This is a genomic window from Pseudomonas sp. EL_65y_Pfl1_R83 (assembly GCF_963970695.1).
In the GTDB taxonomy this organism is placed as follows: Bacteria; Pseudomonadota; Gammaproteobacteria; order Pseudomonadales; family Pseudomonadaceae; genus Aquipseudomonas; species Aquipseudomonas tritici.
Genome location: NZ_CAXAQI010000016.1, coordinates 56,971 through 113,555 on the forward strand (window position 1 = coordinate 56,971; position 56,585 = coordinate 113,555).

The 56,585-nt window shown below is 60.2% G+C and carries 50 protein-coding genes, 8 tRNA genes, 2 pseudogenes and 1 riboswitch (1 of these 61 running past the window's edge); of the genes and pseudogenes, 14 read left to right on the plus strand and 46 right to left on the minus strand.

What is annotated here, in order from left to right; genetic code table 11:
- Positions 1–87 precede the first annotated feature (87 nt).
- Positions 88–164, minus strand: a tRNA-Val gene (locus AACY08_RS21255).
- A 184-nt stretch (positions 165–348) separates the two neighbouring features.
- On the opposite strand from AACY08_RS21255, the gene AACY08_RS21260 reads away from it, so the two are divergent.
- On the plus strand, positions 349–1,632 hold the full coding sequence (locus AACY08_RS21260) for an NAD(P)/FAD-dependent oxidoreductase (protein WP_339471283.1): 1,284 nt from the start codon (positions 349–351) through the stop codon (positions 1,630–1,632).
- 219 nt (positions 1,633–1,851) lie between these two features.
- Here AACY08_RS21260 and AACY08_RS21265 read toward each other — a convergent pair.
- The 19 genes from AACY08_RS21265 to leuC form a co-directional block, all read right to left on the minus strand.
- Positions 1,852–1,928 (minus strand) — tRNA-Asp (locus AACY08_RS21265).
- A gap of 105 nt (positions 1,929–2,033) precedes the next feature.
- Positions 2,034–2,110: transfer RNA gene (locus AACY08_RS21270), tRNA-Asp, on the minus strand.
- Positions 2,111–2,165: 55 nt separating this feature from the next.
- Positions 2,166–2,241: transfer RNA gene (locus AACY08_RS21275), tRNA-Val, on the minus strand.
- A gap of 163 nt (positions 2,242–2,404) precedes the next feature.
- Positions 2,405–3,169 carry an SDR family oxidoreductase gene (locus AACY08_RS21280; RefSeq protein WP_339420613.1) on the minus strand — a complete coding sequence of 255 codons (765 nt, stop codon included), beginning with the start codon at positions 3,167–3,169 and terminating at the stop codon, positions 2,405–2,407.
- Positions 3,170–3,180: 11 nt separating this feature from the next.
- Positions 3,181–4,392 carry an O-succinylhomoserine sulfhydrylase gene (locus tag AACY08_RS21285; RefSeq protein ID WP_339437350.1) on the minus strand — a complete coding sequence of 404 codons (1,212 nt, stop codon included), beginning with the start codon at positions 4,390–4,392 and terminating at the stop codon, positions 3,181–3,183.
- Positions 4,393–4,457: 65 nt separating this feature from the next.
- Positions 4,458–5,963: an amidophosphoribosyltransferase gene (gene purF / locus AACY08_RS21290; RefSeq protein WP_339420611.1), complete on the minus strand. Its 1,506-nt coding sequence runs from the start codon at positions 5,961–5,963 to the stop codon at positions 4,458–4,460.
- A 41-nt stretch (positions 5,964–6,004) separates the two neighbouring features.
- Positions 6,005–6,562 carry a CvpA family protein gene (locus AACY08_RS21295; RefSeq protein WP_003192538.1) on the minus strand — a complete coding sequence of 186 codons (558 nt, stop codon included), beginning with the start codon at positions 6,560–6,562 and terminating at the stop codon, positions 6,005–6,007.
- Between the two features lie 257 nt (positions 6,563–6,819).
- On the minus strand, positions 6,820–7,467 hold the full coding sequence (locus AACY08_RS21300; protein WP_339471284.1) for an SPOR domain-containing protein: 648 nt from the start codon (positions 7,465–7,467) through the stop codon (positions 6,820–6,822).
- Complete coding sequence (gene folC, locus AACY08_RS21305; protein ID WP_339471285.1) at positions 7,451–8,758, minus strand: bifunctional tetrahydrofolate synthase/dihydrofolate synthase; 1,308 nt, start codon at positions 8,756–8,758, stop codon at positions 7,451–7,453. The genes AACY08_RS21300 and folC overlap by 17 nt, the downstream gene beginning before the upstream one ends.
- A complete protein-coding gene (gene accD, locus AACY08_RS21310) occupies positions 8,755–9,675 on the minus strand; it encodes an acetyl-CoA carboxylase, carboxyltransferase subunit beta (protein ID WP_339471286.1) in 921 nt (306 codons plus the stop codon). The genes folC and accD overlap by 4 nt, the downstream gene beginning before the upstream one ends.
- A gap of 244 nt (positions 9,676–9,919) precedes the next feature.
- Positions 9,920–10,552, minus strand: a complete 633-nt coding sequence (locus AACY08_RS21315; protein WP_339471287.1) for a phosphoribosylanthranilate isomerase — start codon at positions 10,550–10,552, stop codon at positions 9,920–9,922.
- A 63-nt stretch (positions 10,553–10,615) separates the two neighbouring features.
- A complete protein-coding gene (gene truA / locus AACY08_RS21320; protein WP_065874106.1) occupies positions 10,616–11,440 on the minus strand; it encodes a tRNA pseudouridine(38-40) synthase TruA in 825 nt (274 codons plus the stop codon).
- A gap of 141 nt (positions 11,441–11,581) precedes the next feature.
- Positions 11,582–14,137, minus strand: coding sequence for a FimV/HubP family polar landmark protein (locus AACY08_RS21325; protein WP_339471288.1), 2,556 nt, complete (start codon positions 14,135–14,137; stop codon positions 11,582–11,584).
- A 161-nt stretch (positions 14,138–14,298) separates the two neighbouring features.
- Complete coding sequence (locus AACY08_RS21330) at positions 14,299–15,309, minus strand: aspartate-semialdehyde dehydrogenase (RefSeq protein WP_339471289.1); 1,011 nt, start codon at positions 15,307–15,309, stop codon at positions 14,299–14,301.
- A gap of 236 nt (positions 15,310–15,545) precedes the next feature.
- Positions 15,546–16,658 (minus strand): aspartate-semialdehyde dehydrogenase, encoded by a 1,113-nt coding sequence (gene asd, locus AACY08_RS21335; protein ID WP_339471290.1) that lies wholly within the window; start codon positions 16,656–16,658, stop codon positions 15,546–15,548.
- 64 nt (positions 16,659–16,722) lie between these two features.
- Complete coding sequence (gene leuB, locus AACY08_RS21340) at positions 16,723–17,805, minus strand: 3-isopropylmalate dehydrogenase (RefSeq protein ID WP_017530190.1); 1,083 nt, start codon at positions 17,803–17,805, stop codon at positions 16,723–16,725.
- A 53-nt stretch (positions 17,806–17,858) separates the two neighbouring features.
- Positions 17,859–18,623, minus strand: coding sequence for a class I SAM-dependent methyltransferase (locus tag AACY08_RS21345; protein WP_339471292.1), 765 nt, complete (start codon positions 18,621–18,623; stop codon positions 17,859–17,861).
- Between the two features lie 68 nt (positions 18,624–18,691).
- The gene (leuD, locus tag AACY08_RS21350; RefSeq protein WP_032888286.1) at positions 18,692–19,336 is read right to left on the minus strand and encodes a 3-isopropylmalate dehydratase small subunit; all 645 of its coding nucleotides are present in this window, start codon (positions 19,334–19,336) and stop codon (positions 18,692–18,694) included.
- A gap of 10 nt (positions 19,337–19,346) precedes the next feature.
- The gene (gene leuC, locus AACY08_RS21355; RefSeq protein ID WP_339420602.1) at positions 19,347–20,765 is read right to left on the minus strand and encodes a 3-isopropylmalate dehydratase large subunit; all 1,419 of its coding nucleotides are present in this window, start codon (positions 20,763–20,765) and stop codon (positions 19,347–19,349) included.
- Positions 20,766–20,905: 140 nt separating this feature from the next.
- Between leuC and AACY08_RS21360 the strand changes: the two genes are divergently transcribed.
- Together AACY08_RS21360 and AACY08_RS21365 are read left to right on the plus strand one after the other, a co-directional pair.
- The gene (locus AACY08_RS21360) at positions 20,906–21,796 is read left to right on the plus strand and encodes a LysR family transcriptional regulator (protein WP_339471293.1); all 891 of its coding nucleotides are present in this window, start codon (positions 20,906–20,908) and stop codon (positions 21,794–21,796) included.
- Positions 21,797–21,861: 65 nt separating this feature from the next.
- A complete protein-coding gene (locus AACY08_RS21365) occupies positions 21,862–25,158 on the plus strand; it encodes an EAL domain-containing protein (RefSeq protein WP_339471294.1) in 3,297 nt (1,098 codons plus the stop codon).
- Here the strand turns inward: AACY08_RS21365 and AACY08_RS21370 are convergent.
- From AACY08_RS21370 to uvrB, 13 genes are all read right to left on the minus strand, one after another.
- Positions 25,155–27,086 (minus strand): hypothetical protein, encoded by a 1,932-nt coding sequence (locus tag AACY08_RS21370; RefSeq protein ID WP_339471295.1) that lies wholly within the window; start codon positions 27,084–27,086, stop codon positions 25,155–25,157. The genes AACY08_RS21365 and AACY08_RS21370 overlap by 4 nt on opposite strands.
- Positions 27,087–27,372: 286 nt before the next feature.
- Positions 27,373–28,134 (minus strand): hypothetical protein, encoded by a 762-nt coding sequence (locus AACY08_RS21375; protein ID WP_445261407.1) that lies wholly within the window; start codon positions 28,132–28,134, stop codon positions 27,373–27,375.
- A gap of 269 nt (positions 28,135–28,403) precedes the next feature.
- Complete coding sequence (locus tag AACY08_RS21380) at positions 28,404–29,543, minus strand: hypothetical protein (RefSeq protein ID WP_339471297.1); 1,140 nt, start codon at positions 29,541–29,543, stop codon at positions 28,404–28,406.
- Positions 29,544–30,106: 563 nt separating this feature from the next.
- Positions 30,107–31,084 carry a tRNA dihydrouridine synthase gene (locus tag AACY08_RS21385; RefSeq protein WP_339471298.1) on the minus strand — a complete coding sequence of 326 codons (978 nt, stop codon included), beginning with the start codon at positions 31,082–31,084 and terminating at the stop codon, positions 30,107–30,109.
- Between the two features lie 55 nt (positions 31,085–31,139).
- Positions 31,140–31,574, minus strand: coding sequence for an acyl-CoA thioesterase (locus AACY08_RS21390; protein WP_339471299.1), 435 nt, complete (start codon positions 31,572–31,574; stop codon positions 31,140–31,142).
- Between the two features lie 39 nt (positions 31,575–31,613).
- Positions 31,614–32,447: an alpha/beta hydrolase gene (locus AACY08_RS21395; RefSeq protein WP_339471358.1), complete on the minus strand. Its 834-nt coding sequence runs from the start codon at positions 32,445–32,447 to the stop codon at positions 31,614–31,616.
- A 15-nt stretch (positions 32,448–32,462) separates the two neighbouring features.
- Positions 32,463–33,002: a TetR/AcrR family transcriptional regulator gene (locus AACY08_RS21400; RefSeq protein WP_339471301.1), complete on the minus strand. Its 540-nt coding sequence runs from the start codon at positions 33,000–33,002 to the stop codon at positions 32,463–32,465.
- A gap of 182 nt (positions 33,003–33,184) precedes the next feature.
- Positions 33,185–33,260 (minus strand) — tRNA-Glu (locus AACY08_RS21405).
- Positions 33,261–33,340: 80 nt separating this feature from the next.
- A tRNA-Ala gene (locus tag AACY08_RS21410) sits at positions 33,341–33,416 on the minus strand.
- A 50-nt stretch (positions 33,417–33,466) separates the two neighbouring features.
- A tRNA-Glu gene (locus AACY08_RS21415) sits at positions 33,467–33,542 on the minus strand.
- Positions 33,543–33,598: 56 nt separating this feature from the next.
- Positions 33,599–33,674: transfer RNA gene (locus AACY08_RS21420), tRNA-Ala, on the minus strand.
- A gap of 147 nt (positions 33,675–33,821) precedes the next feature.
- Entirely contained in the window at positions 33,822–35,303 is a 1,482-nt protein-coding gene (gltX, locus tag AACY08_RS21425; RefSeq protein WP_339471302.1) for a glutamate--tRNA ligase, read from the minus strand.
- A 206-nt stretch (positions 35,304–35,509) separates the two neighbouring features.
- Positions 35,510–37,525 carry an excinuclease ABC subunit UvrB gene (gene uvrB / locus AACY08_RS21430; RefSeq protein WP_065880879.1) on the minus strand — a complete coding sequence of 672 codons (2,016 nt, stop codon included), beginning with the start codon at positions 37,523–37,525 and terminating at the stop codon, positions 35,510–35,512.
- Between the two features lie 341 nt (positions 37,526–37,866).
- Here uvrB and AACY08_RS21435 point away from each other — a divergent pair, with 341 nt between their 5' ends.
- Complete coding sequence (locus tag AACY08_RS21435) at positions 37,867–39,063, plus strand: amino acid aminotransferase (protein ID WP_339416357.1); 1,197 nt, start codon at positions 37,867–37,869, stop codon at positions 39,061–39,063.
- 110 nt (positions 39,064–39,173) lie between these two features.
- Complete coding sequence (locus AACY08_RS21440) at positions 39,174–39,383, plus strand: hypothetical protein (protein ID WP_038442076.1); 210 nt, start codon at positions 39,174–39,176, stop codon at positions 39,381–39,383.
- 105 nt (positions 39,384–39,488) lie between these two features.
- On the opposite strand, the gene ptrR is transcribed toward AACY08_RS21440, so the two are convergent.
- The gene (gene ptrR / locus AACY08_RS21445) at positions 39,489–40,361 is read right to left on the minus strand and encodes a putrescine utilization regulator PtrR (protein ID WP_339471303.1); all 873 of its coding nucleotides are present in this window, start codon (positions 40,359–40,361) and stop codon (positions 39,489–39,491) included.
- Between the two features lie 103 nt (positions 40,362–40,464).
- Here ptrR and AACY08_RS21450 point away from each other — a divergent pair, with 103 nt between their 5' ends.
- Positions 40,465–41,847, plus strand: a complete 1,383-nt coding sequence (locus AACY08_RS21450) for an aldehyde dehydrogenase family protein (protein WP_339471304.1) — start codon at positions 40,465–40,467, stop codon at positions 41,845–41,847.
- Between the two features lie 65 nt (positions 41,848–41,912).
- Here the strand turns inward: AACY08_RS21450 and AACY08_RS21455 are convergent, their stop codons facing one another.
- Together AACY08_RS21455 and AACY08_RS21460 are read right to left on the minus strand one after the other, a co-directional pair.
- The gene (locus AACY08_RS21455; protein WP_339416362.1) at positions 41,913–42,218 is read right to left on the minus strand and encodes a protealysin inhibitor emfourin; all 306 of its coding nucleotides are present in this window, start codon (positions 42,216–42,218) and stop codon (positions 41,913–41,915) included.
- A 14-nt stretch (positions 42,219–42,232) separates the two neighbouring features.
- Positions 42,233–43,297: a M4 family metallopeptidase gene (locus tag AACY08_RS21460; RefSeq protein ID WP_339471305.1), complete on the minus strand. Its 1,065-nt coding sequence runs from the start codon at positions 43,295–43,297 to the stop codon at positions 42,233–42,235.
- A 127-nt stretch (positions 43,298–43,424) separates the two neighbouring features.
- On the opposite strand from AACY08_RS21460, the gene AACY08_RS21465 reads away from it, so the two are divergent.
- A complete protein-coding gene (locus tag AACY08_RS21465) occupies positions 43,425–44,369 on the plus strand; it encodes a DNA/RNA non-specific endonuclease (RefSeq protein WP_339471307.1) in 945 nt (314 codons plus the stop codon).
- Positions 44,370–44,608: 239 nt separating this feature from the next.
- On the opposite strand, the gene AACY08_RS21470 is transcribed toward AACY08_RS21465, so the two are convergent.
- Both AACY08_RS21470 and AACY08_RS21475 read right to left on the minus strand, forming a co-directional pair.
- Positions 44,609–45,466 carry a M24 family metallopeptidase gene (locus AACY08_RS21470; RefSeq protein ID WP_445262038.1) on the minus strand — a complete coding sequence of 286 codons (858 nt, stop codon included), beginning with the start codon at positions 45,464–45,466 and terminating at the stop codon, positions 44,609–44,611.
- Between the two features lie 11 nt (positions 45,467–45,477).
- Entirely contained in the window at positions 45,478–45,921 is a 444-nt protein-coding gene (locus tag AACY08_RS21475; RefSeq protein ID WP_339471308.1) for a hypothetical protein, read from the minus strand.
- 116 nt (positions 45,922–46,037) lie between these two features.
- A riboswitch (cobalamin riboswitch) is annotated at positions 46,038–46,232 on the plus strand.
- A 116-nt stretch (positions 46,233–46,348) separates the two neighbouring features.
- On the opposite strand from AACY08_RS21475, the gene AACY08_RS21480 reads away from it, so the two are divergent.
- From AACY08_RS21480 to AACY08_RS21490, 3 genes are read left to right on the plus strand one after another with little or no spacing between them, the layout of a single operon-like run.
- Positions 46,349–47,359 carry an ABC transporter substrate-binding protein gene (locus tag AACY08_RS21480; RefSeq protein WP_339471309.1) on the plus strand — a complete coding sequence of 337 codons (1,011 nt, stop codon included), beginning with the start codon at positions 46,349–46,351 and terminating at the stop codon, positions 47,357–47,359.
- A gap of 8 nt (positions 47,360–47,367) precedes the next feature.
- Positions 47,368–48,372, plus strand: coding sequence for a FecCD family ABC transporter permease (locus tag AACY08_RS21485; protein ID WP_339471361.1), 1,005 nt, complete (start codon positions 47,368–47,370; stop codon positions 48,370–48,372).
- A complete protein-coding gene (locus tag AACY08_RS21490; RefSeq protein WP_339471310.1) occupies positions 48,369–49,133 on the plus strand; it encodes an ABC transporter ATP-binding protein in 765 nt (254 codons plus the stop codon). Before AACY08_RS21485 ends, AACY08_RS21490 begins: the two co-directional genes overlap by 4 nt.
- Before the next feature lie 96 nt (positions 49,134–49,229).
- Here the strand turns inward: AACY08_RS21490 and AACY08_RS21495 are convergent, their stop codons facing one another.
- From AACY08_RS21495 to tspO, 4 genes are all read right to left on the minus strand, one after another.
- Positions 49,230–49,454 carry a hypothetical protein gene (locus AACY08_RS21495; RefSeq protein WP_065874145.1) on the minus strand — a complete coding sequence of 75 codons (225 nt, stop codon included), beginning with the start codon at positions 49,452–49,454 and terminating at the stop codon, positions 49,230–49,232.
- A gap of 107 nt (positions 49,455–49,561) precedes the next feature.
- A complete protein-coding gene (locus AACY08_RS21500; protein WP_339471311.1) occupies positions 49,562–50,101 on the minus strand; it encodes a hypothetical protein in 540 nt (179 codons plus the stop codon).
- A 35-nt stretch (positions 50,102–50,136) separates the two neighbouring features.
- The gene (locus AACY08_RS21505) at positions 50,137–51,081 is read right to left on the minus strand and encodes an alpha/beta hydrolase fold domain-containing protein (protein ID WP_339471312.1); all 945 of its coding nucleotides are present in this window, start codon (positions 51,079–51,081) and stop codon (positions 50,137–50,139) included.
- Positions 51,081–51,521, minus strand: a complete 441-nt coding sequence (tspO, locus tag AACY08_RS21510; RefSeq protein ID WP_339471313.1) for a tryptophan-rich sensory protein TspO — start codon at positions 51,519–51,521, stop codon at positions 51,081–51,083. The genes AACY08_RS21505 and tspO overlap by 1 nt, the downstream gene beginning before the upstream one ends.
- A 163-nt stretch (positions 51,522–51,684) precedes the next feature.
- On the opposite strand from tspO, the gene chrA reads away from it, so the two are divergent.
- Positions 51,685–52,899, plus strand: coding sequence for a chromate efflux transporter (gene chrA, locus AACY08_RS21515; protein WP_339471314.1), 1,215 nt, complete (start codon positions 51,685–51,687; stop codon positions 52,897–52,899).
- On the opposite strand, the gene AACY08_RS21520 is transcribed toward chrA, so the two are convergent.
- Positions 52,888–53,460 carry a nucleotidyltransferase family protein gene (locus tag AACY08_RS21520; RefSeq protein WP_339471315.1) on the minus strand — a complete coding sequence of 191 codons (573 nt, stop codon included), beginning with the start codon at positions 53,458–53,460 and terminating at the stop codon, positions 52,888–52,890. The genes chrA and AACY08_RS21520 overlap by 12 nt on opposite strands.
- Before the next feature lie 50 nt (positions 53,461–53,510).
- On the opposite strand from AACY08_RS21520, the gene AACY08_RS21525 reads away from it, so the two are divergent.
- On the plus strand, positions 53,511–53,804 hold the full coding sequence (locus AACY08_RS21525; RefSeq protein ID WP_339471317.1) for a hypothetical protein: 294 nt from the start codon (positions 53,511–53,513) through the stop codon (positions 53,802–53,804).
- A 292-nt stretch (positions 53,805–54,096) separates the two neighbouring features.
- Positions 54,097–54,183 (plus strand): annotated as a pseudogene (locus tag AACY08_RS21530) (DUF6124 family protein); the annotation flags it as partial.
- A 3-nt stretch (positions 54,184–54,186) separates the two neighbouring features.
- Here the strand turns inward: AACY08_RS21530 and AACY08_RS21535 are convergent.
- A complete protein-coding gene (locus AACY08_RS21535; RefSeq protein WP_339416375.1) occupies positions 54,187–54,420 on the minus strand; it encodes a hypothetical protein in 234 nt (77 codons plus the stop codon).
- A 118-nt stretch (positions 54,421–54,538) separates the two neighbouring features.
- Here AACY08_RS21535 and AACY08_RS21540 point away from each other — a divergent pair.
- Positions 54,539–54,928: pseudogene (locus AACY08_RS21540) on the plus strand (N-methyl-L-tryptophan oxidase); the annotation flags it as partial.
- A 39-nt stretch (positions 54,929–54,967) separates the two neighbouring features.
- On the opposite strand, the gene AACY08_RS21545 reads toward AACY08_RS21540, so the two are convergent.
- Positions 54,968–55,594, minus strand: a complete 627-nt coding sequence (locus AACY08_RS21545) for a glutathione S-transferase family protein (RefSeq protein WP_339416376.1) — start codon at positions 55,592–55,594, stop codon at positions 54,968–54,970.
- 143 nt (positions 55,595–55,737) lie between these two features.
- Positions 55,738–56,585: the 3' portion of a hypothetical protein gene (locus tag AACY08_RS21550; protein ID WP_339471319.1), read on the minus strand. Its footprint extends 688 nt past the window's final position; the window shows 848 of its 1,536 coding nt (coding positions 689–1,536); its start codon lies beyond the right edge, outside the window; it ends in the stop codon at positions 55,738–55,740.

Consider the following 56,585-nt stretch of genomic DNA (forward strand, 5'->3'; position numbering starts at 1 on the left):
AGAGCACGCCGAAATGCGACACAAAAACAAAAAAGGGCCCACCTTTCGGTGAGCCCTTCTAGACCGCCCAGCAGAGCGGATTTTGTTTGGTAGGCGCGATTGGACTCGAACCAACGACCCCCACCATGTCAAGGTGGTGCTCTAACCAACTGAGCTACGTGCCTGCTGTGAGGCGGCATTCTACGGAATTCCGGAGGGGTGTCAACATCTTTTTTGCAGCTAACCCTATGAATATGCGAATTTTTTATTGGCGTGGAGCCCACGCGTGAATTTCGGGTGGCTGGCAGGCAATTTTCAACTCAGGTAGGATCAGCGCACTCGTAAAAAATATAAAACAGAGGTTCCAGGATGGCGAACACCCCCTACCCCCAGTCGTATTACGCCGCTTCCGCGAATACCGTTCCACCTCGCCCGGCACTGCAAGGCGAGGTCGAAACCGACGTGTGCGTGATTGGCGCCGGCTATACCGGCCTTTCCAGCGCGCTGTTTCTGCTGGAGAACGGTTTTCGCGTGACGGTACTGGAAGCCGCCAAGGTGGGGTTTGGCGCCTCGGGCCGAAACGGCGGGCAGATCGTTAACAGCTACAGCCGTGATATCGACGTGATCGAGCGCAGCGTCGGGCCGCAGCAGGCGCAGTTGCTGGGGCAGATGGCGTTTGAGGGCGGCAGGATCATTCGTGAACGCGTCGCCAAGTATCAGATCCAGTGCGACCTCAAGGACGGCGGGGTATTCGCCGCACTTAACAGCAAGCACATGGGCCACCTGGAGTCGCAAAAGCGCCTGTGGGAACGCTACGGCCACACGCAGCTGGAGTTACTGGACGAACACCGCATCCGCGAAGTGGTGGCCTGTGACAACTACGTCGGCGGTTTGCTGGACATGAGTGGCGGGCACATCCACCCGCTCAACCTGGCCTTGGGCGAAGCAGCAGCAGTTGAATCGCTGGGCGGAACGATCTACGAGCAATCGGCAGCAGTGCGCATCGAGCGCGGCGCCAACCCAGTGGTGCACACCGCCGAGGGCAAGGTCAGGGCCAAGTTCATCATCGTCGCGGGCAATGCCTACTTGGGCAACCTGGTACCGGAACTGGCCGCCAAATCAATGCCGTGTGGCACGCAAGTAATCACCACGGCGCCGCTGGGCGATGAGTTGGCGAAGACGTTGCTGCCGCAGGATTACTGCGTCGAAGACTGTAACTATCTGCTCGACTACTACCGCCTCACCAGCGACAAGCGCCTGATCTTCGGCGGTGGCGTGGTGTATGGCGCACGCGACCCGGCAAACATCGAGGCAATCATCCGTCCGAAGATGCTCAAGACCTTTCCGCAGCTCAAAGACGTGAAAATCGACTACGCCTGGACCGGCAATTTCCTGCTGACCTTGTCGCGCTTGCCGCAAGTTGGTCGGCTGGGTGACAACATTTACTACTCGCAAGGCTGCAGCGGCCATGGCGTGACGTACACGCACCTGGCGGGCAAGGTACTGGCGGAGGCGCTGAGAGGCCAGGCAGAGCGTTTTGATGCGTTTGCTGACCTGCCGCACTACCCGTTCCCGGGTGGGCAACTGCTGCGCACGCCGTTTGCGGCGCTTGGGGCCTGGTATTACGGGCTGCGCGACAAGTTGGGCTTCTAACGCTATCCAACTGTGTGCGGGCTTGCTCGCGAATGCGGTGGTTCAGTCACTGGAAATATTGACTGACGAACCGCCTTCGCTAGCAAGCCCGCTTCCCACATAAGCCAAATCGCAGACACAAAAAACCCCGGTCTTTCGACCAGGGTCTTTGCTATCGGATCAAAGCAGCCAAAGGCTTTCTTTGTGCTTCAAGGCGTTCAGTGGGCCTTGAAGCAGATATGGCGCAGCGGACGGGACTCGAACCCGCGACCCCCGGCGTGACAGGCCGGTATTCTAACCGACTGAACTACCGCTGCGTATCGCTTGACCAGTTGAACGTAAACCCTCAACTGTCTTTAAACATCTGATCGATCAGCCTTGGCTGTTCAATCTCAAGCCTGATAGATCAAGCCTGGAAAATATGGCGCAGCGGACGGGACTCGAACCCGCGACCCCCGGCGTGACAGGCCGGTATTCTAACCGACTGAACTACCGCTGCGCGTCGGTGCAACCTTTAACGTTGCGTCTTGCCCTGGAGCAAAACTCTCAAGAAGTGGTGGGTGATGACGGGATCGAACCGCCGACCCTCTGCTTGTAAGGCAGATGCTCTCCCAGCTGAGCTAATCACCCTTTGCTTCGTTGAGGCCGCGAAATTTACGCAGGTAGCGGACCTAAGTCAATAGCAGGATTGAGTTTTTTTTCAAAAACAGCTGTAAGTTGCAAGCTTCAAGCTGCAAGTTAAAAGCTACCGAAAACCGGCTTTCACTTACAACTTGAAGCTTGCAACTGCCCCTCACTGCTCATAGACCATCTTCTTGCTCATGCCACCGTCCACCACAAACTCTTGCCCGGTGACAAACCCCGCTTGGCGCGACAGCAACCACGCCACCATCGCCGCCACGTCCTCGACCGTACCCACCCTGCCCGCCGGATGCTGGGCGTGATCGGTATCACTCAGCGGCTCTGCGCGACGGGCTGCGGGATCACGCGCATCGATCCAGCCAGGGCTGACCGCATTGACCCGCACTTCCGGCCCAAGGCTCATGGCCAAGGCGTGAGTCAGCGCCAGCAGGCCACCCTTGCTCGCCGCATAGGCTTCGGTGTCCGGCTCCGACTGGCGAGCCCGCGTCGACGCCAGGTTAACGATGGCACCGCCATGGGCACGAAGATACGGCGCACAGTGCTTGGCCAATAACATCGGCCCACTGAGATTCACAGCCAGCACCCGATTCCAGTAAGCCAGATCCAGGCTTTCCAGGGTAATGTTGCGCGGGTCGGCGACCGCCGCATTGCACACCAGCGCGTCCAGGCGCCCGAACTGCCCGAGCACTTCGGCGACGCCCTGGGCCACTTGCTTCTCGTCGGCCACGTCCATGGTGATAAACCAGGCGTTTTCGCCCAGCACCTTGGACACCCTGGAACCGCGCTCGCGGTCCAGGTCGGTCAACACGACTTGCCAGCCTTCGCTGATCAGCCACGCGGCAATCCCGAGGCCAATGCCCCGCGCCGCGCCTGTCACCAGCGCGACACGCCCGTTACTGGCTGCCGCCGTATCCATGGACCACTCGATCACAAGGCCGCCAGCCCGCGAGCCAGGTCAGCCTGCAAGTCGGCAACGTCCTCCAGGCCCACCGCAACGCGGATCAGGCTGTCACGGATACCCGCCGCCTCGCGCTCCTGTGGCGCCAGGCGCCCGTGGGAGGTGGTGCTCGGGTGAGTGATGGTGGTCTTGCTGTCACCCAGGTTGGCAGTGATGGAGATCAGGCGAGTGGCATCGATAAAGCGCCAGGCGCCGTCTTTGCCGCCCTTCACTTCGAAGCTCACCACGGCACCGAAACCACGCTGCTGGCGCTGGGCTAACGCGTGTTGCGGGTGGCTCTTAAGACCGGCGTAATGCACTTTCTCGATACCGTCCTGTTGCTCCAGCCACTCGGCCAGGGCCTGGGCGTTGGCGCAATGGGCCTTCATGCGCAGGCTGAGGGTTTCCAGGCCTTTGAGGAAGATCCAGGCATTGAATGGGCTCAAGGTCGGGCCAGCGGTGCGCAGGAAGCCGACGACCTCTTTCATCTGCTCACTGCGACCGGCGACCACACCGCCCATGCAACGACCCTGGCCGTCGATGAACTTGGTGGCCGAGTGCACAACAATGTCCGCGCCCAGCTTCAACGGCTGCTGCAGCGCCGGGGTGCAGAAGCAATTGTCGACCACCAGCATCGCGCCCTTGGCGTGAGCGACTTCGGCCAACGCGGCGATATCCACCAGCTCAGCCAAAGGGTTGGATGGCGACTCGACGAACAGCAACTTGGTGTTGGCTTTGATCGCAACGTCCCAGCCGGACAGGTCCGCCAGGGGCACGTAGTCCACTTCAATGCCAAAGCGCTTGAAGTACTTTTCGAACAGGCTGATGGTCGACCCAAACACGCTGCGCGACACCAGCACATGGTCGCCGGCGCTGCACAGGCTCATCACCACCGCCAGGATTGCCGCCATGCCGGTCGCCGTGGCCACCGCTTGCTCAGCACCTTCAAGCGCCGCGATACGCTCCTCGAACGCGCGCACGGTCGGGTTGGTGTAACGCGAATAGACGTTACCCGGCACTTCGCCAGCAAAGCGCGCAGCGGCGTCGGCCGCTGTGCGGAACACGTAGCTGGACGTGAAAAACATCGGATCACCGTGCTCACCTTCCGGCGTGCGGTGTTGGCCGGCGCGCACAGCCAGGGTATCGAAAGCTACGCCATCGAGGTCGCTGTCCAACCGACCGGCATCCCATTCCTGACTCATGCTGCCACTCCTTACTCAATTCTTTATTTAAGATACAAAACCGGCCCCTCAGGGCCGGTTGTCACTCAGTTGTTGTACAGATCGATGATCGCGCTGACCGCCTGGGTCTTGATCTTCGACGAGTCATTACGCGCCTGCTCGATCTTGTTCAGGTAGGCATCGTCGACATCCCCGGTCACGTACTTGCCGTCGAACACGGCGCAGTCGAACTGGTCGATCTTGATCTTGCCACCGCCGACCGCTTCGATCAGGTCCGGGAGGTCCTGGTAGATCAGCCAATCCGCGCCGATCAGGTCGGCAACATCCTGGGTCGAACGGTTGTGGGCGATCAGTTCATGGGCGCTCGGCATGTCGATACCGTAAACGTTCGGGTAACGCACGGCAGGCGCGGCAGAACAGAAGTACACGTTCTTAGCACCGGCTTCGCGGGCCATCTGGATGATCTGCTTGCAGGTGGTGCCACGCACGATGGAGTCATCCACCAGCATCACGTTCTTGCCGCGGAACTCCAGCTCGATCGCGTTGAGCTTCTGGCGAACCGACTTCTTGCGCGCCGCCTGGCCCGGCATGATGAAGGTACGGCCGATGTAGCGGTTTTTCACGAAGCCTTCGCGAAACTTGACACCCAGGTGGTTGGCCAATTCCAGCGCAGCGGTACGGCTAGTGTCCGGAATCGGGATTACCACGTCGATGTCATGCTCAGGACGCTCGCGCAGGATCTTCTCAGCCAGCTTCTCGCCCATACGCAGGCGTGCCTTGTACACCGAAACGCCGTCGATGATCGAATCCGGACGCGCCAGGTAGACGTGTTCGAAGATGCACGGGGTGAGTTTCGGCGCCACGGCGCACTGGCGGGTGTGCAGCTTGCCGTCTTCGGTGATGTACACCGCTTCGCCCGGCGCGAGGTCGCGAATCAAGGTGAAGCCCAGGACGTCCAGGGACACGCTTTCGGAAGCGATCATGTACTCGACGCCTTCGTCGGTGTGACGCTGGCCGAACACGATCGGGCGGATGCCGTGCGGGTCGCGGAAGCCGACGATGCCATAACCAGTGATCATGGCGACAACGGCGTAACCACCGACGCAACGGTTGTGCACGTCAGTCACGGCAGCGAACACATCCTCTTCGGTCGGCTGCAGCTTGCCGCGCTGGGCCAGCTCGTGGGCGAACACGTTGAGCAGCACTTCCGAGTCAGAGTTAGTGTTGACGTGGCGCAGGTCAGATTCGTAAATCTCCTTGGCCAGCTGTTCAACGTTGGTCAGGTTACCGTTGTGAGCCAGCGTGATGCCGTAAGGCGAGTTGACGTAAAACGGCTGAGCTTCGGCAGACGTCGAGCTGCCGGCAGTCGGGTAACGCACATGGCCAATGCCCATGTGCCCGACCAGGCGCTGCATGTGACGCTGGTGGAACACGTCACGCACCAGGCCATTGTCCTTGCGCAGGAATAACCGGCCGTCGTGGCTGGTCACAATACCGGCAGCGTCCTGGCCGCGGTGCTGGAGGACGGTTAGCGCGTCATACAGCGCCTGATTGACGTTCGACTTACCGACGATACCGACGATGCCACACATGCGACGCAACCCCTACTTAATGAATCTTGACTGAACCCAGCTTACTGAGGCGTTTTGGCCGGTAAGAGGTGTTCCTTGAACGGAAGATCAGCGGGTACGCTGATTCCGCTGGCCAGCCACTGACTGCTCCACCCCAAAATGAGGTTCTTGGACCAATCTGCAACCAATAGAAATTTTGGCACGAGTACCGACTCCTGCCACCACGAATCCTGCTGTACCGGCCCCAGGCTCAACAGCCCGACTGCCACGACCACCAGCAACGCACCACGCGCAGCGCCAAAGGCCATGCCGAGAAATCGATCGGTCCCGGAGAGGCCGGTGACACGTATCAACTCGCCAATAAGATAATTGACCATTGCCCCCACCAGCAGCGTGGCGATGAACATGATGGCGCAGCCCGCGATGACGCGGGCCGAAGGTGTCTCGATGTATCCGGCCAGGTAGACCGACAATGAACCGCCGAACATCCAGGCTACGACTCCTGCGATGATCCAGGTCAGCAACGACAGTGCTTCTTTTACGAAGCCGCGGCTTAGACTGATCAAAGCGGAGATGGCGACAATTGCAACAATCGCCCAATCAACCCAGGTAAATGGCACAGTGCAGCCTACGGACAGATGAGGCGGCGCATTTTAGCAGAGCGCTGGGCTGTCGGTAAGCTGTGATTGCGGCTGCTTTGCAAATCAATAGTTTGGGGCGAGCCAACGCGATTTCAAGCCCACCACAAAACGAATGTGGGAGCTGGCTCGCCTTCGATGGGGCCGGCACATTCAACATCACTGTTGATTGATCCGGCGTCATCGCAGGCAAGCCAGCTCCCACGTTTGGCTTGCATCCCTACCAAGTGCTGGCGGTATCAGCCGCGCTCAGGCTGGAAGCGGGTCACAAAACCCTTGAGGTTCTGCTGGCGATCCAGCAAGTCCCGCAGGCGATCCGCTTCGGCACGCTCGATCAACGGCCCGACAAACACGCGGTTCTTGCCGTCGGCGCTACGGATATAGGCGTTATAGCCCTGGCTACGCAGCTTCTTTTGCAAGGCGTCGGCGCCCTCGCGGCTGCCCAGGCTGGCCACTTGAATCGACCAACTGATCGGCAAGCCATTCGGATCGATACGACTCTGGCCCACATCCGGCTTGCCCGGTGCGGCGGGCTGCGGTGCTACCGGCTTGGGCGCAGGTGCAGGCGCGACAGGCTTCGCAGCGGGTGCCGGCTTGACCACTGGCACGCTTGGCTGCACCGGCATCGACGGTGCTTGCTGCGCAGCCACTTCATCATCCGTCGGCACAGGCTCTTCTTCCGGCAAGGCCTGGGGCTCAGGCACGACCACAGGCTCGACCTGAACCTGCGGCACCGCCGGGGCTTGTGGCGCGGCCGGAGCCTCAACCACGACCTGGCGCGCTTCGTCCTGACGAGAAAACAGCATCGGCAGGAAAATCACCGCCAGCGCTACCAGAACCAAGGCTCCGACCATTCGCTGCTTGTACGCGCTATCCAGTAATGCCATGTGCAGCTTCCTCCGTGGAGCGCCGGGCTAACCACTCAAGCGCCTCGGCAACGCAATAAAATGACCCGAACAATAGAATTTCATCGTCGGGCGTAGCAACGGCGCACTGCGCTTCAAGGGCCTCGGTGACGCTTGTATACGACGCCACAGGTGCACCAAGGTTCTGCAACGCCAGTTCCAGCTCAGCAGCCGGGCGACTACGCGAAGTATCCAGCGGCGCCACAGCCCAGGCCTGGACGCTGCCCAACAAGGGCGCGACCACGCCATCCAGGTCCTTGTCCGCCAGCAGACCGAATACGGCAAGACGACGACCGACCTGCGGCGTGCGTGAAAGGCGCTGAGCCAGGTACTCGGCCGCATGGGGGTTGTGCCCCACATCCAACAGCAAGTTCAGGCGCTTGCCCTGCCATTCGAACGCACGACGATCCAGGCGCCCTACCACGCGAGTCGCCAGCAATGTGGCAGCAATCTGCTCGGCATTCCACGGCAGATCCAGCAGCAGATAGGCTTGCAGCGCGAGCGCGGCGTTTTCCAATGGCAGGTTCAATAGCGGCAGGTCACGCAGTTCCACCGCCTGGCCACGGGCATCGAGCCCACGCCATTGCCAGTGCTGCTCACCGATCTCAAGATTGAATTCGCGGCCGCGCAGGAAGAACGGGCAACCCAGCTCGCGCACCTTGTCCAGCAGGGTATGCGGCGGATTTAGGTCACCACACAGCGCAGGCTTGCCCTGGCGGAAGATCCCGGCTTTTTCATAAGCCACGGACTCACGGGTGTTACCCAGGTAGTCGGCGTGGTCCACGCCAATGCTGGTGACCAGCGCCAGGTCGGCATCCACCACATTGACCGTGTCCAGACGCCCGCCCAGACCGACTTCCAGCACCACCACATCCAGTTGCGCACGCTCAAACAGCCAGAACGCCGCCAGGGTGCCCATCTCGAAATAAGTCAGGGAAATCTCGCCTCGGCCCGCATCGAGTGCGGCGAAGGCTTCGCAGAGTTGCGTATCAGTGGCTTCGACGCCATTGAGTTGCACCCGCTCGTTGTAACGCAGCAGGTGCGGGGAATTATAGACGCCAACTTTCAGCCCTTGGGCCTGGAGCAGCGCCGCGACAAAGGCACAGGTAGAGCCTTTGCCGTTGGTGCCGGTTACCGTGATCACGCGCGGCGCCGGACGACCCAACCCGAGGCGGGCCGCTACCTGTTGCGAACGCTCCAGGCCCATGTCGATGGCGGAGGGATGCAACTGCTCAAGGTAGGCAAGCCATTCGCCCAGGGTGCGCTGGGTCATAGGTTTGCAGGCACCGGCGGCACCACAATCGGCTCGACTTTAGGCGCGACGTAGACAGGCGTAGGCAGGCCCATCATTTGCGCCAGCAGGTTGCCCAGGCGCGGGCGCAGCTCACTGCGCGGGATGATCAGGTCGATAGCACCGTGCTCCAGCAGGAACTCGCTGCGCTGGAAACCTTCGGGCAGCTTTTCGCGTACGGTCTGCTCGATCACGCGCGGGCCGGCAAAGCCGATCAGGGCCTTTGGCTCGCCGACGATCACATCACCCAGCATTGCCAGGCTGGCGGAAACACCGCCGTAGACCGGGTCAGTGAGCACGGAGATGAACGGGATGCCTTCTTCGCGAAGACGCGCCAGTACCGCGGAAGTCTTGGCCATTTGCATCAGGGAAATCAGGGCTTCTTGCATACGAGCCCCACCGGAGGCGGCGAAGCAGATCATCGGGCAACGGTTTTCCAGGGCATAGTTGGCCGCGCGGACAAAGCGCTCACCGACGATGGCCCCCATGGACCCCCCCATGAAGGAGAACTCAAACGCCGACACCACAACTGGCATGCCGAGCAATTTGCCGCTGACGGAAATCAGCGCGTCTTTCTCGCCGGTCTGCTTCTGCGCACCGACCAAGCGGTCCTTGTACTTCTTGCTGTCACGGAACTTGAGACGGTCAACTGGCTCCAGATCAGCGCCCAGTTCGTTGCGGCCGTCAGCATCCAGGAAAATGTCGATGCGGTCGCGCGCGCCAATACGCATGTGGTGGTTGCACTTGGGGCAAACGTCCAGGGTCTTTTCAAGCTCGGGGCGATACAGCACCGCGTCGCAGGATGGGCACTTGTGCCACAGACCTTCAGGAACCGAGCTTTTCTTCACCTCGGAACGCATGATCGAAGGGATCAGTTTGTCTACTAACCAGTTGCTCATGCTTTCTTTCTCCAGTACCGGTGGCTTGAACACAGCCCCGCGTATGCCCTTGAGCTAAATTCATATGTGGCGATGACACATGCTGGACGGGGTCAGACGTTCGACCGGCCATTTCCTGCATGCACCCTCAGCCTTCCAGACAACCTGCCAGCGCAGGGTTGCCACTTCATTTCCGGGCCACCCACAGGCGGCGCCGGGCTGTTTTACACAGTGGTAGTTATGGACGGCGGCAGACTGCCAGCCGTCACATCCCACCACCGCTGTTGCGCACGGCCCGCATGAATGCGCGAATCTTGCTGTGGTCCTTGATGCCCTTGCCCTGCTCTACCCCACCACTGACATCCACGGCATACGGCCGAACCTGTTCGATCGCGGCTGCGATATTCGCAGGGTTGAGCCCGCCAGCCAGGATGATCGGTTTGCTCAAATCTTCGGGAATCAGCGACCAATCAAACGCCTCGCCGGTTCCGCCGGGCACGCCTTCGACGTAGGTGTCGAGCAGAATCCCGCGAGCGCCACCATAGGCGGCACACGCCGCCGCGATATCATCCCCGGCCTTGACGCGCAACGCCTTGATATACGGGCGCTGATAGCTTTCACATTCTTCCGCCGTTTCGTCGCCATGGAACTGCAGCATGTCCAACGGTACGGCATCCAGGGTTTCGTTGAGCTCACACCGGCTGGCGTTGACGAACAGACCCACGGTGGTCACGAACGGCGGCAATGCGGCAATGATCGCCCGCGCCTGCAACACATTCACCGCCCGCGGGCTCTTGGCGTAAAACACGAAACCGATGGCATCCGCGCCCGCCTCGACCGCCGCCAGCGCGTCTTCTATGCGGGTAATCCCGCAAATCTTGCTGCGAACGGCTGACATGTCGTGAAAACCTCGGGGTTGGAACCAGAAAGTCCCGGATGGTAACAAAAGCTTTTCCGGGCGTCAGCCGCCAAGTTCGCTGAAACCTGTGAGGAAGTGTGGCCCGATGAAACGTTCCGGCAATTCAAACTCGTCGCGGTACTCCACATCTACCAGGTACAGACCGAACGGATGTGCCGTGACCCCGCCCGTGCGGCGAATTCGGCTTTCCAGTACTTCCTTGGCCCACTCCACCGGGCGCTCGCCCGTGCCGATAGTCATCAGCACCCCGGCAATGTTTCGAACCATATGGTGCAGGAAGGCCCCGGCGCGAATATCCAGCACAATCATCTTGCCGTGACGGGTCACCCGCAAATGGTGGACCTCCTTGATCGGCGACTTGGCCTGGCACTGGCCGGCACGAAACGCGCTGAAATCATGCACGCCCACCAGGTGCTGCGCCGCTTCGGCCATGCGCTCGGCATCCAGCGGGCGGTGGTTCCAGGTAATTTCTTCGTTGAGGTGCGCCGGGCGGATCTGATCGTTGTAGATCACGTAGCGATAACGCCGGGCGATCGCCTTGAAGCGTGCATGAAAGTGCGCCGGCATCACCTTGGCCCAGCTGACACTGACGTCATGGGGCAGATTGATATTGGCGCCCATCACCCAAGCTTTCATTGACCGTTCAGCCTGGGTGTCGAAGTGCACTACCTGGCCGCAGGCGTGCACGCCGGCGTCGGTGCGCCCGGCGCACATCAGCGATACCGGCGAATCGGCGACTTTGGACAGGGCCTTTTCCAGGGTTTCCTGCACCGTCAGCACACCGGAGGCCTGGCGCTGCCAGCCGCGATAGCGCGAGCCTTTGTATTCCACGCCAAGGGCGATGCGGTAAAAGCCTGCGGCCGCCATTTCGGCGGCCGCGTTATCTATATTTGCCAAGAACTGAGAGCCTGATGAGTTGCGCAGAGGGGGTCATTATGCCGGTTTGTGTGGGAGCCCACAAAAGCAAAACGGCGCCCCGAAGGGCGCCGCTGCTTTAACAGTCGACGATCACGCCAGCCGGTCGAGCATTTCCTTAGCCTCGCCGCGCTGGGTCTCATCACCTTCGGTCAGCACTTCGGAGAGGATGTCCCGCGCGCCGTCCGCATCGCCCATGTCGATATAGGCTTGGGCCAGGTCAAGCTTGGTGGCCACCTCATCCGTGCCGGAGAGGAAGTCGAATTCCGGCTCATCATCGCCCAGTGCCGCGTCTTCCGCGGTAAAGGACGGCTCGATGGACGGATGTTCCAGGCTCTGGGACAGGCGGTCCAGTTCGGCATTGACGTCATCCAGCTCCGACGCAAAAGCATCAGGCTTGGCGCTTGCTTGCGGCTCATCGGCCAGGGACAGGTCGAAATCTTCCGGCAGATCGAAATCGTCCAGCGCCGCAGGGGTCAGGGTCGGCGGCTCGACAGCAGGTACGTCCTTCATCTGCTCGTCCAGGCCCGAGAGGAAGTCGTCATCGGATTGCGCCGAAGCCGGTGCATCAGGTTGCAGGTCCAGGTCGAAGTCCGACAGATCATCCGGAGCGGCCTTGGCTTCAGTCTGCTGCTGCAGGAGCGACTCGAATGTCTGCTGATCGTCCTTGACCTCAGCCGGGGATGCCGCTTCCAGATCGTCCAGGCTCAAATCGAAATCGGTGTCGAAGGTCTCTGGCGCAGGCTCAGCCGGCTTGTCTTCGAGCAAATCCTTGACGTATTGAGCGTCCAGCGCGGCGGCGGCAACCGCAGCGCTGACGCCCGCCGCCAAAACGGCCATGGCCGGGAAGCGGCTTTTGAGCTGCTCGACCTGGGCGTGGTTTTCACCATTGGCTACCAGTTGACGCTCTTGGGTGACGAAGCCGTCCTTGTCGCTTTGCAGGCCGTAGACTTCCATCAGCTTCAAACGCAGGTCGCTGCGCTTGGGCTCATGCTTAATTGCCTGCTCCAGCACATCGGCGGCCTGGTTCAGGTGGCCACGGTCGATATGGGATTGGGCCTGGGCCAGTGAATCGCTGGAGTTTGCCGGGGCCACAGCAACAGCCAGCGGCGCAAGTACAGAGGCAACGGTCGGCACAACAACTGCCGGCTCAACGGCTGGGGCCGCTGCTGGAGCGGCGGCCAACTTGACGCTTGGCGGCGGCACTTCCAGGCCTTCGAAACTGTCCGGCGGCAGGTCGTGGTCGATGTTGGAGGCGAACTCCGGCTCTTCAGCCAGGGCCCGCGCCATGCGCAGGTGCTTTTCCTCTTCGCGGCGAGCATTGCGATGGCGCGCCCACAACAGCAGGAGCAACAGCACCAACAAAATAGCCGCACCGCCGAGCACACCGAGCACGGCGGGGCTAGTCAGCAGGTCGTTGAATTTGCCCTCGGTGGTGGCAGGCGCTGCATCAGCTTTGACCGGTTCAGCCGCTGGCACAGGCGCTGCTGTCGCTGCTGTCGCTGCATCGGGCACTGAAGGGGCAGCAGCCGGCTCACCCGCCAACTGAGCCGGCATTGCTGCAGTGGCCGGAGCGACCGGAGCCCCCTTTTCAGCCTGTAAACGGGCAAGCTGATCGTTTTTCAGTTGAATCAGTTTTTGCAGCTTGTCCAACTGGCTTTGCAGGTCGGCCGCACGGCTTTTCAGCTCTTCGTTGTCGCGACGAGTGGTGTCCAGTTGCTCCTGGGTCATTGCCAGTTTGTCGCTCAGAACCGCGCTGTCGCCAGCCTTGCCTTTGGCGCCCTTCTTGGCCGCCTCGGCCGAAACCAGGCTCAAGTTGTCCTTAGCGTTGGTAGTCGCTGGCGCGTTGCCAGCTTGGGCGCGCTTGGTGGCGTCCAGTTGCTGCTTACCCGCCGCAGGGTTGGTGGCGACGCGCCGACCCTGGCGCCAGGCGTTATTCTGCGCGCGGACTTCGGCTATCGCCTGGGGTTGCGGCAGCGCGGTGCTTTCTACGGTATCTGGCAGGCGCAGGACCTGGCCGGTTTTCAGGAGGTTGATATTGCCGTCGATAAACGCGCCCGGGTTGAGCGCCTGGATCGCCAGCATCGTCTGCTGGACCGAGCCGCCATTGCGATTCTTCGCGGCAATTTCCCACAAGGTGTCGCGGGAGGTGGTGGTGTACTGCGCCGGCTTGCTCACGGCTGGCGCGGTGCTGGCAGGCGCCGCCACACGCGGGGCAGGTGCGGCGGCCGTCGGTGCCCGCTGGTCGAATTTGGCCGGGTCGAGCAATACGCTGTAATCGCGCATCAGACGGCCATTGGGCCATTGCACCTGCAGCAGAAAGCGTACGTAGGATTCCGGCAGCGGCTTGCTTGAGGTGACACGCACCACGCTGCGGCCATTGGGATTGACCACCGGGGTAAACGTCAGGTCATTGAGGAACGCCTGGCGATCGACGCCCGCGTCCACAAACGCCTGAGATGAGGCCAGGCTCGGCGTGATCTCGGAAGCCGTGAGGCCACCGACATCGAGCAATTCGATCTCCACCGCCAACGGCTGGTTCAACTTCGACTTGAGGGTCATCTCCCCCAGCTGCAGCGCCTGCGCCATACCGGAGGACAGCGCCGAGGCGGCCGCTATTGCTAACACCAGTTTGCGAACTTGAACCATAGCCTCATCCTTTGTTTGAACACTCCCCGGCCTGCGAGAAGGTTGGTAACCGCTGCCATAAGGCATGGCGAGCCGATAGGTTACCGACGCGCTTCTGTTCTGCTTTGGACCAAGCATAGCGCCTGGCTAGAATCAATCTACAAATTGCCGCCAAGTATCTTTTACACAAGGTCTTTTATCAACAACTGCGCCAACTGCACGGCGTTCAGTGCGGCGCCTTTGCGTACGTTATCTGACGTCAGCCACAGATTTAGTTCCGCCGGGTCATCCACACCCTTACGGACCCGCCCTACATAAATAACATCCTGGCCTACCGCGTCGCCCACTGCGGTGGGATAGTCCCCCTCATCCACGAGCTCTATACCTGGAGCTGTGTCGAGTGCGCGGTTCACGGCGGCGAGATCGACCGCTGCGCCCAATTGCAGAGACACAGTCAGGCTATCGCCAAAAAACACCGGTGCTTGAACGCAAGTTGCGGAAATCTTTAGCAAAGGTAATTCCAGCACTGCACGCAGTTCATGGACCAGGCGTTTTTCCAAGGCTGTATGACCCTGGGCGTCTGGCGCGCCGACTTGCGCCAACACATTGAAGGCGACCTGACGATCAAAGAACGTCGGTTCCAGCGGGCGCATGTTCAGCAGCTCGGCGGTTTGCCGTGCGAGCTCGCTGACCGCCTCGCGCCCCTGGGCCGACATTGCCAGGTTGGCGGTGACGCTCACGCGTTGGATATCCAACAGGCCACGCAAGGGCGCCAGTACCACCGCCAGGTTGGTCGCCGATGGGCTTGGGCTGCCGAGCTGGAACGGTTTTTTCAGGCCATCAAGCACATGGGCGTTGACTTCCGGCACCACTTGCGGCGCTTGCGCGGCCGGCAAGGCGCCAGACAAGTCGATCACCGAGCAACCCGCCGCGGTGGCACACGGGGCGAAACTCAAGGTAACCGCCGGTCCCGCCGCAAAAAAAGCCAGTTGCACTTTGCTGAAGTCGAACTCATCGACTTCCCTCACCCGCACGTTCTTGCCGCGAAACGGCACGGATGCGCCAGCCGAGTTGTTGCCCGCCAGCAAATGCAGAGTGCCCACCGGGAAGCTCAACTCTTCAAGGATCTGCACCAGGGTTTCGCCAACGGTGCCGGTGGCGCCGATTACGGCGATATCAAAGGTCTGGGTCATGAGGGCTGCCTCGGGCATTGCGGGGAGCGGCACTTTACCGGGTGGTGGGGGGGTGAGGCAATTAACCCAGCGTTTGTGGTGTGACTGATGGCCTCTTTGCAAGCAAGCCCGCCCCCACATTCGATCGAGTTAAATGCAATCAAATGTGGGGCTTGCCCGCAAAGAGGCCCGAAAGCACAACAAAAAAAAACCGCGCCTGTCACCAGAACGCGGGTTTCTCATCTTGCCTCAAGCGATCAACGCTCCAGCAGAATCCGCAGCATACGACGCAACGGCTCAGCCGCGCCCCACAGCAGCTGGTCGCCAACGGTGAACGCGCCCAGGTACTGGGTGCCCATGTTCAGCTTGCGCAGACGACCCACCGGCACATTCAGGGTACCCGTGACCTTGGTGGGGCTCAGCTCCTGCATGCTGATATCACGGGTGTTCGGGACCAGCTTGACCCACGGATTGTGCTGGCTGATCAGCCCTTCGATATCGGCAATCGGCACATCTTTGTTCAGCTTGATGGTCAGCGCCTGGCTGTGGCAGCGCATCGCGCCGATGCGCACGCAGATGCCATCCACTGGGATCGGGCTCTTGAAGCGACCGAGGATCTTGTTGGTCTCGGCCTGGGCCTTCCACTCTTCGCGGCTCTGGCCGTTCGGCAGTTCTTTGTCGATCCATGGGATCAGGCTGCCAGCCAATGGCACGCCGAAGTTCTCAGTCGGGTACGCATCGCTGCGCATGGATTCGGCCACACGACGGTCGATATCGAGGATCGCGCTGGCCGGGTCCGCCAGTTGATCGGCGACGGCTGCGTGGGTCGCGCCCATTTGCTTGATCAGTTCACGCATGTTCTGCGCGCCGGCACCGGAGGCCGCCTGATAGGTCATGGCGCTCATCCACTCGACCAGGCCGGCTTCAAACAAACCGCCCAGGCCCATCAGCATCAGGCTGACGGTGCAATTGCCGCCGATGTAGTTCTTGGTGCCGGCGTCCAGTTGCTGGTCGATGACCTTGCGGTTCACCGGGTCCAGGACGATTACCGCGTCATCCTGCATACGCAGGCTCGAGGCGGCGTCGATCCAGTAGCCCTGCCAGCCGGCTTCGCGCAGCTTGGGGAAGACTTCGCTGGTGTAGTCGCCACCCTGACAGGTCAGAATCACGTCGAGGGTCTTCAGCTCTTCAATATTGTAGGCGTCTTTGAGCGGGGCAACATCCTTGCCCACGGACGGCCCTTGGCCACCCACGTTCGAAGTGGTGAAAAACACCGGCTCAATAAGATCGAAATCCTGCTCTTCCAGCATCCGCTGCATGAGCACGGAACCGACCATACCGCGCCAACCGATCAGACCTACACGTTTCATCGCAACTACACCTTGTTAAAAAGTGGGCCGCCTTGCAGCAACAACTGCAAGCGGGCCAAAGAGATTACAGATTCCGCAGCGCGGCGACTACTGCGTCGCCCATTTCTTGCGTACCGACCTTGGTGCAACCCTGCGACCAGATGTCGCCAGTGCGTAAACCCTGGTCCAGCACCAGGCTCACGGCTTTCTCGATGGCGTCTGCGGCGTCGCTCAGGTTGAAGCTGTAACGCAACATCATCGACACCGACAGAATCGTCGCCAGCGGGTTGGCAATGCCCTGGCCCGCGATGTCCGGCGCCGAGCCGTGGCAAGGCTCGTACATGCCCTTGTTGTTGGTGTCCAGGGACGCCGACGGCAGCATGCCGATGGAACCGGTGAGCATCGACGCCTGGTCGGACAGAATGTCGCCGAACAGGTTGTCGGTGACGATCACGTCGAACTGCTTCGGCGCGCGCACCAGTTGCATGGCGGCGTTGTCGACGTACATGTGGCTCAGTTCGACGTCCGGGTAGTCCTTGGCCACTTCTTCAACAATTTCGCGCCACAGCTGGCTGGAAGCCAATACGTTGGCTTTATCCACCGAGCAAACCTTTTTGCCGCGCACGCGGGCCATGTCGAAACCGACACGGGCGATACGACGGATTTCGCTCTCGCTGTACGGCAGCGTGTCGTAGGCCTGGCGCTCACCATTCTCCAACTCACGCACGCCGCGTGGCGAGCCGAAATAGATACCGCCGGTCAGCTCACGCACGATCAGGATATCCAGGCCCGCCACCACTTCCGGCTTGAGGCTCGACGCGTCGGCCAGTTGCGGGTAGAGGATCGCCGGGCGCAGGTTGCCGAACAGGCCCAGTTGCGCGCGGATTTTCAGCAGACCGCGCTCAGGGCGGATGTCACGTTCGATCTTGTCCCATTTCGGGCCACCCACGGCGCCGAGCAGTACGGCGTCAGCCGCGCGAGCGCGGTCCAGGGTTTCGTCGGCCAGCGGCACGCCGTGCTTGTCGATGGCCGCACCGCCGATCACGTCGTGGCTCAGTTCAAAGCCCAGGCTGTACTTGCTGTTGGCGAGTTCCAGGACCTTGACCGCTTCGGCCATGATCTCCGGACCAATACCGTCGCCAGGGAGAATCAGAATCTGCTTGCTCATGCGTTCCTCATTTCATCAAGCGACCCGCCCGTGGGCAGGTCGGGGAAAATCAATCAGCGTTCGGCCCAGACCACCAGCACGTCGGTGCTGAAGGTGCCGTCGGCCTGAATTTCGTAGTAATCGCGCACTTCCTGGCCCATCGCCGTTTGCAGCTCGAGGATTGCGGCGCGCAATACCGCTGGCGTGCGCATGCGCTCGACCCACGAGGTGTATTCCAGGCGCAGGCGCTGACGGCTGCTGTTGCGTACGTGCAAACCGGCTTCGCTGAGCTGACGCATCCATTCGGCGGCGGAGTAATCACGCACGTGGCTGGTGTCGCGCAGTACTTCGACGGTTTGCAGGTAAGTGTCCAACAGCGGGCTGCCCGGTGACAAGACGTCCACGAAGGCCACCACGCCGCCTGGCTTGAGCACCCGGCGTACTTCACGCAGGGCCAGGCCGAGGTCGCTCCAGTGGTGGGCCGAATAGCGGCTGAACACGTAGTCGAACTCGCCGTCGGCGAACGGCAGGCGTTCAGCGGCGCCCTGTACGGTGCGAATGTTGTCCAGGCCGCGGTCTACAGCTGCGCCGGCGACTACGTCGAGCATCTGTTGGGAGAGGTCGTAGGCCACGACTTCTTTGACCAGCGGCGCCACGTGAAAACTGACATGACCGGCGCCGCAGCCCAAATCCAGCAGTCGCGCACTGCCCTGCCCGGCCAGTTCGGCCTGGAGCAGCGCGAATTCGGTGCCTTGGGCGTGCACGGCACTGCTCAGGTAGGCCGAGGCTTGCTCACCGAATTGTTTTTGCACGACTTGGGTGTGGGCGGTGCGTGTCATGGTGGTTTTCCTTGGGACTTGTGTTGTTTTTACTGCCGCTTTCGCGAGCCAGTCCGGCTTACATAGAATCAGGCATCGCGAAACAACCATGGCTGGCTAGCCCGGTGCTTGGCCTCAAACGCGGCAATCGCATCACCGTCCTGCAAGGTCAGGCCGATATCGTCCAGGCCGTTGATCAGGCAGTGCTTACGGAAGGCATCGACTTCAAAGTGATACACCTTGCCGTCCGGACGGGTCACGGTTTGCGCGGCCAGGTCAACCGTCAACTGGTAGCCCACATCGGCTTCCACTTGTTTGAACAGTTCGTCGACTTCTTCATCGGTGAGGATGATCGGCAACAAGCCGTTCTTGAAGCTGTTATTGAAGAAGATGTCGGCATAGCTCGGCGCGATGATGCTGCGAAAGCCATATTCTTCCAGCGCCCACGGCGCGTGTTCACGGCTGGAGCCGCAGCCGAAGTTTTCCCGGGCGAGCAACACGCTGGCGCCTTGGTAGCGTTCGGCGTTGAGCACGAAATCCTTGTTCAACGGACGCTTGGAGTTGTCCTGGTAGGCGTAGCCCACGTCCAGGTAGCGCCACTCGTCGAACAGGTTCGGGCCGAAACCGGTGCGCTTGATCGACTTCAAGAACTGCTTGGGGATGATCTGGTCGGTGTCCACGTTGGCACGGTCCAACGGCGCGACTAAACCTGTGTGTTGTGTAAAAGCACGCATCGGGTATTCCTCAGATCAATTCGCGAACGTCGATGAAACGACCGTTGACGGCAGCCGCAGCGGCCATGGCCGGGCTGACCAGGTGGGTGCGCCCACCGGCACCCTGGCGCCCTTCGAAGTTACGGTTGGAGGTGGACGCGCAATGCTCGCCCGACTCCAAACGGTCCGGGTTCATCGCCAGGCACATCGAGCAGCCCGGCTCACGCCATTCAAAGCCGGCCTCGAGGAAAATCTTGTCCAGGCCTTCCGCCTCGGCTTGCGCCTTCACCAGGCCCGAACCTGGCACCACGATGGCTTGCTTGATGGTCGAAGCGACTTTGCGGCCTTTGGCGATCACCGCTGCAGCGCGCAGGTCTTCGATCCGAGAATTGGTGCAGGAACCGATGAACACGCGATCCAGTTGAATGTCGGTAATCGCCTGGTTGGCTTTCAGACCCATGTACTTCAAGGCGCGCTCAATGGAACCGCGCTTGACCAGGTCGACCTCTTTGGCCGGGTCTGGCACGTTCTGATCGACGGCCAGAACCATTTCCGGCGAAGTGCCCCAACTGACTTGCGGTTTGATCTGGGCAGCGTCGAGTTCAACCACAGTGTCGAACACTGCATCGGCGTCGGACACCAGGTCTTTCCAGGCTTCTACCGCAGCATCCCAATCGGCGCCTGCTGGCGCGAACGGACGGCCTTTTACGTAGTCGACGGTCTTCTCGTCCGCCGCCACCATGCCCACACGGGCACCGGCTTCGATGGACATGTTGCAGATGGTCATGCGGCCTTCGATGGACAGGTCGCGAATCGCACTGCCAGCGAACTCGATGGCATGGCCGTTACCGCCGGCGGTGCCAATCTTGCCAATTACCGCCAGCACGATGTCTTTAGCGGTCACGCCGAACGGCAATTTGCCCTCAACGCGCACCAGCATGTTCTTCATCTTTTTGGCGACCAGGCACTGGGTGGCGAACACATGTTCAACCTCAGAAGTACCGATGCCGTGGGCCAAGGCGCCAAACGCGCCGTGGGTGGAGGTATGGGAGTCGCCGCAAACCACGGTCATGCCAGGCAAGGTCGCGCCCTGCTCCGGGCCGATCACGTGGACGATACCTTGACGCACGTCATTCATCTTGAATTCGGTGATGCCATATTCGTCGCAGTAGTCGTCGAGGGTCTGCACCTGCAAACGCGACACGGTGTCGACGATGGCGTCGATGCCGCCCTTGCGCTCAGGGGTGGTCGGTACGTTGTGGTCCGGGGTAGCGATGATCGAGTCGACGCGCCAGGGCTTGCGCCCGGCCAGTCGCAGGCCTTCGAACGCTTGGGGCGAGGTCACTTCATGGATGATGTGACGGTCGATATAGATCAGCGACGAGCCATCGTCGCGCCGTTTCACTTCATGGGAATCCCAAAGCTTGTCGTAAAGCGTTTTGCCGGCCATCAGTCGGTCCTCATCATCGGTGCTTCTATACGCCGGGTTTTTCAATAACCCTTTGGCTTGTGAGGCTGATGGTATGGCGCTACATTAAATAACTCAAATTCATATTTTTTATGCTTTGGATTACCAACTGGAATACCACCATGGACCTGGCCAACCTCAATGCTTTTATCGCCATCGCCGAGACTGGCAGCTTCTCCGGCGCCGGTGAACGCCTGCACCTGACCCAACCCGCCATCAGCAAACGCATTGCCGGCCTGGAGCAACAACTAAAGGTGCGATTGTTCGACCGCCTGGGTCGTGAAGTCGGCCTGACGGAAGCCGGGCGGGCCCTGCTGCCGCGCGCCTATCAGATCCTCAATGTGCTGGACGACACGCGCCGCGCACTCACTAACCTGACCGGCGAAGTCAGCGGTCGCCTGACCCTGGCCACCAGCCACCATATCGGCCTGCACCGCCTGCCGCCTGTGCTACGCACCTTTACCCGGGAATACCCCAATGTGGCGCTGGATATTCAGTTCCTCGATTCGGAAGTGGCCTACGAAGAAATCCTCCACGGCCGCGCCGAAGTGGCAGTAATTACCCTGGCGCCCGATCCGCACAACCTTGTACGTGCCACCCCGGTGTGGGACGACCCACTGGATTTCGTGGTGGCGCCGGAGCACAGCCTGATCAGCAATGACCGCGTCAACCTGGCCGATATCGCCGGCCATCCGGCGGTTTTCCCGGGCGGCAACACCTTTACTCACCATATTGTCAGCCGGCTGTTCGAGGCCCAGGGCCTCACGCCGAACATCGCAATGAGCACTAACTATTTGGAAACTATCAAGATGATGGTGTCGATCGGCCTGGCCTGGAGCGTTTTACCGCGCACTATGCTCGATGAGCAGGTGGCAAGTATCGCTTTGCCGGGCATACAGCTCAGTCGCCAGCTAGGCTATATCGTGCACACCGAAAGGACGCTGTCGAACGCTGCGCGGGCTTTCATGAGCCTATTGGATGCACAGGTCGATCTGCCAGGGATACCGGCATGACACTGTGCGGCCTCAAGGTCTGAAAAAACCGCGCTTTACGCCCATCGAGCCAAGGCCCTTTGATAATGCGCAACCCCCCCGATTCCGTGCCACCCCTGCCCCGCATCTACGCCCTTGATCCTCAACAGGCGGAGCAAAGCTGGGACAGTGCCCCGCAGTTGCTGGCAGCGCTCAATGCCGCCCGGCTAGGTGCATGGTGCTGGGAGATCGACAGCGGCAGGATAAGCTGGTCGCGGGGCACCCAGGCGCTGTTCGGCTTTGACCCGCGCCAACCACTGCCCAAGGACCTGGATTATCTCGACCTGCTGGCGCCACAGGATCGCGCCCGAGTGGTGCGGGCCTTTCACGCCGTACTGGCCGGCGAGCCATTCGAGCAAGCCATGCACCACCACATCCAGTGGCCGGACGGCACCCATCACTGGCTGGAAATCAACGGCAGCCTGGCGCCAGATAAAGCCGGTCGGCGCCGCATGATCGGGGTGATCCGCGAGACCACCCGCCAGCGCGAACGCGAGCACGCCCTCAGCCACTCCGAAAAACGCTTTGCCACCTTGTTCCACCTGTGCCCCAACATGGTATTACTGACCCGCCAGTGCGACGGTTTGATCAGCGAAGCCAACCAATATTTCGAAATGCTCTTTGGCTGGCCGCTGGCCGACGCCATTGGCCGCACCACCCTGGAGCTCGGCCTGTGGCGCCGCCCGGAGCAACGTGCGTTGCTGGTCAAGGCCACGCAGCGCAAGGGCCGGCCCATTACCATGGAGGTGCAGTTTTGTGCCAGCAACGGCCAGGTCCACGATGGCACCCTCAGCGCACAAAAGGTCGAGTTGGAAGGTGAGGCGTATTTACTCAGCACCTTTCTCGACACCACCGAGCGCAAAAACGCCGAGCAAGCCCTCAAGGACAGCCAGGAACGCCTCGACCTGGCCCTGGATTCTGCGCAACTGGGCACCTGGGACTGGCACATCCCCACCGGCATGCTCTACGGCTCGGCACGCTCCGCCCAATTGCACGGTCTGCCGCCCGAACCGTTCCATGAGTCCTTCGACGCGTTTTTCGAAGGCATGCCCCATGAAGAACGCGACAGCATGCGCAACGCCTACCGCACCCTGCGCGAGGGCCCTGCCGGCAACTATCAACTGACCTACCGCGTGCCCATGGTAGACGGCAGCTCGCGCTACCTTGAAAGCCGTGCCCGCCTCTATCGCGATGATAAAGGCGCGCCGCTGCGAATGGCCGGCACCTTACTGGACATCACGGACCAAGTGGAGCGCGAACAACGCCTGACCGCCTCCGAAGAAAAATTCGCCAGCCTGTTCCAGGCCAGCCCGGATCCAATCTGCGTGACCTGCCTGGACAGCGGCGTGTTTATGGAGATCAACCCTGCCTTTACCCAGACCTTTGGCTGGACCGCCGCTGAGGTGATCGACAAAAGTGCCGAGCAGATCGGCCTGTGGGACGAGTCGAGCAAACGCCTGCAGCGAATCGAGCGGGTAATCCGCGAGCAGACGCTGAGCAATGTGGCGATCGTGGCGCATCACAAAAACGGACAAAGCCTGACGTGCGTGATTTCCAGCCGCTTGATCAAGGTCGGCGACCAGCCATGCATCGTCACCACGCTGCGGGACATCACTCAGCAACAACGCTCGGAAGCTGCACTCAAGGCCAGCGAGGAAAAGTTCGCCAAGGCCTTCCATTCCAGCCCCGACGCGATTTCCATCACCGAGCGCGACACCGGCCGTTATGTGGAGGTCAATGACGGTTTCTGCCGCCTGACCGGCTATCGTGCCAAGGAAGCCATAGGCCTGACCCTTTACCAGATCGGCATCTGGGCCGATGAAAACCAACGCGCCGCGCTATTGGCCGAATTGCAGATCAAAGGCCGCATCCACCACCTGGAAATGCTCTGGCACAACAAACGCGGCGAGTTGCTGGCGGTGGAGGTCTCGGTGGAGCCCATCACCCTGAATGAAACCCCGTGCCTGCTGCTGACAGCACGGGACGTGAGCCTGCTGAAAAACGCCCAGGCACAGATCCGCCACCTGGCCTACCACGACCCGTTGACCAACCTGCCCAACCGCGCCCTGTTGATGGACCGCCTAAGCCAGCAAATTGCCCTGCTCAAGCGCCACAATTTGCGCGGTGCGCTGCTGTTCCTGGACCTTGACCACTTCAAACACATCAACGACTCCCTCGGCCATCCGGTCGGCGACTCGGTGCTGAAGATCGTCACCGCACGCCTGGAGGCCAGCGTGCGTATGGAAGACACCGTGGCGCGCCTGGGCGGCGATGAGTTCGTGGTGCTGCTCAGTGGGCTGGATGGTTCGCGCATGGAAGTCAGCAATCAGGTGCAAGAACTGGCCGATACCCTGCGCGAATTACTCTCGGAGCCGATGTTCCTCGATGGCCATCGTTTGCAGGTCACGCCGAGTATTGGCGTGGCGCTGATTCCCGACCACGGCACCACGCCGGCGGACTTGCTCAAGCGCGCCGACATCGCCCTGTATCGCGCCAAGGACTCAGGGCGCAACACCACGCAGATGTTCCATAACAGCATGCAAAAAACCGCCAGCGAACGCCTGCGCATGGAGACCGACCTGCGCCTGGCGCTGTCGCGCGGCGAGTTCAGCGTGCATTACCAGCCGCAAGTGGATGCACGCGGCAACAAGATCGTCGGCGCCGAGGCGTTGGTGCGCTGGCAGCACCCGCAACTGGGCGCGCAGTCACCGTCCGAATTCATCAAGGTACTGGAGGACAGCGGCCTGATCCTTGAAGTCGGTACCTGGATCCTTGATGAAGCCTGCGCGGCCTTTCAACAACTGGTCGCGGAAGGCCTGGTAGACCCGTTGAACTTCAGCCTGTGCGTGAACATCAGCCCTCGGCAGTTCCGCCAGAACGATTTTGTGGAGCGGGTGGAGCGCAGCCTCAAGCAGCACCAATTGCCGTTCAGTCTGCTGAAACTGGAAATCACCGAAGGCATTGTGATCCAGAACCTGGACGACACCATCATCAAAATGCGCCGCCTGAAAAAACTTGGCGTGAGCTTTGCGATGGATGACTTCGGCACCGGTTACTCATCGCTCACTTACCTCAAGCGCCTGCCGGTGGATGCGCTGAAGATCGACCAATCCTTTGTGCGTGACGCCACTCACGACCCCAACGACGCCGAAATCATTCGCGCCATTGTGGCGATGGCTCGCAGCCTCAACCTGGTGGTGATCGCCGAGGGTGTGGAAACCCAGGATCAACTGGCATTCCTGCAGGGCTTGGGTTGCCATTTGTACCAAGGCTATTGGCACAGCCGACCACTGCCGATGATCGGATTCAGGGAGCTGTTGATCGCCGACAAGGGTGGGGTTTAAACCAGTTTCAGTGCGCGGCCGCCCTTTTCCATCCAGCGCGAGTCGTTCAAGTCGCGCTTGGCGCCATATTCATCGACAGCGCCGTCGACAACGACCACGGAATGCCCGAAGTTCGCCAGAGTGCCTGGCACGCCTGACGCCAGTTCCTGCACGCTGCTCTGGCGAGTGAAGGCGTACAAGCCCAGACGGCGCAGCGCGTCGCCAGGCACCTCACCGTCATTCAGTGTTTTGAGGGCGACGTCAAACCCGGCACTGGCGCGGAATTCGTGGTCTTCCAACTGTGCACGCTTGGCGCTCGCGGCATAAAGGAACACGGCGTCGTCAACCAGCCCTTTATCCGTACCGTAGAAGTTAGCCGCCGCGCGTGCCATTTCCAGCTCGACATAGGTGAGGCGCACCGTGCAGCCATCGCGCATGGTAACGGTGAAACCGTCCGGCGTTTCGTCGACACGCTTGAAGATCCCCAAAGGGTTTTGCCCGTATTTCATCATCGCCGCCTTGATCGCCGACACCGTGACACAGTTACCTTCCACGCCTTGATAGAAACCGCCCCAGATATCGACTGGCTTGACGCCGACGGGGGGCGCCGGGAATTGCGCAGGCTTGGCGTTGGGCGCTCGGGCAACGTCCGCGGCAAGCTGGTAGCCATAGTCCTTTACGACGGCCTGTTTCTCACCGTCGCGATGCTTGATGCCATCCACTACCAAAGCGCTTGAATAGTTGAACGCAGGGGTGACGCCAACACGGGTCGGATCGCGCAGCTTGTCGGGCGAAACAACCCGTAGAAAGCCGGTCAGGCCCATCCCCTTCAAGACGTTGTAAGTGTGCTCTCCGCGCAAGGTGCTCGATAACGCTGCCTCGAACTGAGCATTGCGTTCAACTTGCTTGCGCTTGGTAAAGGCGGCCAGCATGAAATTGGCATCGCCGGTCATTTGAGTGTCTGGGCCTGAAAACCTTGAGGCTTCGGCAGTGCGCTGCAGCTCTCGCCGGGAAAAACTCACCTCAAAACCATCTTTCATGGTGACGTTGAACCCATTCTCCGTGGCCACGATTTTTTCAAACATCTCAAAGGGCGACTGGCCAAACCTGAGCATCATCATCTTGATCACGGCGGCATGGCTGCTCAGGTCGAATACTTCGCCAAACTTTCGCGAAGCCGCAGTGAAACCCTGCAACACCTCGGCGACCTGGGGGCGGACACTCGTCGTGACCTGGTCAGCCTTGGGCACGACGATCGGCGAGACGGGGGCTGTGGCCCTGCGGGGCTTCGGCGCACTGTCGCTCACCAGCGTATACATGTAGGTTCGATCGGGCGGGCTCTCCCTGCCAAAGCGGTGTGCCTTGCCGGCATAAATCAGCGACGAACCCGCGTCGTAGCTGTCTGCTACACCCACCCCTCCTTCGCTGACGACCGTCGCCGTGGGTACATACTGGAAATGGCCGGACAAGCCCATGCCCTTGAGCATGTTAAAGGTCGTCTCACCCTGTAAAGACTGGGTCAGGACCGCCTCAAAACTGGCTAGACCAACAGTGTTACCACTGCCCAACTGTTTGCGCTTGATGAACACAGCCAGCGCGAAATGAGCACTGCTCAATACATCGGCATCACTGCCGGTAAAACGCGATGCGACCGCCGCCTGTTGTAACTCCTGCTCGGAAAGGTGCAGCCTGAAACCGTCTTTCAGGATGACGTCATAACCATCACCGCTGCCCCTTACCTCGTTGAAAAAGTCAGCCGGACTCGATCCAAAAGTGAGCATCATCAGTTTGATGACTGCGCGGTGCGAACTCACATTGAAATACTCGCCGAAGCCACGCTCCGGCGCATCAAAGGTTGCGATGGGAAAGTTTTGTTGTTCTGAGTGGCTCGACAACGGCGTGACCATGGGCGTTAAGCGAGGAGAAGATTCAATGGCCGACGTACTCATATCATTAACTCTTAAATGAAATAGGTGGATGCGTCCTCGGCGGGAAACGCTAAAACTTCATAAACCCGTGTCTGAAATAAAAAAGCACGTTGAGGCTGCTGCAGATTAATCGGCCAGTTGAATCACCCACCTAAGCCTGCACAAGTGAGTCGTCTTTCGACCGTTCAAAGCGTGCATACAGTCAACGTGCTAAAACATGAACTACCGTTAAAGTGGCATCCCTGCGAACATTCCGTGGTGAGCCCTTGGCGGCTACATGGGTCAAATCGGACATTTATCGGCGTTATCAGACCAGCGCAATCGCCTGCCCACCTGTGGGCCGTTCGCCTCTGCGCCCGTAATACTCTTCACTTCCATCCACCACCGCAACCGAGTGCCCGCGTCTGTTGACCATACCGATCAACGACTTGTCGGCCAAGTCACGCGCCGACACGTGTTTCATATGATCCTTTAACCCCAAACGCTTGAGGCCCTCACCCGGCCCACGTTCATCCTCACGATCGTTAAGACTTCTTATGGCTGCATCAAAGCTTCTGTTCGCGAATCCATCGTTATTCTCTATTTGCGCACGCTTGGCAGAGCACGCAAAAAGGAAGTGTGCATCCTGGAGCATTTCCCGATCACTCATGGGAACAAAGGCAGCACCGCGAATAGCGCTGTCCAACTCAGACTTTTTCAAGGTCAACGCGAACCCATCGCGCATAACGACCTTATAACCGTCTGCAACCTTCTCAACAGACTTATAGATGTCCGTTGGGCTTTGGCCAAACTTTGCCATCGCCGCCTTGATCGCCGAGACCGTTACGCAGTTACCTTTGCTTCCCTGCCTAAAGCCATTCCAGATGTTGTTGGGTTTTGCTCCGTTACGCTTAGTGGACAGTTCGGGAATGGGCTCTTTTGGCTTGTCGACGGGTGTCGTATCGGGTGCGGGCTGCAGACGCGGCTGAGGCACAGGTAAGTCGCTGCTTTTTGGCTCCGGCGGACGCATATCTCCCCGCAGGAGGCTCTGCAATTGACTGAAGAGCTGCTTGAACAGTTCGGTCAGCATACCCATCAAGGCAATTGGGGCAGGGTTATTTCCGAAACTATCGCGTTTGAACTGTGTGCGGGGCGCCGGTGGTGCGGTACGAACGTTATTCTGGTGCCCTGAATCACACGAGGCACGAACAGAATAGTCAGGTGTCCGGTAAGGAATGATAGTGGCTTGCCTAGCGGGGCTATGGCTTATTGATGACATGCTTCAAATCTCTTTGAGTGTTCCCTGACCTAACGGGTCAGGGAACGGACATTTATGTTCAACGCCTCCAGACAGCAGGCTCAGAAACGTGAACGCAGGCTTGGCCTGGCAGCGCGATGGTCGTCGAATCGGCTCCGGGAGCCGCTGCTGGAATCGTTCACCAAGTCATCCGGTGCGGGGGCTGCAAGGTCCGGAGCAGGCCGAATCTCAGGCTTCGGATCAACCGTGGTCGAGGTAGGTTCGACCGGCGTTGCAGGCGCATTGGGTTCGGTTTTTTTAACGGTCGCCGGGGTGACCTGAGGCTGTAGCAACGGCGAGGTATCGAGCTTCGGCATTACCGGCGATGGCAGCGATGGTTGTTTATCGACCTTCGGGTTCACCACTGCAGGCGACTGGGGTTGGGCATCAACCTTTGGTGTGACCAATGCCGGTGGCGCGGGCTGCATATCGACCTTAGGGGTGAGCGCGGGCTGGGGGGCAATTTTTTCGCCTGTGTGCGGGCAGTGACAGCCCTGGACCTGCACTATTACGTTGATTTCGGAAGACAACTTATTATTCTGTGCAGTATCAGTGAGTGAAGTCATAGCCGGTTTGGTGGCGAGCTTGCCGTCAGGGGTAAGGTTCACCTGGGTATGCCCATCCGGCTTTACCTTCAAATCCGGGCCCGGCTTGGCTGGAGTCTTGGCCTGCGCAAGCGGCTCAATACCAGGCTTAACGTTCGTATCCGCAACGACTTTAGGATCAGGACCAGGCTTCACCTGCGTCCTGGCATCCGTTTGCGGCTCGATCTTGGGTTTAACGCTTGTATCTGCAATGACTTTAGGATCAGAGCTAAGCTTAACTTGCGTCTTGGCGTCCGTTTTCGGCTCGATCTTGGTCTTACCATTTGTATCTGCTACGACCTTTGGATCAGGCCCAGGCTTGAGTTGGGATTGAGCATCCAGCTCACCGGGCATCTTGGGCAGCACGCCCATACCCGCAAGCATGCTACGCATCGCCTTGACCGCGAACTCAAACATGGCGAACAACTTTTCCAGCGACTCTTTATCAACGGTCAGATTATTTTCTTTTGGCCCCGGGCTGCTATCTTTCAGAAACTTACTTACATTGTCCGCCGCCGACGATAGTTCGAGCGGTTTATCCACCTGCACTGACGCCTGATTAAGGCGTGCGTATTCTGTACTCATTGACATAAACGGTTTGGTCGACACATTAGACATACTGGTATTCCTTAGACCGCGCCCAGCCCTGCACTGACAGGAAAGAGCCACTTATTGATGTGGGGTGTAAAACAACGGTGAGTTCGACAAACTCGCAAGATTCGTGGGGCGAAACGGCGATGAGTTCCGAAGAACCCAGGCTTATATAAGGAAACCAAATAACCGGCCGAGCATTCTGCCCATGGGCATCCAGCGTAAAACCGAGAGAATGTAAGCCCTGCCCGCCCCAGAAGATGATATTTAAGGCAATACCCTGGTAAAAAGTAACTTCAGGAAAACAACAAACCTTTTTGACACGTGCAACGTATGCTAATTAACGCACCCGCAAATACTTCAACTGCCTCCAAACAATGCCAACGCATTAAAACTTCGCAGCCGTCGAGCCCGACACTCATGCTTACTTGCATATATCCCGCGACAACATGACAACCCTCCAAACGCTACCCAGCCTGAACACCGCCCTGAACAGGGGGCGTTATCGTCACAACGTTATTTTTCAGACAAAAAAAAGGCGCCTTTCGGCGCCCGTTACAGCAAGGGATGAAACACTTATATATGTAAAGCTAATCTTGCAACACCCTCGACCGCTCACGCTGGCTGGGCATACCCAGCAAACGTCCGACCTGCTCCAGATCGGTCTCCCTACGCATCAGCGTAAACAACTCCACCGCTTCAGGGTAATTGCGGGTGAGCATCGCCAGCCATTGCTTCAAACGCCCCGGCGCTTGGCGCTCGGTCAGTTGCGCCACTGACTGGGTCCAGAAGTCTTGGAGCATGGGCTGCATGTCTGCCCAGGTCATCTCAACCACTTCCTCGCCCGCCCGCGCCGCGGCGATCTGCCGTGCCAGGTCAGGACGCGCGACCAGGCCGCGGCCCAGCATGATGTCTTCGGCGCCGCTGATTTCGCGGCAACGCTTCCAGTCGTCGACACTCCAGATGTCGCCATTGGCGAACACCGGGACCTTGACCACATCCTGTACCCGCGGGATCCATTCCCAATGGGCCGGCGGCTTATAGCCATCGGTCTTGGTGCGCGCATGCACGACGATATGCGCCGTGCCGCCTTCGGCCAAGGCGGTGGCGCAGACCAGGGCGCCGTCCGGGCTATCGAAACCCAAGCGCATCTTGGCGGTCACCGGGATGTGGGCCGGTACAGCGCGCCGGACGTGCTCGACGATCCGGTTGAGCAGCTCCGGCTCCTTGAGCAGCACCGCACCGCCACGGGACTTGTTGACAGTCTTGGCGGGGCAGCCGAAATTCAGGTCGATGACCTGCGAACCCAATTCGCAGGCCAAGGCCGCATTTTCGGCCAGGCACACCGGGTCGGAGCCGAGCAATTGCACGCGCAGCGGTACGCCAGCGGCGGTGTGGGCACCATGCAGTAGTTCCGGGGCGAGCTTGTGGAAATACGCAGGGGTGAGCAGGCGGTCATTGACGCGGATGAACTCGGTCACACACCAGTCAATACCGCCGACGCGGGTCAGCACGTCCCGCAGGATGTTGTCGACCAACCCCTCCATGGGCGCCAAAGCAATTTGCATGGAAAACACTCAACAAAAATCGTGGCGCAGTTTACTGGGTTTCCCACAGCAACCGTTAACCCCCTGTCAGGGCGGGGCCATAACCGTCGAGAAACTCCGCGGGCATGCGCTTGGGCTTGCCAGTGGAGAGCTCAATGCAGACAAAGGTAGTGTGTGCGCGTAGCAAGGTGACGCCGTCACGCGGGCGTACCAGTTGGAAGCGCCGGGTCATCTTCAGGCGCTGGTCCCAGTCGACGATCCAGGTGGCCAGTTGCAGCTCATCGCCTTCGTAGCCTGCGGCCAGATAGTCGATCTCGTGCCGCACCACGGCCATGGCGCGGTCCAGTCGACGATATTCGGTAAGGTCCAGCCCCAGGCGCTGGGAATGGCGCCAGGCGCAGCGCTCCAGCCAAGACACATACACCGCGTTATTGGCGTGTCCCAGGCCGTCGATGTCTTCAGCGGCGACCTGCAGATCGATGATAAACGGCGTTACCAAATCCCAGCCCATGCCTTGCTCCAGTCGATTAATGTCGGCGGGAGGAGTGTATCAGGCGCTTTGCCGCTCCTGTAGACAGCGGCCGGCCAGCAATGCCAGCACACCGTCGATCACCCGTGGATCGGCCAACACTTTCTGGTGACCGCCCTGCTCCAGCCGCAGCAGGCGGCTGTCGAACCAGGCTTCGTGAATGGCTTGCGACGCCTTGACCGGGACGAACGTATCGTCTTCGGCGTGCACGATCAGGCCGGGGATATTCATCTGGTAGTGGGCCACATCCAAGTGTTTGAGCGGCATGCCGAACGTCAACTCGACCTCCTGGATAAACGCCGACCGTGCCCGCGCTGGCAAACCGACCCTCCTGGTAAAGTCGCGTAGCGCATCCAGAAAGCGTGACGGCGCGGCAATACTCACCAACGCCTCGGTACGCAAGCCTAACTGCACTGCCAGCATCGCACTGGCACCGCCCATTGAATGGCCGATCACGGCATGCAGCGGCGGCAACTCCGCCGCCGCCTCAAGCATGGCGCGAGCAAAGAGCAGCACATGGGCTTCACGCCCCGGCGAACGGCCATGGGCGGGACCGTCCAGGGCAATCACCGAATAACCATTGTCGACCAACGCACTGATCAGGCTCGCGAACTGGGTGGGCCGCCCTTCCCAGCCGTGCATCAACAGCACCGCAGGCCCCTGCCCCCAACGCAAGGCAGACAAACCGAAACGCAAGGTGATGCGCTCCGACTGCGCCAACAGCGGCAGCTCCCAATCGCGCGGAGGTAGATGACGCGGCGTCATGAAGGCACGACGCATCTTGTTGGCCACCATTTGCGGAGCCAGGTGCCCCAACGTACCGTTGAAGCGCCGAATCCAGGTTAGCGTGCCCATCATGAGAGCCCTCTTCTAGCGCACCGCCGACTTGGCGGCACGCAGCACACGGTCAGACAATTGACCAGGACCCAGCGCGCGGGCCAGGGCCAAGCCACCGATCATCAGCGCCATGTCAGCCAGGGCTTTGTCAGTGTCTTCAGGGCTGGCGGAGAGCTGCGCAGCCATCAGCTCGCAGTGCTCATTGAGTGCCTGGCGGAACTCATCCGGCAGACGGCTCATTTCGCCCACAGTGGCCGGGATCGGGCATGCCTGGGCCGTTGAGTCACGGTGCTTGCGCGACAAGTAGAACGCCGCCACCAGGCTTCTGCGCTCTTCTCCGGTCAGCTGTGGATCGATGTCGTCAATCGAGGCGCGACGCTTGGACAGCAACTGAGTAAAGGCCTCCAGCATCAGCGCGTCCTTGCTTTCGAAGTGCGCGTAGAAACCACCGACGGTCAGCCCCGCGGCGCCCATGACCTCCCCCACACTTGGCTCTACCGGGCCACGCTGGATCAACGCGGCGCTGGCAGCCTGCAGAATGCGTTCGCGGGTTTGCGCTTTTTTATCGCTCATCATTGCCTCCGATGTTCATGAGTTGAATATTATTACCATAATAATATTTGGCAAGCGACAGGCATGACCATTGGTCAGAAGAGAAAAAGGGAGTTGAGAGAGAGATCGGCCAAACGCCAGACAAACAAAAGGGCCATTCAATAATTGAATGACCCTTAAAAATCCCGCAGAGCGGGTAATCGTGGCGTCCCCTAGGGGACTCGAACCCCTGTTACCGCCGTGAAAGGGCGGTGTCCTAGGCCACTAGACGAAGGGGACACAAACCTTCTATACATTGATCAGCGCTGAGAACTGATCGATTCAAGGACCGAGTGACCGCAACCTTGAACCTGTAAAATTGGTGGAGCTAAACGGGATCGAACCGTTGACCTCTTGCATGCCATGCAAGCGCTCTCCCAGCTGAGCTATAGCCCCGGATTTTTCGTCTCGCGACGCAGCATACCTTTCGAAATGCTTGTTTAAACTGGCGTCCCCTAGGGGACTCGAACCCCTGTTACCGCCGTGAAAGGGCGGTGTCCTAGGCCACTAGACGAAGGGGACAAAACCTTCTGCACATCAATTCAAGGACGGTGTGGCCAGACCTTGAACCTGTAAATTGGTGGAGCTAAACGGGATCGAACCGTTGACCTCTTGCATGCCATGCAAGCGCTCTCCCAGCTGAGCTATAGCCCCTCATCGGTGAGGACGGGGCGAATCTTAATGGCGCTTTAGAAGTGTGTCAAATTTATTTTCAACAATTTCTAAAGTTTTTTGCCGGGATAACAATCACTTACCGGTGAAACCCCGGAAAACCGGGGTTTCACCGTTACAGCAGCCTGCTTAGGCGATAGCAGCCAGCAGTTTTTCCCACTCTTTGTTTTCTTTCTTTGATACACCACCAAGCAAATCAAGGGCTTGGCGCAGACGGAAACGCGTCAGGTCCGGGCCGAGAATTTCCATGGCATCCAGCACCGACACCGAACTGGCCTGCCCGGTGATCGCGGCAAACATCAAAGGCATGGCATCGCGCAGCTTCAATTCCAGGGACTCAACCACCGCCTGGATCGTCGCGGTGATCGCATCCTTCTCCCACTGACGCAGGCTTTCGAGCTTCCACAGGATCAACTGCATCAACTGGCGAACCTGATCACCGGAGAGTTTCTTGGACTCAAACAGCTTGGGGTCCGGGTTCACGCCACCGGCAAAGAAGAAGCTGGCCAACGGTGCGACCTGGCTGAATGTTTCCACCCTGCCCTGCACCAGCGGCGCGATCTTCATCATGTACTCAGGGTTCAACGCCCACTGCTGCACTCGGCTGGCGAACGCTTCCACCGGCAGGTCACGCAGCCATTGGCCATTGAGCCACGACAGTTTCTCGATATCGAAGATCGGCCCGCCCAGGGACACGCGGGACAGGTCGAAGTTGTCGACCATTTCCTGCAGCGAAAACTTCTCGCGCTCGTCCGGCATCGACCAGCCCATGCGGCCCAAATAGTTGAGCATCGCTTCCGGCATGAAGCCCATGCGCTCGTAGAAGGTCACCGAGGTCGGGTTCTTGCGCTTGGACAGCTTGCTCTTGTCCGGGTTACGCAACAGCGGCATGTAGCACAGCTGCGGCTGTTCCCAGCCGAAGTACTCGTAGAGCAGGATCAGTTTCGGTGCCGACGGCAGCCATTCTTCACCGCGTAGCACGTGAGTGATGCCCATCAGGTGGTCGTCGACCACGTTTGCGAGGAAGTACGTCGGCAGGCCGTCGGTCTTCATCAGCACTTGCATGTCCATGCGGTCCCACGGGATTTCGACGTCACCGCGCAGCATGTCCGGCACCACACACACGCCTTCACTCGGCACTTTCATGCGGATAACGTGCGGTTCGCCAGCGGCCAGGCGGCGGGCGACTTCTTCTTTCGACAGCAGCAGCGCACGGCCATCGTAGCGCGGGGTTTCGCCACGGGCCTGTTGCTCGGCGCGCATCTGGTCCAGCTCTTCTGCGGTGCAGAAGCACGGGAATGCATGACCCATGTCGACCAATTGCTGGGTGTACTGCTTGTAGATGTCACTGCGCTCGCTTTGGCGATAAGGACCATGCGGGCCGCCGACGTCCGGGCCTTCCGCCCAGGTAATGCCCAACCAGCGCAGGGCATCGAAAATCTGCTGTTCCGACTCACGGGTAGAGCGCAGTTGGTCGGTGTCTTCGATCCGCAGGATGAATTCACCGCCGTGCTGCTTGGCAAAGCAGTAGTTGAACAAGGCGATGTAAGCAGTGCCGACGTGGGGATCCCCAGTAGGCGATGGCGCAATGCGCGTGCGGACGGTGGTCATGGCAGGTCTCGAATGGGCGATAAAGCTGAAAATTGAAACAAGGGAGGAATGGTAACAGCCTGGGGTGGTTGGGCTCCAGCCTGGGTGACTCTGATGGACCGCGTCGCCCCCATCGCAGGCAAGCCAGCCTCCCACCTTGAACTGTTAACGCGGTCAAAATGTGAGAGCAGGCTTGCCTGCGATGGGGCCAGGTCAGTCAACGCAAATCAAACAGCCAGCAACCGCTCACGCAACTTGCCAATCTCATCGCGCATCTGCGCCGCCGCTTCAAACTCCAAGTCCCGCGCCAACTGGTACATCTTCTCTTCCAATTGCCGAATGCGCTTGGTGATTTCACTCGGCGAGCGCAGTTCGTTCTCGTACTTGGCGCTTTCCTCGGCAGCCTTGGCCATGCCCTTGCGCTTCTTGCTGCGCGAGCCCGGTACCACGGCGCCTTCCATGATGTCGGCAACGTCCTTGAACACACCCTTGGGCGTGATGCCATGTTCCAGGTTAAAGGCAATCTGTTTGTCGCGGCGGCGCTCGGTCTCGCCAATCGCCCGCTCCATGGAGCCGGTAATGCGGTCCGCGTAGAGAATCGCCCGCCCATTGAGGTTACGTGCCGCGCGGCCGATGGTCTGGATCAGCGAGCGTTCGGAACGCAGGAAACCCTCCTTGTCCGCATCGAGGATCGCCACCAGCGACACTTCCGGCATGTCCAGACCTTCACGCAGCAGGTTGATCCCCACCAGCACATCAAAGGTGCCCAGGCGAAGGTCGCGGATGATCTCCACGCGCTCTACCGTATCGATGTCCGAGTGCAGGTAGCGCACGCGCACGCCGTGGTCGGCGAGATAGTCAGTCAGGTCTTCAGACATGCGCTTGGTCAGCGTGGTGACCAGCACCCGCTCTTCGAGGGCCACGCGTTTGCCGATCTCCGAGAGCAAGTCATCGACCTGGGTCAACGCCGGGCGGATTTCGATTTGCGGGTCGACGAGCCCCGTCGGACGCACCAACTGCTCAACCACACGGCCCGCATGCTCGGCTTCGTAATTACCCGGCGTGGCCGAGACAAAAATCGTCTGCGGGCTGATGCTTTCAAACTCGTCAAAACGCATTGGCCGGTTGTCCAGCGCCGACGGCAGACGGAAACCGTATTCCACCAACGTCTCTTTACGCGAGCGGTCACCTTTGTACATCGCGCCGACCTGCGGCACGCTCACGTGGGACTCGTCGATCACCAACAGCGCGTCGTCCGGCAAGTAATCAAATAGTGTAGGCGGCGCCTGCCCGGAATCACGACCCGAGAGATAGCGCGAGTAGTTTTCGATACCGTTGCAGTAGCCCAGCTCCAGGATCATCTCCAGGTCGAAGCGGGTGCGCTGCTCCAGGCGCTGGGCTTCCACCAGTTTGTTGTTGGACCGCAGGTACTCCAGGCGCTCGGCCAACTCGGTCTTGATGCCCTCGATGGCGCCCATGAGGGTTTCGCGCGGGGTCACGTAGTGGCTTTTCGGATAGAACGTGAAGCGCGGCAGCTTGCGGATTACCTCGCCGGTCAACGGGTCGAAGGCCGACAGGCTCTCGACTTCATCGTCAAACAGTTCGATGCGGATCGCTTCCAGATCGGATTCCGCCGGGTAAATATCGATGACATCGCCGCGCACGCGGAAGGTCGCGCGGGCAAAGTCCATGTCGTTGCGGGTGTATTGCAGGCTCGTCAGGCGACGCAGCAACTCGCGCTGGTCGAGTTTGTCGCCGCGATCAACGTGCAGCACCATTTTCAAATAGGTTTCCGGGCTGCCCAGGCCGTAGATGCACGACACCGTGGTGACGATGATCGCGTCCTTGCGCTCGAGCAGCGCCTTGGTCGCCGACAGCCGCATCTGCTCGATGTGGTCGTTGATCGACGCGTCCTTCTCGATAAAGGTATCGGAGGACGGCACATAGGCTTCGGGCTGGTAGTAGTCGTAGTAGGAAACGAAGTATTCCACCGCGTTATTCGGGAAGAACGCCTTGAACTCGCCATACAACTGCGCGGCCAGGGTCTTGTTGGGCGCCAGCACCAGCGTGGGCCGGTTGATCTGCGCGATCACGTTGGCGATGCTGAAGGTCTTGCCCGAACCGGTCACCCCGAGCAGCGTCTGATGGGCCAGGCCGGCTTCGATGCCCTCGACCATCTGGCGAATGGCTTCTGGCTGATCGCCAGCGGGTTCAAAGCGGGTGACGAGTTGGAAATCCGACATAAGTACCTCGTGTAGTCACCCCAGACTGTAAACCCGTCGAGGACGAAATAGACCACAACCCGCGAAGATTCAGAGCGGACAGTAGGAAAAAACCATGATAGCTATAGAAGTGGTGGCGAATGTGTCGGGTTTCAAGGCAATCCTCCTACGCGACCTTTCCGATCACGGTTGCAATAAGACTAACGGCCAGTAAATAAACCTAAAAACTTGGCCGAAAAGCCGTTTCGGCTGTCGCCCTCAGCCGTGATGGCCTCTATACTAGCTCCCCGTTTGTGCACCGCTCTAGTGCATTCGGCTGGAGCGCGACACGTCCCTCCCTTCCCCCATAGAGCTGCCGCAAAATGAGCCTGTTCTCCGCTGTCGAAATGGCACCACGCGATCCTATCCTGGGCCTCAACGAAGCATTCAACGCCGATACACGAACCACCAAGGTCAACCTTGGCGTGGGCGTTTACTGCAACGAAGAGGGGAAGATTCCACTCTTGCGTGCCGTTGCCGAAGCGGAAGCCATTCGCGTGGCGCAACACGCAGCCCGAGGCTACTTGCCGATCGACGGCATCGCGGCGTATGACAAGGCCGTGCAAACGCTGCTGTTCGGTGCTGAGTCGCCACTGCTGGCCGCGAGTCGCGTCGTGACCGTCCAGGCCGTTGGCGGAACCGGCGCCCTGAAAATCGGTGCCGACTTCCTCAAGCAACTGCTGCCAGACGCCGTTGTCGCCATCAGCGACCCAAGCTGGGAAAACCACCGCGCCCTGTTCGAAACCGCGGGTTTCCCGGTGCAGAACTACCGCTACTACGACGCCGCCACCCACGACGTAAACCGTGCAGGCCTGCTCGAAGACCTCAACGCCCTGCCGCCACAGTCCATCGTGGTGCTGCACGCCTGCTGCCACAACCCGACCGGCGTCGACCTGAGCCCGGCTGACTGGCAAAATGTGCTGGATGTGGTCAAGGCCAAGAACCTGGTGCCGTTCCTCGACATGGCCTACCAGGGCTTTGGCGACGGCATCCACGAAGACGCCGCTGCCGTACGTCTTTTCGCTGAGTCGGGCCTGACCTTCTTTGTGTCCAGTTCGTTCTCCAAGTCGTTCTCGCTGTACGGCGAACGTGTGGGCGCGCTGTCCATCGTTAGCGACTCCAAGGAAGAAAGCGCGCGCATCCTGTCCCAGGTCAAGCGTGTGATCCGCACCAACTACTCCAACCCGCCGACCCACGGCGCGGCAATTGTTGCAGCGGTGTTGAACAACCCTGAGCTGCGCGCCCAATGGGAAGCCGAACTGGCTGAAATGCGCCTGCGCATCCGTGGCATGCGCGAGCAGATGGTCGCCGAACTGGCCAAGGCTGCTCCGGGCAAGGACTTCAGCTTTGTCGGCCGCCAGCGCGGGATGTTCTCCTACTCCGGCCTGACCGTTGAGCAAGTCACCCGCTTGCGCACCGAGTTTGGGATCTATGCACTGGATACCGGGCGTATCTGTGTGGCGGCGCTGAACCAGTCGAACATTGATGCGGTCACAAAGGCGATTGTTCAGGTTCTCTAACTTGGCGGCGCCGCAAGAAGGGAAGCCACGGCTTCCCTTTTTAATGCCTGTCAGAAAATGCCCTGCTCCCCTAGACTGAACCCTGATTGCCCCTTTGCTGTGAGAGCCTTATGAGAAACGATGACCTGGACCTGCGTGCCGACCGCGACGAGCTGGACCACTTCACCCCACGCGCGCCGCAAGCCAAGCGCCAGAAGAGCTTGGTGTTGCAGGTAGCGCTCGGCGTGTTCCTCGGAGGCTTGGCACTGTGGCTGGTGCAATTGGGTGCCACCGCGTTAATGGCAAAACTGGCGATGGGCACCCTGCAATTCGGCGGCTGATAGAGATCAAGATGTGGGAGCTGGCTTGCCTGCGATGCCAGCACCTCGGCGTATCAGGCAAAACGGGTTGATGCTATCGCAGGCAAGCCGTATACAACATTCGATCTACTGGTTTACCAGAGCGCGTTCCTCCAGCAACTTCACAAAACTGTTCAAACTCTGCGAGACAGTGCCCCGCCGCCAGATCAGCCAGGTGTGCAAGATCCGGAAATTTTCCGTCAGCGGCCACACACTCACCGCCGAAAACCCCGGCATGCTTTCCAGCATGCTGCGCGGCATCAGTGCCACCCCGGCCCCGGCGCTGACGCAGGCAAGCATGCCGTGGTAGGACTCGATCTCGAAGATCTTGCCCGGTACCGCGCCGTCCTGTGAGAACCAGCGCTCAAAGTGATGCCGGTACGAGCAGTTCGAGCGAAAGGTGTAGATGTTCTCGCCGTTCACCTCTTGCCCTCGTGTGATCGGCGCGTGATGCAGCGACGCAATCACCACCATCTCTTCTTCAAATACCGCTACGCCCTCAAGGGTGCTGTGCAGCACCGGGCCATCAACAAACGCCGCCGTCAGTCGACCCGACAGCACGCCTTCAATCATCGTGCCCGATGGCCCGGTGCTCAAGTCCAACTCGACCTTGGTGTGCTTCTGGTTGTAGGCCGCCAGCAATGCGGGTATGCGCACCGCCGCGGTGCTTTCCAGCGAGCCCAGGGCAAACGCGCCCTGGGGCTCCTCCCCCGCCACCGTCGCGCGGGCTTCCTGCACCAGGTCGAGGATGCGCCGCGCATAGCCGAGGAAATTCCACCCGGCCGGCGACAGGCGCAGGCGGCTTTTCTCTCGGATAAACAGTTCCACGCCCAGATCCTGCTCCAGTTGTTTGATGCGCGTGGTCAGGTTCGACGGCACCCGATGAATCAACTGCGCGGCGGCGCTGATGCTGCCCTGCTCGGCAACGGCCTTGAAGATTTCCAGCTGCACCAAATCCAATTCATTCTCCAATTATGAATGTATTGCTCAATATTATTCAGTTTCCAGAAAAGAGATAACCCCTTAGGCTGAACTCAACGTATTCATTCAGCAGGACGGCGCCATGAACGCAACCACCCATGCCCTCTCGATTAACCCGGCCAACGGCGAAACCGTCGCCAGCTATCCCTACGAAACCCATCAGCAACTGGACGCCGCCCTCGGTCGCGCCACCCACGCGTTCCGCACCTGGCGCCGCCAGCCAGTGAGCCAGCGCGCCGAGTTGCTGCTGAGCCTGGCCAGCGCCCTGCGTGACCAAGCAGAAGAAATGGCCCAGACCATCACCCTGGAAATGGGCAAACCCATCGCCCAAGCCCGTGCCGAAATCGAAAAATGCGCGCAACTCAGCGAATGGTACGCCGCCCACGGTCCGGCCATGCTCGCCCCGGAACCGACCCTGGTGGACAACGGCAGCGCCCAGATCGAATACCGCCCGCTCGGCCCTATCCTGGCGGTAATGCCGTGGAACTTCCCAGTATGGCAAGTGCTGCGCGGCGCCGTGCCGACCATGCTAGCCGGCAACACCTACGTGCTCAAACACGCACCGAACGTAATGGGCAGTGCCTATCTGATCCAACAAGCGTTTAAAAAGGCTGGCTTCGCCGAAGGGCTGTTCGAAGTGATCAACGTGGCCAACGAAGGCGTGTCCAAAGCCATCGCCGATCCACGCATCGCCGCCGTTACCCTGACCGGCAGCGTGCGTGCCGGCATCGCCATTGGCTCCCAGGCCGGCGCTGCACTGAAAAAATGCGTGCTGGAACTCGGCGGCTCCGACCCGTTCATCGTACTCAACGACGCCGACCTCGACGCCGCCGTGCAAGCCGCCCTGATCGGCCGCTTCCAGAACAGCGGCCAAGTCTGCGCCGCCGCCAAGCGCCTGATCATCGAGGCCGGTGTGGTGGACGCCTTCACCGCCAAATTCCTCGAAGCCAGCCGCGCCCTGGTAATGGGCGACCCAACTTGCGCCGCCACCTACATCGGCCCGATGGCGCGCTTCGACCTGCGCGACGAACTGCACGGCCAGGTCCAGGCCACCCTTGAAGAAGGCGCAACCCTATTGCTGGGCGGCAACAAAGTACCCGGCGCCGGCAACTTCTACGCACCGACCGTACTGGCAGACGTCACCGACCAGATGACCTCATTCAAGCAGGAACTGTTCGGCCCCGTGGCCTCAATCATCACCGCCCGCGACGCCGACCACGCCGTGGCCCTGGCGAATGACAGCGAGTTCGGCCTCACCGCCAGCATCTTCACCACCGACACGGCGAAGGCACGCGATATCGCCAACCAGTTGGAAACCGGCGGGATCTTCATCAACGCCTTCAGCGTTTCCGACCCTCGGGTGGCGTTTGGCGGCGTGAAAAAAAGTGGGTTCGGCCGCGAGTTGTCGCACTTCGGCGTACGCGAATTCTGCAACGCGCAAACGGTGTGGCTGGATCGCAAATAAGTCGAGCATTACCTGTGGTGAGGGCGCTCGCTCCCGTGGGGCTGCGCAGTAGAGCTAAAGCGGCCTCAACACCGAATATGCCTGCGTACGCACTGCACCAGCCCGTCCAGTGCCTGGGACTTCACCGGCGCCAGCACGCACACCGTGTGCTCGCGCTGGCCCTCTGTCACGGTCAGGGTGTAATGCACCTGGCCTGGCTTCCCGGGCTCCGGGACGGTGCTCTGCGGCAACTGAAAAAAGTCTGAAGCCGCGATCAGTTGCCGCAACTCCTGCTGATCCTGCTCAGGCAGCGCGTCCAGCTTCACCGTACGGGGCTGGGCCAAACCGGGGAAAAATGCCGGTCCGCCGTTTTCCTTGATCGAAATCTGCATGGTTGTTCCTCACGTCAGACCGAAATACCGACCGCTTTCCAACCTTCCTTGACCGCCTTCTGCTCATCCTTGTTCGCGCCGTAGAGTCGACCGGCAATATCGTAGGTGATGCGCGCAAAGCGCAGAAACCCCGAGTTGGGCCGCAGCCGCGCATCGCGCAACGCGTCATACCAGATACGCCCGGCGTGCTCCCAGGCGAACCCGCCCAACTTCGTCGCCACTTGGTAGAACGCATGGTTGGGGATGCCGGAATTGATATGCACCCCACCATTGTCATCGTAGGTCTGGACAAAATCATCCATGTGCCCAGGCTGAGGGTCCTTGCCCAGCAGTTCGTCGTCAAACGCGGTGCCGGGGGCTTTCATCGAACGCAGGGCGGTGCCTTTGATCTTTGGCGTAAACAGCCCCTTGCCGATCAGCCAGTCGGCGTCTTGCGCCGATTGCTGCAGTGCATATTGCTTGATCAGTGAGCCGAACACGTCCGACAGCGATTCGTTCAACGCGCCGGACTGATTGAAGTACATCAGCTTGGCCTCATCCTCGGTGACGCCATGGGCCAGCTCATGACCAATCACGTCGAGCGCCACTGTGAAGCGATTGAACAACTGCTCATCGCCATCGCCAAACACCATCTGGGAAGAGTTCCAGAACGCATTGTTGTAGTTCTGGCCAAAATGAACGGTCGCGTCCAATGCCATGCCGGCATCATCGATGGAGTTGCGGTCGAAGACCTGCTCGAAAAAATCAAAGGTGGCGCCCAAGCCATCATAGGCCTCGTCAACGGCCGCATCACCGCTGGCGGGCTGCCCTTCGCCACGGACCAGCGTTCCCGGCAGGCTGTCGGTGCCCTCGGCGCTGTAGATCGAGCGCCGCTTGCCTGCGGCCATGGCCAGCGCCATGTGAGCGGGCCCTTTGGCGGACACCGCGACCATGCGCAGCGAGCGGAACGTGCTGTCTTTAGCGCGGGTGCGCAACGCGATTTCCCGCTGCGCTTTATCACCGTTGCGGGCGATCTGGTCGAGCATGTAGGGCGGGATCAGGCAGAAAATCGGATTGCGATGCTGCTGGCGAACACACATTGGCTGGCTCCATTTGGCATGTGACAACGTCCGGGTATCGATTCAGGATAGCGCCATGGGGTTAACGCGTGTCATCAATTGTCATTAACCTATGTTGCAGTCGTGCTTATCCAAGGAGGACTGACCGATGCCCGCACGCAAAACCAAAATCGACCTTTCGTACCGCCCACGGCTCGCCGACCTGCGCCCGCTGCTCGCACCCAGCCCCACTCTGCTGGAGGCCAAGGCGGCGACGCCACGCGTCACTGCGGCCAAGGACTTCAAGGACCGGAGCGGCTACGCCGAGGATTTTCTCGGCAGCTTCGTGGTGCCCTGGCCCACCGTTGAGGACGCGATTGCGGATGATGTACAGACGCTGAAAGAGGGCGGCGACCGCCTGGACTACACGCACTTCTCGGTAACGATGTCACGCTCAAGGCGCCTCGCGCTCTACGTGGGCGCCAATATCGACGGGGGGCTGCATGTGGACGTTGCCCGCAGAAACGACATTTGGGCCTACGATGGCCGCCTGCCCATCGACGCGCAGGTGGGCGAAGACCTCTACGCCAGCAATGGCCTTGATCGCGGCCACCTGGTACGCCGACAGGACCCCAATTGGGGCGACGAGGCGAAAATCGCCAACGTCGACACATTCCACTTCACCAACTGCTCGCCGCAGATGAGTGGGTTCAACCAGAAGACCTGGCTGGAACTCGAAGACTATATTCTCGATAACACCCAACGTTGGAAAGCCCGCGCCACCGTGTTTACCGGGCCGGTGTTTGCCGACGACGACCGTGTGTACCGGGGCGTTAAAATCCCCAAGGCCTTCTGGAAAGTCGTCGCCTACCTCGGCGACGACGGCAAGCCTTGCGCGAGCGCCTACATGATTGACCAGAGCCGCGAGTTGGGCCAGCTCGCGCTGGTGTTCGGCCAGCTCAGGACCCACCAACGCAGTGTGATCCAGATAGAACGGCTGACCGGCATCCGTTTTGCCAACCTTGCCGACTACGACGGCTTCAGCAACGAAGAACGCGCCACCGGCACGCGGATTGAAGCGTTGATACAAGGTCCGGAAGACATTCGTCTCTGACCGAACGGACGACGTACATCAAGTGTGGGAGCTGGCTTGCCTGCGATAGCCACAGGTATCTACACACTATTGTAGTGAGCGAGCTTGTCCCGCTCGCTACAGGTTGCTCCTGCACCTTCAAAAAATGTGTAGATACCTATGCTGCGATGGTGCTGGATCAGGCAACCTCGTTGTCGCCTGTACCGCCGTCTTCGCAGGCAAGCCAGCTCCCACATTTTGATCTGTGTTGATTTGCCGAATCAGTCCAGCATCCGGCTAAGGAGCCGATGCCCGTCTGCAGTCACCTCGACCATCGCGGACAACATCACACCATCGGCACCGTCCTTGGAGAGCAAGCTCCAAAAGTCTGGCGGCCGATACCGCACCCCAAAGCTGCCAGCCTTGGCGATCACATACACATTCAGCACCTGCCCGGGCTGCATCAAAGGGCTGTCCCCTTCGACCTTATAACCCAGCACCTGCGGTTTCTGAATCCGTGCTTGCCCCATGGCGTAGCCCGCAAACTCGTGCACCGCGACCGCCTGCCCCGCGTCCAGCACCTGTTGAATCGCCGCCCCCACATTCGAGAGCGGCTCACCGCCGTGCACCTGGGCAATCCCACTGGCCAGTGCACGCCGCGCTGTGGCCAGCAACTGGTGCTGCGCCGGGGTGGCATCAAGGGTGGCGAAGGTCCAGACCTGGGCGACGTGGGCCCGGGCGGATGCGGCAATCAATTCCACTTTCACCAGCGCCGCGTCGGGGAACGGCACGTCAGTCGGCGGTGCGGCGCTCACTTGGTTGTTCACCGACACCGCCACCGCTGCCGGGTAGCCCTGATAGCCATACATCATCGGCAACCAGCCTTGCTGCTCGAACTGCTCGAGTAAAAACGCCTGAACCGCCGTACCGGTACCGCCCTTGCGGATCATCGGCCCGACCTGGAGCAACATGTCGCTGGCCAGAGGCGCTAACCGCGCCTCTTCAGCCAGAATGGTGGCGTCGTCCAACTGCGCGATAGCGTTCGCCCTGGCGCCGATCTTGTCTGTGTAGCGCGCCAGCAGGTCGCCAGCATCGGCATTCACGCTGAACAGCAGCGCCAGTTTGCCCAGAAGGCTCAAGGTGCGAGCAATCATTGCGCATTAATGTAATGAAATTGCGCCTGGGTCTTTTCAACGGCCGCACGCACTGTGTCTCTTTGTGCATCGGTGCCCGAGTAGTAAATCTGCATCCCGTTCAAATCCTGCCCTTCGACCGCTTTGCTGATCACAGCAACGTCGACCGGGCTGCTGGCGCCGATAATCAAAAAGAACACATCGCCCATGCGTTTTGCATTCAGCAATTCGCCCCTGAGGTGGGCGGCGTTTTGATCACTGGCCATGGCAATTGCCAGCGTATCGCCAAACAAACCGGTTTTGGGGATGCTCATCGTGTGCAAACGGAGCTTGTCCGACCCGGCGGGCATCGAATTGACGTACGCAGTGGCGGCCTCGTCAAGAATCTGCTTTTCAGATTTGCCCTGGGTGGCGCAACCGGCGAGCGTGGCGATAAGGGCGAGAACGACTAATGATTTCACTGTGTTTTCCTTGTGTGAGGGCTATCCATGGATGCGCATCATAAGAGACGCCCCCCGCGAGAGCCACCACCGTCTTCACGACCCGCGTGTTTGGAGCTCCCGCTAAGGTGCTTGATCGACTACCATACCGCGCCGGTTCCCAAACGGGACTAATAGGGAATCCGAAGCGCGCTACACCCGCGCCAATCGGAACTGCCCCCGCAACTGTAGGTGCTGAGCCTGCTCCTTAATGCCACTGGATCACGTCCGGGAAGGCTGGAGCGTGGCGACGACGCATCAGTCAGGAGACCTGCCGGCTTAAGCTCAATCACTAACCGGCGGGGTGTCCGGGAAGGACACGCTTGCCTGTCTCCACCACAGTGCTCAAGGGTGTGTTTCCGAACCGTACCTCCCCAGTTCGACGTACGGTTCACTCGGAGATTGCACCATGCTGCCACGCGTTACCGCCCTGCTCGCCGGCGTCAGCTTCTGTGCCCTGGCCCAAGCCGCGCCCACCCACTACCCACTGACCGTGGAAAACTGCGGCAGCCGCCTGACCTTCCAGCAGGCTCCCGCGCGCAGCGTGACGATTGGCCAGGCGGCTACCGAGATGCTTTACGCGCTGGGCGTGGGCGATAAAGTGGTTGGCACTTCGTTGTGGTTCAACAGCGTATTGCCGCAGTTCAAGGCGCAGAACGACAGCATCGAGCGCCTGGCCAACAACGAGCCGAGCTTCGAAGCGGTGATCGCCAAGCGCCCGCAACTGGTGGCCGCCGAGCTGGAATGGGTGGTCGGGCCGCAAGGCGTGGTCGGCACCCGCGAGCAATTCCATGAGCTGAAGATCCCCACCTACCTGCTGCCCTCCGACTGCGAAGGCAAAGACAACCTGGTGGGCGCCGATGGCACGCGGCTGGAGCCTTTCCGCATCGCGACGATCTACAAAAGCATCAGCCAGCTGGCGCAAATTTTCGACGTACAGGATCGCGGCGAACAATTGAACGACGAACTCAAGGCGCGCTTGGCCAAGTCGGTCGCCACCGTGCAAAGCAAAGGCCTCAAGCACGCCAGCGCGTTGGTGTGGTTCTCCAGTTCCGAGATGGCCAGCGAGCCGTACGTGGCCGGCCACAAAGGCATTCCCGAATTCATGCTGCAAACCCTCGGCCTTTCCAACGTGGTGCAGTCCGATGAAGAATGGCCCGCCGTCGGCTGGGAAACCATCGTCAAGGCCAACCCGACCTTTTTGATCATCGCACGCATGGACCGGCGCCGTTACCCGGCTGACGACCATGAAAAGAAACTGGCCTTTTTGCGCAGCGACCCGGTCACGCGCAACATGGACGCGGTGAAAAACAACCGCATCATCATCATCGATGCCATGGCGCTGCAGGCCAGCATTCGTACGTTCGACGGCCTTGAACAACTGGCGGCCGCCATCGACGGCTACGACCTGCACAAATGACTGCCAGCCTGATCCGGACCCTACTGGCCCTGGCCTTGCTACTGATCGCCGTGCTCGCCGGCGTGGCCATCGGTGAAACCGCCATCTCGCCGCACGTCGTGCTCCAGGTACTCGCCAATAAACTGTGGGCGGCCGGCTATGCGCTGGACCCGATCGATGAGGGCGTGGTGTGGAACTACCGCCTCACACGTGCCCTGGTAGCCGCCGCGTGCGGTGCGGGACTGGCGACGTGCGGGGTGATTCTGCAGTCGTTATTGCGTAACCCGTTGGCCGATCCGTACCTGCTGGGCATCAGCGCCGGCGCCTCGACTGGCGCGGTGCTGGTGGCGCTGATGGGCGTGGGTGGCGGGCTGATCTCGTTGTCGGCCGGTGCGTTTGTCGGCGCGGTGGCCGCGTTTGCCTTGGTGATTCTGCTGGCGCGCGCCAGCGGTTCGGCGAGCGGCACCGGCCAGATCATCCTCGCCGGCATTGCCGGATCGCAGCTGTTCAATGCGCTTACCGCGTTCTTGATCACCAAGTCGGCCAGCTCCGAACAGGCGCGCGGCATCATGTTCTGGCTGTTGGGCAACCTCAGCGGCGTGCGCTGGCCGTCGGTGTGGTTGGCGGTGCCGGTGGCGGTCGTGGGCTTGGCGGTGTGCCTGTGGCATCGTCGGGCGCTGGATGCATTCACCTTTGGCAGTGACTCGGCGGCGTCCCTCGGTATCCCCGTGCGCCGCGTGCAATTTGTGTTGGTGGGCTGCGCGGCACTGGTGACGGCTGTGATGGTGTCGATTGTCGGCGCCATCGGCTTTGTCGGGCTGGTGATCCCCCACGCCGTGCGTCTGTTGCTCGGCACCGGGCACTCACGCTTGCTGCCGGCCAGCGCACTCGGCGGCGCGCTGTTTTTGATTGCAGCGGATGTGCTGTCGCGCACGCTGATCAAGGGCCAGGTGATTCCGGTCGGCGTGGTCACGGCGCTGGTCGGTGCGCCGGTGTTCGCGCTGATCCTCATTGGCCGGAGGAACGCGCGATGACGGTTTTAAGCTGCACGGGGTTGGGCTTCAAGGTGCGTGAGGCTGAGTTATTACGCGATATTCACCTGGACGTGCAGTTGGGTGAAACCTTGGGAATTGTCGGGCCAAACGGTTCCGGTAAATCCACCTTACTCAAACTGCTGGCAGGCTTGCGCGCGCCGGCATCTGGCGAAGTGTTGTTGGGCGGCCAGCCTTTGGGCGACCTGTCCCGCCGCGCCATCGCGCAGCAACTGGCCGTGGTGGAGCAACAGGCTGACACGGACGATGCCATCCGCGTGTTCGACGCCGTGGCGCTGGGCCGTACGCCGTGGTTGTCGGCGCTGAGCCCGTGGTCCAGCGAAGACGATGCCATCGTGAACCAGGCCTTGCATGACGTCGACGCCACTCACCTGAGCAAACGCGCCTGGCGCAGCCTCTCGGGCGGTGAACGCCAACGCGTGCACATCGCCCGCGCATTGGCGCAACGGCCACAGATACTGCTACTGGATGAGCCGACCAATCATTTGGATATCCAGCATCAGCTGGCGATCTTGAAGGGTGTGCAAGGGCTGCCGGTGACCACATTGATTGCGCTGCATGACCTGAATCAAGCGCTGACCTGTGATCGGCTGGCGGTACTGGATCGTGGACGGCTGGTGGCGCTGGGCAAGCCGATGGAAGTGCTGACGCCGCAGCGCTTGCAGGAGACGTTTGGGGTGCAGGCGCACTACCTGACAGACCCGTTTGATGGCGCGCAGATACTGCGGTTGCGCCCGAACTGAGTAACGCCGGTTACGACAACACCAGAAATCCAATGCTGGCTTCGGCTCTACAGCACAGGAATACAGTCGTGACCGCCTGAATCCGAGGGTTTTCGCTCATACAACCTCAATCTGCGTAATGCCCACCACCTGCGCCTGCTCCAGAATTTCCTCCGGCGTCGCATCCGCAGGGGGCAGGATCAAGCCATTCTCGGCATCGCCAAAATGCAATTGCAGCAAGTGCAACGCCGCCTCATGCACCGGCAATTCGGGCTGCTTGAATTCGAACACATGGGTGCGCAATTCTTCGTTGAAGCGGTAGTTGAGCGTGTATTGGCGCATGGTGGAGTCCTCATGATGAGAGAAGAGCAGCTGATTAACCTGACTCATTGATCAAGTTTTTAGTTCAATGGATCAGCCTTTCAACGGCCTCAAGTCACAGGTACCACTCACTGGCGCAACTCACAGACTGCACTGCCCTTCATCCCCGACGCATGCACGCTCACGTGGCGTACGGCAAACCCTGGTTTCTCGACAAGCTTCTTCTCTTCCCAGACGCCGCCGTTTTCGACTTGATAGCCGATAGTGCCATCTGCTTGCCAGGTCAGCCGTAGGGTGTACACGCCGTTATGGTCGGGAGCTCGATGGAAGAAGGTGTCGATGATTGGCTTTGCCTTGTTGAAAGTGCGCAGCTGGAATAGCCGCTCGTCGCTGTCGGCGGGCGTATAGCTGGAGAGGAACAGCGTATCGTCTTCCGCAGCATCCTCGGCGGCCGCAAGAATGACAGAAGGCACCCACTTTTCGCCACGGTCCTGGGTGTCGGTGGCGACCTTGCAGGTCAACTGGCCTTTGCCCGTGACATCTTGGCGCAAGGCCGTCTCGTAGTAGCCGTATGGCACGTCGAAGCGCAGTGTCTTCTCGGTGACTTGCTCACAGCCGGCTAGCAAATAAAGCGCCGATAACCCGATGAATCCTTGAAGAACCTTCACGTGCTTTCCTTGGCTTGAATGGGGGGAGCGAAAGGTTACCCGGACGAAGGAAGATTGAGTACTCCCCCGCCCATTCTTTGACTGATCCACTGGCGGCTATAGGCAAGTACACCCTGCGCCATCACCACCGGAAAATGGATAAAACCATGGGCCGACTCCGGTAACAGATGCGCCTCAGCCCCGGGCCACTGCTCAGCAATCAACAAGGTGTCATCTTTCAACGGGTCTAACTCCCCGACAAACATCAACGCTGGCGGCAACCCGACGAGGTCGCCATACAGCGGTGACAACGGCGACTGCCGACGCTCGCCCTCACTCAACCCTGGCGTCAACATGCGCAGCGCTTCGACCATGCCAGGCCCGTCCAGCAACAAGGTTTCGGGCCCCGCGGCGCGCACGCTGGGGGTGCCGGTCAAATCGTAAACGCCGTAGTACAACACCGCCCCGCTTACCCGTGTGAGCAAATCGGGCCACTGTTTCAACGCTAGCAGTGTCGCCGCCGCCAGATGCCCGCCCGCCGATTCGCCGACGACGAACACCGGCAAGTCGGCAAACTCATCCGTGGTCAGCAACCAACGCGCGGCCGCGAGGCAGTCGTCCATCAGCCCTTCGACCGGTGTGTCGACCGCCAGCCGATAATCCACCGACACCACCGCCACGTCGCACGCGTTGACCATGCCCAGATTGAGGTCGTCATCCATCTGCGCATTGCCAATCACCCAGCCGCCACCGTGGATATCCAGTACCACGCCTTTGGGTTTGCCGCTCGGCCGCAGGATGCGCACAGGCACTGAGTCGACCACCTTGCACTCCGCCTCCGGCCCTTTCCTGACCTTTTGGCTGACGCGCAACAGCGCCTGAATCAGACGCGGTGTAACCCGATTGCGGATTTTAAAGCGCGGCATCCACGCGAGCTTTTGATTGAAGCGGCGCATCTCGGCCAGTTCAGGTTCACTGGCGTGCCAGAGCTTGTGGGTCATCAGCGGTTATTCCGTAGGATCGAGAAATTCAACGCCGCCGCGACACACAGCCACGCCAGGTAGGGGAACAGGATCAAGCCGGTGATCAGGTCCAGGCGCACGGCGAGCACTACCATCGCGGCCACGGTGAACCACAGCAACGCGATAATCACCATACTGGCGAAAATCCGATGCGCGCCGAAGAATACCGGGGTCCACAGCGTGTTAAGCGCAATCTGCGCCGCCCACAACGCCAGCACGATTTCGCTGCCCGGGATCAGGCTCAAGCGGTAGCCGGCCCAGGCCAGCAGCAGATAGATAATCGTCCAGGCGACGGGAAACAGCCAGTTTGGCGGGGTGAAGCTGGGCTTTACGAGGGATTCGTACCAGGCGCCTGGTTTGAAAATGATGCCGGTGCTGGCAGCCGCCGCGCAGGCCAGCAGGAAAATAAAAAAGGTCATCGTCTGTCCTTGCTGTCGTCAGTGTTAGTGATGGGAAGGCTTTCTCCGTGCATCCTTCAATGACTCAAATGCCCGCGCAAAAATTCCATCACGCGTTGCAATTGGCGTAAACAGAGGCCTCTTCTTCACGTCATCAAAATTCGCTAAGGTGGCGCAACACCTCATGAGACCTCGCCCCTTGGCCCACTCCTGTGCTGATCATCCCGACAGCCCCTGGTCGGTATTCCTGATCTTCCTGCGCCTGGGCCTCACCTCGTTCGGCGGCCCGATTGCGCACCTGGGTTATTTTCGCGAGGAGCTCGTCACACGGCGACGCTGGCTGAGCGAGCGCAGTTACGCGGAATTGGTCGCGTTGTGCCAATTCCTTCCTGGCCCGGCCAGCAGCCAGGTCGGCATCGCGCTGGGCCTGTCCCGCGCCGGTTACGGTGGCGCCGCTGCTGCCTGGGCCGGGTTTACACTGCCGTCAGCCATCGCGCTGATTCTGTTCGCCCTGGGCCTTTCCCACTATGGCAGCGCCCTCCCCGACGGCGCGCTGCATGGCCTCAAAGTCGTCGCCGTGGCCGTGGTCGCCCAAGCCGTCTGGGGCATGGCGCGCTCCCTGTGCCAAGGCCTGGCGCGTGTGATGCTGATGCTGATTGCGGCGTGTATGGTGCTGCTGGAACCGTCCGCCTGGGCCCAGGTCGGGGTGATTTGCGCCGCAGGCGTGGCCGGTCTGCTGCTGTTCAAACGTGAGCCGAGCGCCGAGCCTGACACGCTGCCGGTCGCCATCAGCCGCCGCGCGGGCGCCCTGTGGCTGGGGCTGTTCCTCGTGTTGCTGGCGGGCCTGCCGATGCTGGCCGGCTGGCTGCCCACTCCCACGCTGGCCTTGGTAGATGCCTTTTACCGCACCGGCTCGCTGGTGTTCGGCGGCGGCCATGTGGTGCTGCCATTGCTGCAAGCCGAAGTGGTGCAACCGCACTGGGTGAACAATGACGTATTCCTCGCGGGCTACGGCGCCACGCAAGCCGTGCCCGGCCCGCTGTTCACCTTTGCCGCGTTCCTTGGCGCCTCGATGAACCATGCCCCGAACGGCTGGATGGGAGGTGTGATCGCCCTGCTGGCGATCTTTGCCCCGTCATTTTTGCTGGTGATGGGTGCACTGCCGTTCTGGGCAACCCTGCGCCGCAGCCCACGCACCCAGGCCGCGCTGGCCGGCGTGAACGCGGCAGTGGTGGGGTTATTGCTGGCGGCGCTGTATCAGCCGGTGTGGACCAGCGCAATCTTCACTGCGCTGGACTTCAGCTTGGCACTGGTCGCGTTGGTGGCGCTGATGTTCTGGAAGCTGCCGCCCTGGTTGGTGGTGGCCGCCAGCGCCGTGCTGGGAGGGTTACTGGGCTGAACCCGGCGCCACAATCTTCAGCCACGGCCAACGCGCTTGATAACTCTTAGCCTTGTGCATGAACAACGCCGGCTCCGCATGCAGCGGGTTGATGCGCAGCACGCCGTGTTCCACGTCATCCAACCCATAGGGCGCGTACACCTCACCCGTCGCGATATCCAAACCGATGCACGTACCTGCCACCAGGTAACGATCCACGCCCTGCTTGGCCGAGTGCAACTGCGGATAGGGCCGACCAAACCGCTCGCCGTACCAAAGGTGCACCCGCGCCTGGTTCTTCACCTCCACATTCACGCCCAGGTCCTGGAACAGCGCCTCGGCAGAACGAATCACCGCATCTTCCGCCTCGTAGGACACGTCTGTGTCGAAGTAAAAAACGTCGTAGTCTTTCACGCCCTGAGCGGCGGGAAGATTCACTTGATGGTTCCACACTGCCTGGAACAGACAGCCGGCGGTGAGCATGCATTGGTCCACGCCGAGGTCGGGCAGGCGTGCGGTGATTTCGGCGTTGATGGGGTTGGCCATGGCCAGTTGGAGTAGGGTTTCGACTGTCAATGTCATGCTCAATCCTTCGTTGTGAGGCCAGTTCCAGGAGGCAATTCTATAGCGTATTGGATGGCGTTCTGCTCGCCAAAAGCGACAAGACTTACAGCCTCACCGACCCTGGCCGCGCTGCTTACGTGGAACAAGCACCTCGCTTTTGTTACTCACAAGGCTATGAAACCGCCAAAATCAAGGGCATCTCCCCCAACACCGGCCCAATGGGCGCCGCCGTGGATAAATCCTGGATCGTGACGGTGGACATCCGCCAGAAACCCATCGCCGCCTGGGCCAAAATCCCAGCGATAGAAGAACTGGTGCGCAACCCGAGAACTTCTCCGACGTGCCGAAGACCTGCCACGTGATCGTGGGCCGGGGTGGCCGTCTCTAAGGTTGCCTGGTCGCCGACTTCTCGGTGATCGGGTTTAGTAGCCTGAGTTGGGTATTGAAAGTGCATGAGTTTCATCAGTCAGACATTGCGTCTGAGCTTGATGGTGGCTGTGCGTAGGGCGCCTTCGGGCGCGCCGGCTTTGATATCCACCGGTCTACTAACCTGCGTACAGCTGCCACCTTTTTGTTTAGTCGCGACGAGGTGACGGCCCTAATCTGGATATCGTCATGTCTCAAGCAAAACCTGATCCATCCGCCCTATTCAGCGTCGCCCTGGCTATCCACCAACTGAGCGAACTGGGCGTGTTGCTCACGACCAAACTCCTTGACCGCGAAGCACCCTACCCCGGCTGATTGTTAGCCCTTCAACTCACCCGCCCGATTACTCGCCGCGTCGTCGTAGGCCACATACAACGACTCGGCGATTTGGCTCTTGATGGTTTTGGTGGACTCAAGCCCCAACACAAACCCCTCGGCCTTACCGCCGGCGCGGTTGAGTTCTTCATGGGTTGAAGCGCCGGTGATGGCTTCGAGGAGCTTGATGGCGTGAGGGCCTAAGCCTTTTGGAAGGGAGATTTGGTCGATGGACATTGCGGTACCTTTTAAGAATGGGGTCGGTAGCGCGTTAACCACTGCCGGGGGTTGGCATGGTAGACCGGTTGTGAAAGAAAGGGGGCGCTTTCGGCCGAAATAGACATTGGAACATACCAATTACGGTTTCCCCGCGTTGCCCGGCGAGGGCAGTCTGAAGAGAGCCACGGCGCAGTACCACACCTCGTCAACGCCCGAAACACTCGACCGCACAGTCTCGCCTGCGCAAGAGCGCGAGATGTACGAACAACAGGTGCAGGGCCGCCTCTGCGGGGTGACGGCCAAGGTGGCCAAGTCGGCGGTGTGGGCCTACACCGTGACGCCGGACCACCATTTCATCATCGACCAGCCCCCACGTTGCAGCACACCCTGGTGGTGTCGCCGTGTTCGGGGCGTGGCTTCAAGCATTCGGCGGCGCTGGGGGAGGCGTTTGCGCAGTGGTGCATCCGGGGGGGCGAGCGAGCTGGATTTATCGTCGTTTTCGTTGAAGCGTTTCGAAGGTCAATAACTACAAAGAATGGGGGCAAAGCTGCCCCCCTAAGCCACGCTATTTCGCGAACGCGTACTCCCCGCCCTGCTCCACCGCTTTGCGATACGCAGGCCGCGCCTGGAATTTTTCCACCCACGCGGCCAGGTTCGGGTAGGCCTGCAATTTGCCTTGGGCGCCGGCGACTTCCCCGATAAAGCTCATCTGGATATCCGCGCCGCTCAATTCATCGCCGACCAGGTAAGGCGTCTGCCCCAGTACATCGTTCAAGTAACCCAAATAATTGGCCACCTCCGATTCGATACGCGGGTGCAACGGCGCGCCTGCGTCGCCGAGGCGGCCGACATAGAGGTTGAGCATCAACGGCAGCATGGCCGAGCCTTCGGCGAAATGCAGCCATTGCACGTAGCTGTCGTAGGTGGCGCTGGCGGGGTCCGGTTGCAGACGGCCCTGGCCGTGGCGGCGGATCAAGTAGTCAATGATGGCGGCAGACTCGATCAGCACCTGGCCACCGTCTTCGATTACCGGGGATTTGCCCAGCGGGTGGATGGCCTTGAGTTCAGGCGGCGCGAGGTTGGTTTTTGGGTCGCGCTGGTAACGCTTGATTTCGTAGGGCAGGCCGAGTTCTTCGAGCAGCCACAGGATGCGTTGCGAGCGTGAGTTGTTGAGGTGGTGGACGATGATCATTGAATGCTCCGCTGGGCGACAGGGGTGTCTTGCAAACAGACTACGCCAGCGCCCGGGAGTGCCGATAATTAAATTTCTACGTGACGCACGCCGTGGTGAGCATGAAAGTAGGTTCGGAAGTAGGCATACAAGGGATCTGAAACTCAGTGGGCGTGGGCTATTTTTTGATGGGTGAGATCTTTGATCTGCAACGCATGACTGAAGGTGGCGGCGGCCTTGGCTGCTTGCTCCAATGCGCCGAAGTTCATGAAAAGCTGCTCCCCGACCTTGTCGAATCCGCCTTGGTTTGCGAACGCTTCTTGAAGTTTTTCACGCGCGGTGCCGTGTTTCAGCGCATAAGCGATTTCGTCCATTGAATGCCCCCCATCAACATAAATAAATAACAATGCTTGAATGGCCAAGTACGTTTCTATGTCGGTGGCGCTCGCCTGTGCATGGGCCTCTTGGCAGGCACGTAAAGCACCGTGTTCAATCAAGATGGAACCCGAAGGACCATTGACATAAGTACCGGTACCTTTCTCAAAAAAGTCCTTCAAGTACGAACCCGGCTTGAACGCATCGGGATGATTGGGATCTTGCATCTCGAGCCGGTCTGGACAGCGCGTACTGGCGCTGGCCAGTAATGGGTTCTTGTAATCATCTTCATATTTAATGTAGTAGGGCTCGTTTAGCCGCAAATCCCTCGGCGTCGCATCAATGTTCCTCATGATGCCGACGTTAAAACTGTCTGCCTGCCTGAACACGTTACCCTCCTTGGCGTTGAGTTCCACTCGCCCTTTTCCGGGTGCTCTAATGGGATCAAACACGCCATCCCAATGCCCCGCCGGAAGTTTTGCTGCGACCTCAGGTTCATTTTTCAGCGCGTAACTTAAGTACCGATGCTTGTAAATATCAAACAGCGCGTGTTGCGCGGACGTTGGAATGTCCAGCGTTTCGAGGGTTTTCTTAGCGCGCGCATAGAAACCTTGAAGCTGATCCAAGCCAATAATGC

Excerpts from the sequence above, each read along its gene's own strand:
- uvrB (WP_065880879.1), bottom strand. The coding sequence starts at position 37,525 with ATGTCGGATTTCCAACTCGTCACCCGCTTTGAACCCGCTGGCGATCAG.
- AACY08_RS21360 (WP_339471293.1), top strand. The coding sequence starts at position 20,906 with ATGGACCTGGCCAACCTCAATGCTTTTATCGCCATCGCCGAGACTGGC.
- AACY08_RS21455 (WP_339416362.1), bottom strand. The coding sequence starts at position 42,218 with ATGCAGATTTCGATCAAGGAAAACGGCGGACCGGCATTTTTCCCCGGT.
- AACY08_RS21285 (WP_339437350.1), bottom strand. The coding sequence starts at position 4,392 with ATGAGTCAGGAATGGGATGCCGGTCGGTTGGACAGCGACCTCGATGGC.
- AACY08_RS21395 (WP_339471358.1), bottom strand. The coding sequence starts at position 32,447 with ATGGGCACGCTAACCTGGATTCGGCGCTTCAACGGTACGTTGGGGCAC.
- truA (WP_065874106.1), bottom strand. The coding sequence starts at position 11,440 with ATGGCGGCCGCAGGCTTTTACCGCATCGCCCTTGGCGTGGAATACAAA.
- gltX (WP_339471302.1), bottom strand. The coding sequence starts at position 35,303 with ATGACCACCGTCCGCACGCGCATTGCGCCATCGCCTACTGGGGATCCC.
- AACY08_RS21345 (WP_339471292.1), bottom strand. The coding sequence starts at position 18,623 with ATGACACGCACCGCCCACACCCAAGTCGTGCAAAAACAATTCGGTGAG.
- AACY08_RS21440 (WP_038442076.1), top strand. The coding sequence starts at position 39,174 with ATGAGAAACGATGACCTGGACCTGCGTGCCGACCGCGACGAGCTGGAC.
- AACY08_RS21545 (WP_339416376.1), bottom strand. The coding sequence starts at position 55,594 with ATGATCATCGTCCACCACCTCAACAACTCACGCTCGCAACGCATCCTG.
- AACY08_RS21520 (WP_339471315.1), bottom strand. The coding sequence starts at position 53,460 with ATGACATTGACAGTCGAAACCCTACTCCAACTGGCCATGGCCAACCCC.
- AACY08_RS21385 (WP_339471298.1), bottom strand. The coding sequence starts at position 31,084 with ATGCAAATTGCTTTGGCGCCCATGGAGGGGTTGGTCGACAACATCCTG.
- AACY08_RS21300 (WP_339471284.1), bottom strand. The coding sequence starts at position 7,467 with ATGGCATTACTGGATAGCGCGTACAAGCAGCGAATGGTCGGAGCCTTG.
- AACY08_RS21325 (WP_339471288.1), bottom strand. The coding sequence starts at position 14,137 with ATGGTTCAAGTTCGCAAACTGGTGTTAGCAATAGCGGCCGCCTCGGCG.
- AACY08_RS21370 (WP_339471295.1), bottom strand. The coding sequence starts at position 27,086 with ATGAGTACGTCGGCCATTGAATCTTCTCCTCGCTTAACGCCCATGGTC.
- AACY08_RS21315 (WP_339471287.1), bottom strand. The coding sequence starts at position 10,552 with ATGTCAGCCGTTCGCAGCAAGATTTGCGGGATTACCCGCATAGAAGAC.
- AACY08_RS21465 (WP_339471307.1), top strand. The coding sequence starts at position 43,425 with ATGCCCGCACGCAAAACCAAAATCGACCTTTCGTACCGCCCACGGCTC.
- AACY08_RS21400 (WP_339471301.1), bottom strand. The coding sequence starts at position 33,002 with ATGAGCGATAAAAAAGCGCAAACCCGCGAACGCATTCTGCAGGCTGCC.
- leuB (WP_017530190.1), bottom strand. The coding sequence starts at position 17,805 with ATGAGCAAGCAGATTCTGATTCTCCCTGGCGACGGTATTGGTCCGGAG.
- AACY08_RS21450 (WP_339471304.1), top strand. The coding sequence starts at position 40,465 with ATGAACGCAACCACCCATGCCCTCTCGATTAACCCGGCCAACGGCGAA.
- leuC (WP_339420602.1), bottom strand. The coding sequence starts at position 20,765 with ATGGCCGGCAAAACGCTTTACGACAAGCTTTGGGATTCCCATGAAGTG.
- asd (WP_339471290.1), bottom strand. The coding sequence starts at position 16,658 with ATGAAACGTGTAGGTCTGATCGGTTGGCGCGGTATGGTCGGTTCCGTG.
- AACY08_RS21535 (WP_339416375.1), bottom strand. The coding sequence starts at position 54,420 with ATGTCCATCGACCAAATCTCCCTTCCAAAAGGCTTAGGCCCTCACGCC.
- purF (WP_339420611.1), bottom strand. The coding sequence starts at position 5,963 with ATGTGTGGCATCGTCGGTATCGTCGGTAAGTCGAACGTCAATCAGGCG.
- AACY08_RS21460 (WP_339471305.1), bottom strand. The coding sequence starts at position 43,297 with ATGTGTGTTCGCCAGCAGCATCGCAATCCGATTTTCTGCCTGATCCCG.
- AACY08_RS21260 (WP_339471283.1), top strand. The coding sequence starts at position 349 with ATGGCGAACACCCCCTACCCCCAGTCGTATTACGCCGCTTCCGCGAAT.
- AACY08_RS21490 (WP_339471310.1), top strand. The coding sequence starts at position 48,369 with ATGACGGTTTTAAGCTGCACGGGGTTGGGCTTCAAGGTGCGTGAGGCT.
- tspO (WP_339471313.1), bottom strand. The coding sequence starts at position 51,521 with ATGACCTTTTTTATTTTCCTGCTGGCCTGCGCGGCGGCTGCCAGCACC.
- AACY08_RS21330 (WP_339471289.1), bottom strand. The coding sequence starts at position 15,309 with ATGACCCAGACCTTTGATATCGCCGTAATCGGCGCCACCGGCACCGTT.
- AACY08_RS21365 (WP_339471294.1), top strand. The coding sequence starts at position 21,862 with ATGCGCAACCCCCCCGATTCCGTGCCACCCCTGCCCCGCATCTACGCC.
- AACY08_RS21380 (WP_339471297.1), bottom strand. The coding sequence starts at position 29,543 with ATGTCTAATGTGTCGACCAAACCGTTTATGTCAATGAGTACAGAATAC.
- accD (WP_339471286.1), bottom strand. The coding sequence starts at position 9,675 with ATGAGCAACTGGTTAGTAGACAAACTGATCCCTTCGATCATGCGTTCC.
- AACY08_RS21435 (WP_339416357.1), top strand. The coding sequence starts at position 37,867 with ATGAGCCTGTTCTCCGCTGTCGAAATGGCACCACGCGATCCTATCCTG.
- AACY08_RS21390 (WP_339471299.1), bottom strand. The coding sequence starts at position 31,574 with ATGGGCTGGGATTTGGTAACGCCGTTTATCATCGATCTGCAGGTCGCC.
- AACY08_RS21495 (WP_065874145.1), bottom strand. The coding sequence starts at position 49,454 with ATGCGCCAATACACGCTCAACTACCGCTTCAACGAAGAATTGCGCACC.
- AACY08_RS21505 (WP_339471312.1), bottom strand. The coding sequence starts at position 51,081 with ATGACCCACAAGCTCTGGCACGCCAGTGAACCTGAACTGGCCGAGATG.
- AACY08_RS21480 (WP_339471309.1), top strand. The coding sequence starts at position 46,349 with ATGCTGCCACGCGTTACCGCCCTGCTCGCCGGCGTCAGCTTCTGTGCC.
- AACY08_RS21375 (WP_445261407.1), bottom strand. The coding sequence starts at position 28,134 with ATGCTGACCGAACTGTTCAAGCAGCTCTTCAGTCAATTGCAGAGCCTC.
- leuD (WP_032888286.1), bottom strand. The coding sequence starts at position 19,336 with ATGCGTGCTTTTACACAACACACAGGTTTAGTCGCGCCGTTGGACCGT.
- folC (WP_339471285.1), bottom strand. The coding sequence starts at position 8,758 with ATGACCCAGCGCACCCTGGGCGAATGGCTTGCCTACCTTGAGCAGTTG.
- AACY08_RS21280 (WP_339420613.1), bottom strand. The coding sequence starts at position 3,169 with ATGGATACGGCGGCAGCCAGTAACGGGCGTGTCGCGCTGGTGACAGGC.
- chrA (WP_339471314.1), top strand. The coding sequence starts at position 51,685 with ATGAGACCTCGCCCCTTGGCCCACTCCTGTGCTGATCATCCCGACAGC.